Here is a 57,148-nt window from a genome sequence, read left to right as displayed (position 1 = left end):
GGGCGGCCGCTGGGTCGGCCGCGGGGACAAGAACGCGGGTGACGGAGCCGCGGTGGACGCCATGCGCAAGCTCATCGGCAGCGTGTCGATGCGCGGCGTGGTGGTCATCGGCGAGGGTGAGAAGGACGAAGCCCCGATGCTCTACAACGGCGAGGAGGTCGGCAACGGCGAAGGCCCGGAGGTCGACGTCGCCGTCGACCCCATCGACGGGACGACGCTGCTCAGCAAGGGCATGCCGAACGCGCTGTCGGTGCTCGCCGTGTCCGAGCGCGGCACCATGTTCGACCCCTCTGCGGTGTTCTACATGGAGAAGATGGCGGTCGGCCCGGAGGCCGCGGGCGTCATCGACATCAGCGCCCCGATCGCCGAGAACGTCCGCCGGGTCGCCAAGGCCAAGCAGGTCGACGTCTCCGACGTGACGGTGTGCGTGCTGGACCGCCCGCGGCACGACCAGCTGGTCAAGGAGGTGCGCGAGGCCGGCGCCCGCGTGCAGTTCATCTCCGACGGCGACGTGGCGGGTGCGATCGCGGCGGCCCGGCCGGACAGCGGCGTGGACATGTTGCTGGGCATCGGCGGCACCCCGGAGGGCATCATCGCGGCGTGCGCCCTGAAGTGCCTCGACGGTGAGATCCAGGGCCGGTTGTGGCCGCGCGACGACGAGGAGCGGGAGAAGCTGCGCGAGGCGGGCCACGACCCGGACAAGGTCCTGACCACCTCGGACCTGGTGCGCGGCGACAACATGTTCTTCGTGGCCACCGGCATCACCGACGGCGCGCTGCTGCGCGGCGTGCACTACCGCGCCGACCGGTGCACCACGCAGTCCATCGTGATGCGGTCGAAGTCGGGCACGACGCGCGTCGTCGACGCCTCGCACAAGCTGGCCAAGCTGCGTGAGTACGCCAACGTGGACCTCGGCTCGTCCGGCGAGTAGTCGTCCCGATGGGGAAACCGGGAAAAACCTCCCGCACCCACCTCTGACAGGGCGGTGACCTGCGGCTCGGCCGCGGGTCACCGCCCTCGTCGCGTGCGCTCTACGACCTTCGTGGGTACGCCCGCCCGAACGGCGCGGTTAGCGTCTCCGGCCAGCCGGCCTTCGGAGCCGGGGAACCCCGGAGGATTCGACTCAGATGCGCATTCGTTCGGTTCTCATCTCCGCGGTCGCCGCGGTCAGCGCCGTGGGCGCGATGAGCATGCCCGCCGTTGCGGCCGGTGACGACGTCGACCCGCTGATCGTGGGTGGGCACGACGCGACCGAGACCTACTCGTTCATGGTGTCGCTGCAGCAGCAGGGCAGCCACCTCTGCGGTGGCGCGCTGATCAAGCCGGACTGGGTGGTGACGGCGGCGCACTGCGTGCAGAGCGGCGGTGACTTCACGGTCCGGGTCGGCAGCAACGACAACACCAGCGGCGGCGAGGAAGCCGCCGTGACCGCGACGCAGGTGCACGACAGCGCCGACCTGGCGGTGCTGCAGCTGGACAAGCAGCTCAGCGCTGCGCCGATCTCGATCGCCGCGGAGTCGGGCGCCACCGGCGCCGAGACGCGCATCATCGGCTGGGGCCAGACCTGCCCGGAGAGCGGCTGCGGCGAGGTTCCGACGAACCTGCAGGAGCTCGACACCAGCATCGTCGACGACGCCGACTGCACCGGCATCGACGGCGCGGGCGAGATCTGCACCGACAACCCGGGCGGCACGACCGGCGCCTGCTACGGCGACTCGGGCGGCCCGCAGATCAAGGGCACCCAGGGAAGCTGGGAGCTGATCGGTGCGACGAGCCGCTCCGGCAACGGCGACTCCACCTGCGCCACCGGTCCGTCGATCTACACCGACGTGACCGCCTTCGCCGACTGGATCAGCTCCAACACCGGCAGCTGATCTCTCCCCCGACGCGGCACCCGGCGACCCCCACGTCCCGGGTGCCGCTTCACGTCAGGTTCGTGGAGTGCCCGGGGAACAGGTGGGCGTCGGGGTTGAGCTCCACGGCGATGTTGTTGACCGCCGTCGCGGCCTCCCCGAACCCGGTGGCGATGAGCTTGACCTTGCCGGGGTAGGCGGCGACGTCACCCGCCGCGTAGACCCGGGGCCTGTTGGTCCGCATCGTGGTGTCGACCAGGATGGACCGCTTCTCCAGGGCCAGCCCCCACCCTTCGATCGGGCCGAGGTCAGCGGTGAATCCCAGTGCTGCGACGACGGTTTGCGCGGGAAGCACGCGGCGGTCGCCTTCGACGTCGATCTCGACTTCGCTGAGTCCGCGCTCGTCGCCCCGGATTTCGGACACCTCGGCGGGCACGACCAGCGGAACGCCGAGCTCCTCGACCTTCGAGACCAGGCCGGCGTGGGCGCGGAACCGGGTTCGCCGGTGGACCAGCGTCACGCTGCGGGCCACCGGGTGCAGCGCCAGCGCCCAGTCGAACGCCGAGTCCCCGCCACCGACGACCACGACGTCGTGCCCGTCGTGCGCGGACAGCTCGGGGATGAAGTGCACGAGACCGCGGCCGGCCCACTCGTCGCCGGCCGGCAGCGGTCGCGGGCTGAACTCGCCGATCCCGGCGGTGATCAGCACCGCGCGCGCCCGCACCCGGTCGCCCTCGCCGACGTCGACCAGCAGACCGTCGTCCACATCGGACAGCGACACCGCGGGGCGACCCAGCAGGAAGAGCGGCCCGTACTGCTCGGCCTGTTCGACCAGCGAGGCGACCAGGTCACGGCCGCGGACCGCGGGGAACCCGGCCACGTCGAAGATCATCTTCTCCGGGTACATCGCGGTGACCTGACCACCTGGTTCCGGCAGCGCGTCCACCAGCGCTACCGACATCCCGCGAAAACCCGCGTAGTAGGCGGCGAACAGGCCTGTCGGCCCCGCGCCCACCACCAGCAGATCGAGCTCGTGCTCCATCTCGGCCATCCCGTCGCCGGCACTGTGGTACGGATCTCAGGCTAGTCGGGTCCGGCCCCCTCTGTCCGCTGCGCTCGACCACTCCCCCGATCAGCCCACACCGGCTGCGCGCGCGGCGGTACCTGGTGCTGCACCTCACCCCTAACTTCCGGGTGAAAGGGGATCACGTCGGGGAGGGGAATCTTTGTGAAGAAGTCGTCCGCGGTGCTCAGCGGCATCGCAGCACTCGCGCTGAGCGCCGGTTTCGCACCGGCCGCACAAGCCATCGACAACCCGGGCGCACTGATCACCGGTGGTCACGAGGCCACCGAGTCCTACGAGTGGATGGCGTCGTTGCAGCGGGCCGACTCGCACAGCTGCGGGGCCTCCCTGATCGACGCGCAGTGGGTGCTCACCGCCGCGCACTGCGTGGTGGACACGGCTCCGGCCGACCTCGGGCTGCGCATCGGCAGCCCGACCTGGAACAGCGGCGGCACCGAGGCCGGCGTGTCGGAGGTCGTGGTGCACCCGGACTACGAGACCAAGAGCCCCAACGGCGACATCGCCCTGCTGAAGCTGGACAAGGCGGTACCGCAGACGCCGATCGAGCTCGCCGGATCCTCCGGTGAGGCGGCCACGCCGTCGCGCATCATCGGCTGGGGCGTCACCTGCCCGGTGCGCGGCTGCGGTCAGCCGCCGGAGCAGCTGCAGGAGCTGGACACCAACGTCGCGCCCGACTCGGCGTGCACGCTGAGCTCGATCGACGCGGCCACCGAGATCTGCACCTCGAGCAACGAGCTGCTGGCCAACGCCTGCTTCGGCGACTCCGGCGGCCCGCAGCTGGAGGGCACCCCGGGCGATTGGAAGCTGACCGGCGTGACCAGCCGCCTCGGCAGCCCGGTCCCGGTCTGCGGCACGGCGCCCTCGGTCTACACCGACGCCACCGCCTACGCGGACTGGATTTCCGCCACGATCAGCTGATCCTCGAACGAGGCCCGCTCCCGCACGGCGGGGGCGGGCCTTGTCAGATCAGCCACCTAGATCGTTCCAGAACGGCCTCCACCCCGGGGCGGAGCCGACCGGTGGGGCGCGCCACGCTGACCCGGACCGCTGATCAGCGGGACACTTCGCCCATGGCTGATACCCAATACCGGATCGAACGCGACACGATGGGCGAGGTCCAGGTCCCCGCCGACGCCCTCTACCGGGCGCAGACCCAGCGGGCCGTGGAGAACTTCCCGATCTCCGGCCGCGGCCTGGAGCGCGCGCAGATCCGCGCGCTCGGCCTGCTCAAGGCCGCCACCGCCCGGGTCAACGGACGGTTGGGCGTGCTCGACGCCGAGGTCGCCGAGGCCATCGCCCGCGCCGCCGACGAGGTCGCCGAAGGCGCGCACGACGACCACTTCCCGATCGACGTCTTCCAGACCGGCTCGGGCACGTCGTCGAACATGAACGCCAACGAGGTCATCGCGACCCTCGCCTCGCGAGAGCTCGGCCGTGACGTGCACCCGAACGACCACGTCAACGCCTCGCAATCGTCCAACGACACGTTCCCGACGACGATCCACGTCGCCGCCACCGAGGCCGTGATCACCGACGTCATCCCGGCGCTGGAGCACCTGGCGAACACCGTCGAGGGCCGGGCCGCGGAGTGGACCGAGGTCGTCAAGTCCGGCCGCACGCACCTGATGGACGCCGTTCCGATCACGCTGGCGCAGGAGGCCGGCGCGTGGGCCTCGCAGGTCCGCTACGGCGTCGAGCGGCTGCGCAGCGGGCTGCCGCGGCTGGGTGAGCTGCCCATCGGCGGCACCGCCGTCGGCTCCGGGCTCAACGCGCCCGAGGGCTTCGGCAAGGGCGTCGCCGAGGAGCTGGCGCGGGTCACCGGTCTGCCGCTGACCGAGGCCCGCGACCACTTCGAGGCCCAGTCCGCGCAGGACTCGGTCGTGGAGACCTCCGGTCACCTGCGCACCGTGGCCGTGAGCCTCACCAAGGTCGCCAACGACCTCCGCTGGCTGGGCTCGGGGCCGCGCGCCGGGCTGGCCGAGCTGGCGCTGCCGGACCTGCAGCCGGGCTCGTCGATCATGCCGGGCAAGGTCAACCCGGTGATCCCGGAAGCGACGCTGCAGGTCGTCGCCCAGGTCATCGGCAACGACGCGGCCGTGGCCTTCGCCGGGTCGCAGGGCAACTTCCAGCTCAACGTGATGCTGCCGGTGATCGCCCGCAACGTGCTGGAGTCGGCGCGGCTGCTCTCGGCGGTCTCACGCCAGCTCGCGGACAAGGTCTTCGCCGACGTGCAGGTCAACGTCGAGCAGGCCCGCGCCTACGCCGAGGGGTCGCCGTCGATCGTCACGCCGCTCAACCGCTACATCGGCTACGAGGACGCGGCGGCGATCGCCAAGCAGGCCCTCAAGGAGCGCAAGAGCATCCGCGAGGTCGTCATCGAGCGTGGCCACGTCGACAACGGCAAGCTCACGCTCGAGCAGCTCGACGAGGCCCTCGACGTCCTCCGCATGGCCAACGGCGGCTGACACGCCCTCGTGGTGGAGGCCTCAGCCTCCACCAGCCCGGTGGGCGCGGAAATCCTGGTCAGAGGCGTCTCGTGCCCGCCGGGGCCGGGGAGGGCCCGGCGACGCGTCGCCGGGGTGCCGGTGGTGCGCGCACCATGGAGCCATGGTGCTGCTCTCGGACGTCGTCGCGGTCTCGGCCGAGGTCGCGGCGACGTCGTCGCGCAAGGCCAAGACCACCGCCCTCGCCGGACTGCTCCGGCGGCTGGACCCGCCGGAGGTCGCGACCGCGACCGCGCTGCTGGCCGGTGAGCTCCCCGGCGGGCGGGCCGGGGTCGGCTGGTCCACCTTGTCCTCCCTGCAGGTCGAACCCGCGTCCGAACCGACGCTCGGCATCAGCGACGTGGCCGCCGCGATCGACGAGGTGCGGTCGATCAGCGGCTCCGGTTCCGGGCAGCGCCGGGCCGAATCGCTCACCGGGATCCTGGGTCGGGCCACCGCGGACGAGCAGTGGTTCCTCATCCGGCTCTTCGGCGGCGAGCTCCGGCAAGGCGCGCTCGAAGGTGTGATGGCCGAGGCCATCGCGGCCGCCGCCGAGGTGCGGACCGAGTCCGTGCGTCGCGCGATCATGCTCTCCGGCAGACTTCCGGGGACCGCCGAAGCGGCGTTGAGCGGCGGCGAGCCCGCCCTCGCCGAGTTCCACCTGGAGCTCGGCCGCCCGATCCGGCCGATGCTGGCCTCACCGGCCGCAACGCTCGACGCCGCGCTGGGCGAGCTCAGCGAGTGCAGCGTCGAGTACAAGCTCGACGGGGCGCGCATCCAGGTCCACCGCGACGGCGACGAGGTGCGCGTCTACACCCGCACCCTGCGCGAGATCACCCGCAACGTCGCTGAGCTCGTGGACCTGGTGCGCGGCTTGGACTGCCGCTCGGTGGTGCTCGACGGCGAGACGCTGGCGCTCGACGACGCCGGGCGTCCTCGCCCGTTCCAGGAGACGATGGCCCGCTTCGGCGCCCAGGAAGAGCGCGCCGAGCTGCTGCACCCCTACTTCTTCGACTGCCTGCACCTGGACGGCACCGACCTGCTCGACCTCCCGCTGCGCGACCGGTTGAAGGCGTTGGAGCAGGTGGCGGGCGCCTACCGGATCCCGGGGGTGCTCACCCCCACGCCGGAGGCCGCCTCCGCGCTGTTCGACGACGCGCTGGCCCACGGCCACGAAGGCGTGGTCGTCAAGGACCTCACGTCCCCGTACGCGGCGGGCCGGCGCGGCAAGGCGTGGCGGAAGGTCAAGCCCGAGCACACGCTCGACCTGGTCGTGCTGGCAGCCGAGTGGGGGCACGGACGCCGCAGCGGCTACCTGTCGAACCTGCACCTCGGCGCCCGGGACCCGGACGGCGGACCGCCGATCATGGTGGGCAAGACGTTCAAGGGCCTCACCGACGAGCTGCTGGCCTGGCAGACCGCCGAGTTCCAGCAGCGCGCCACCCGCGAGGAGGGCTACACCGTGCACGTCGTGCCGGAGCTGGTGGTGGAGGTCGAGCTCGACGGGGTGCAGACCAGCACCCGCTACCCCGGCGGCGTCGCGCTGCGCTTCGCCCGGGTGCTGCGCTACCGGCCGGACAAGGACGCCGCCGAGGCCGACACCATCGAGGCGGTGCGCGGCATGCTCCGCGGCGGGTGAGATCCTGGGGGCATGAGCAGCGAGGACTTCGAATCCGTCGGTTCGATCGACATCGGTCCGGGCACCATCGACCCGCGCGACTTCCAGCAGCGCTCGGCCTCGGTGGAGCTCGACCACTACGTCGCCGTGCTCCTGCTGGAGGCCGAGTCGGAGGGACAGCCGCCGCTCTACGAGGAGTCGTTCGTCCTGCTCACGGCCGAGTCCGCGGAGGAGGCCACCGAGAAGGCCAAGGAGTGCGGCAAGCAGCAGGAGACCAGCTACGAGGACGAGAACCACCGGCAGGTCACCTGGCGCCTCAAGCACATCGTCGAGGTCAAGCCGCTCGAAGACGCCACCTTCGACGACGGCACCGAGCTCTTCAGCCGCTTCTTCCGCAACCACGAGGCGTACCGGTCGCTCGACCTGCTCACCGAGGACGAGGTCTGAGCGCGGCCTCAGGTGCGGGACTCAGCCGCCGCAGGTGTCGAGCGGCTTCGTGGCGAGCACGCCGGGACGGCGCGGGGCCCGGAGCCGCTGTGCTCTCCCCTCCCGGTGGTCCTGCCACCCGCCGCCACGCAGAGCGGTGAACTGACCATCACCTCCCTCGGCACGTAGTGTGGTGAGACGTGCAGTTCTTGAACGGGCAGCAGCCCCTCACCGACCTGACCTACGACGACGTCTTCCTGGCGCCTCGGCGCTCCGGAGTCGAGTCGCGATTCGACGTCGACCTGGCGACCAGCGACGGCACCGGCACGACCCTGCCGATCGTCGTCGCGAACATGACCGCCGTCGCCGGCCGCCGGATGGCCGAGACCCTGGCACGACGCGGGGGCCTGGTGGTCCTGCCGCAGGACGTCGCCCCGAACGCCGTCGCCGAGATCGTGTCCTGGGTGAAGTCCCGGCACCCGCTGTGGGACACCCCGCTGGCGTTGCACGCCGACGACGCGGTCGCCGACGCCCTCAACCTGCTGCCCAAGCGCGCGCACGGTGCGCTGGTGGTGGTCGACGACGAGGACAAGCCGCTCGGCGTCGTCGACGAAGCCGCCTGCACCGGCGTGGACCGGTTCGCGCGGATCAGCGAGGTCGCCGACTCCCACCCGGTGGTGCTGCCGCTGGAGACCGACTCGCGCGCGGTCTTCGAGCAGCTGCACAAGCAGGGCCGGGACGTGGCGATCGCGGTCGACGCCACCGGACGGCTCGCCGGGATCATGACCAAGAAGGGCGCCCTGCGCGCCGCCATCTACACCCCCGCCCTCGACGCCGAGGGACGCCTGCGGGTGGCCGCTGCGATCGGCGTGAACGGCGACGTCGCCGCCAAGGCCTCCGCGCTGCTCTCCGCCGGGGTGGACACGCTGGTGGTCGACACCGCGCACGGCCACCAGGAGAAGATGGTGGCCGCGCTCAGGGCCGTCCGCTCCGCCGACCCGTCCGTTCCGGTCGTCGCGGGCAACGTGGTGACCGCTGAGGGTGTGCGCGACCTGGTCGAAGCCGGTGCCGACGTCGTCAAGGTCGGTGTCGGGCCGGGCGCGATGTGCACGACGCGGATGATGACCGGGGTCGGCCGCCCGCAGTTCTCCGCCGTCGCCGAGTGCGCGGCCGAGGCCCGCAGGCTCGGCAAGCACGTGTGGGCCGACGGCGGCGTCCGGCACCCGCGCGACGTGGCTTTGGCGCTGGCCGCCGGGGCCTCTTCGGTGATGGTCGGGTCGTGGTTCGCCGGGACCTACGAGTCCCCCGGCGACCTGCAGCGCGACGAGCACGGCCGCGCCTACAAGGAGTCCTTCGGCATGGCCTCCAAGCGCGCGGTCTCGGCCCGGACCCGCACCGACAGCGCCTACGACCAGGCGCGCAAGGGGCTGTTCGAGGAGGGGATCTCCAGCTCCCGAATGCGGATCGACCCGCAGAACCCGGGCGTGGAGGACCTCCTCGACCAGATCACCTCGGGCGTGCGCTCCGCCTGCACCTACGCGGGCGCCCACACCCTGGAGGAGTTCCACGAGCGCGCCGTGGTCGGCTTCCAGTCAGCCGCCGGCTTCGCCGAAGGTCGCCCACTCCCCTCAGGCTGGTGACGCTCGAACTCCGCGCGAAGTCCCACCCGCGAGGCTCCCCTCGAACATCGCGAGAACCTCGAGGGGAGCCTCCGGCCGCACTTCGCGCGGAGTGGCCTTCCTCCAGTGCCCGACGGCGTCGAGCCTTCTCGCTCCTCGCACGGCGAAGACCGCCCGAGCGCGCTTCTCCCCAGGTCAGCCGGGCGACGTCCGAACTTCGCGCGAGGTTCGACCCCGCGCAGCGCCCCTCGAACTTCCCGCGAAGTTCGAACCACCGAGCCCGCAGTCGAACCTCGCGCAGAAGTACCCCCCGCCCCGAAGGCGTTGGGCTTGCTTCTCTCCTGGTCAGCAGGGTGACGTGCGAACCTCGCGCGAAGTTCGAGGCCGTGGAGTGACCTTCGAACTCCGCGCGAAGCTTGACGGGACGGTTCTTCTTGCCGAAGTTCGCGCGAAGTTCGAGGCGGCGGGGGCTCGGCGCGCTTCGGGCGTGAACCGGGGAGGGCACCTCGGGTGAGGCGCCCTCCCCGGTCATGTCAGAAGGTGTGTTCGCCCTCCAGGAGCTCGGTGACCAGGGCGGCGATCGGGCTCCGCTCCGATCGGGTCAGGGTCACGTGGGCGAACAGCGGGTGGCCCTTGAGCTTCTCGATGACGGCCGCGACGCCGTCGTGGCGGCCCACCCTCAAGTTGTCGCGCTGCGCGACGTCGTGGGTGAGCACCACCCGCGAGTTCGACCCGAGCCGGGAGAGCACCGTCAGCAGGACGTTGCGCTCCAGCGACTGGGCCTCGTCGACGATGACGAAGGAATCGTGCAGCGAGCGGCCGCGGATGTGGGTCAGCGGCAGCACTTCGAGCATGCCGCGATCCATGACCTCCTCGAGCACGTTCTCGCTGGCGTGCGCGCCGAGCGTGTCGAAGACGGCCTGCGCCCAGGGCGCCATCTTCTCGCCCTCGGTGCCCGGCAGGTAGCCGAGCTCCTGCCCGCCGACGGCGTAGACCGGCCGGAACACCACGACCTTGCGGTGCTGCTGGCGTTCCATCACCGACTCAAGGCCGGCGCACAGCGCCAACGCGGACTTGCCGGTACCGGCCCGGCCGCCCAGCGAGATGATCCCGATCTCGGGGTCCATCAGCAGCTCCAGCGCGATCCGCTGCTCCGCGGAACGCCCGTGCAGCCCGAAGACCTCGCGGTCGCCGCGCACCAACCGGACCTGCTTGTCGGCGGTGACCCGGCCGAGCGCGCTCTGCTGGCCGGCCAGCACCCGCACGCCGGTGTTCGGCGGCAGGTCCCTGGCCTCCTCCAGGTCGGCGACGCCGTCCTTGAACAGCGAGTCCACCGACTCGGACCCGACGTCGATGTCGGCCATGCCGCTCCAACCCGACGAGACCACGTCCTGCGCGCGGTACTCCTCGGCGGCCAGGTTCACCGACGCGGCCTTGACCCGCAGCGGCATGTCCTTGGTGACCAGCACGACCTCGCGGCCTTCGGCGGCGAGGTTGAGCGAGCACGCCAGGATGCGCGAGTCGTTGTCGTCCGTGCGGAAGCCTGGCGGGAGCACCGACGGATCGGAGTGGTTCAGCTCCACGTGGACGTTGCCGCCCTCGGAGTTGACCAGCACCGGGTGGTCCAGTCTGCCGTGCTTCAGCCGGAGGTCGTCGAGCACGCGCAGCGCCTCACGGGCGAACCAGCCGAGCTCGGGGTGGTGGCGCTTGGCCTCCAACTCGGAGATGACCACCACCGGGAGCACCACGTCGTGCTCGGCGAACCGGGCCATCGCCCACGGGTCGGACAGCAGGACCGAAGTGTCCAGGACGTAGGTGCGGAACTCCAGGTCACCGCCAGGTGAAGCGGCGGTGTGCGCGGGCTCGTCGTTGCGGACGGCGCTGTGCGCCTGAGGCTGGGAACGTCGTGCGGTCACGGCTACTCCCTCGCGGACGTGCCGACCACGCCCGCTCGTCGGTGGGCCGGGCCTGCCCCCGTCGCGCTCCGGCCGGACCGTCCGGTCCACCGACGCCGCGCGAAGGCCGGGCACCGACCCCCTCCGCGACCACGGTGGACGTGTGAACGTCCCTCCAGCCAACAGCCACGATCAGGGCCTCCCGGACGGGCCGCGTTCGGACGTGCAGGAGAACGGCCCGTCACCGCGAACGCTACCTGCGTGATCGTGCTTCGGCAGACAGCCACTTAGGTGATTCGAACCCCCGGTGCGCTCACCGCGCGCGACTACTATGTTTTCGCAGTTCAGAAGGTTAATAGCGGGTTTCCACCAGGTTCGTCAGCAGGTCAGGAGACGTCCGGAAGCGCGGCCGAGATCGAACGGGAATCAACACTCCCGGTTATCGTTGCTGCTCTTTCCGGGTGAAGTTCAGCCGCAGGCGCCTGTCGCGATCTCCGCGCGGAGATCCGCCGGCAGGAGCGCTTCGTCAAGCAACCGGCGGTAACGATCGGCGCTCGATGTGCCGTTCGACTCCTCCTCCAACCACCGCCGCACGAGCCGGTACCCCTCGACGTAGGTCGTGGTGTAGGCCCGCCAGAGCGGGTCGCGCATGAAGCGCACGAGGTGCCGGGCCTTGCCCTCGGACATCAACAGCCAGCGACCGAGGTGGTCGACGACCTCCTGCTCCGCAGCCCCCTGCTCGTGCAGCATGAGCAGCGCGTCCTGGCGCACCGGCAGCAGCCGGACCAGCACCGCCTCCAGCCGCTCGGCGAGCTCCCCGTCCACCGCGACCCCCAGGTCGGCGAAGACCTCCGCGACCCACGCGCCCCAGCCCGGACCCACCGCGGCGTGCAACCCCAGGTCGGCGAGCCCCTCCGCGAGCACGCACTGCGGTGTGCCGAGCAGGCAGAGGGTGTGCTCCGGCAGGGTGCGCCCGAGACCGGCCGCCTTGTGGCAGTGCTCGGTGTGGTGCCCCGGGTAGGCCTCGTGCGCGATCAGGCGAGGCAGGGTCGAGGCTCGCTGGCCGGCGTCGGCGTTGATCAACACGCGCGACCGGAAACCACCGAGGTACTCGTGGAAACCGCTCCACGGCCGGTCGGCGACGACCGCGTACCGCACCCGCTCCTGGACCGGGAGCCCGAAGCGCTGCCGCACCCGGCGGCGCAGCGCCTCGGACACCGCCTCGGCGCAGCCCGCCAGGCGATCACGCGGCAGCACGTCGCGGCGCCGCACCGCGTCCAGCCGGTCGGCGAGCGAGCCGCTCCCGGGCAGCACCGCGTCGAGCTCGCGGTGCGCCTCGCGGTAGTCGTCGGGATCGCCGACAGCAGGGTCGACCTGGTAGCAGGCCCGGACTTCGGCGAGGAACGACATCTCCCGGCCCGCCAGCCTGAGCCCGGTGGCCTCCAGCGCGATCAGCTGAGCGTCCAGGAACCGTCGGCGCGACTCCGCCATGCCGCAGCCGTCGAGTTCGGCGCGCAGTTCCCGGGCTCGCTGGACGAGCCGCCCCGGCTCCGGCCGCGGCTCGCAGCGCACCCGGAGGCGCAGCCCCGGGTCCCCCGAGTACGAGTCGACGAGCCCGGGAGCGATGCGGTCGAACCGCAGCCCCAACCGGACGTACTCGGACACCCACCGCGCCGAATCCACGCTGGGAACAGTACGCCGCCGCTGGGCGGACGTATGCCCGATTTCGCCGCGTTCTCCGCGCGTGCGCAGTGCTGCGCTTTTTCGGCGTCCGCTCGCGAGCAATTGAGGGGTTGCGACATGACTACACACAATGGTGTTAGTCGAGTATCGGGTTTCACGAACCCTGGTTACGTTTCAAACCAGGTGCTTCACTCGCTTCGGAATTCACACTTCCGGGCAGAAGCACGCACTTGCTCAACTCATCTCACCAAGGAGCAAAGCTGTGCTGAAGAGAGCAGTGATTGTCGCCACCGCCGCCGCTGGCCTGCTCGCGCTGGCCCCGGCCGCCTACGCCGACAGCCAGGACAACGACGGCATCAACCTCCTGAACGACAACAACGTGAGCGTCCTGCCGGTGCAGCTGTGCGGCAACAACGTCGCGGTGGTGGGTGCTGTCGCCCCGATCGGCTCGCCGAGCAAACCCGAGTGCGTCAATGCCCCGATCGTGGACCACCCGACCGCGGACTGAGGGATCCTCATCGCGCGGGGAGGAGCGCCGGGACATCCCGGCGCTCCTTTTCGCACGCAAGCACTTTCCCTTGCTACCTGCGCTAATACGAGAATCGTTCACACAATGGGGTTACGGAATTTGGTCCGTCCGCGTGTCCGCTGTAGTTTGCATGCGGAACACACCAGACTCGGTCGCCCATCCGGGCTTTTTCGCAGAGTCCGCTGGTGTGAACTCCGAATCCCGCGGAATTCCAAAAGGAGAGTGACCCAAGTGCTGAAGAAGGCAGCGATTGTCGCTGGTGCCGCCGCCGGCCTGCTGGCCCTGGCGCCCGTCGCCAACGCCGACAGCTCGGACAACGACGGCGTCAACGTCCTGAACGACAACAACCTCAGCGTCCTGCCAGTGCAGGCCTGCGGTAACAACGTCGCCGTCCTGGGTGCCGTCGTCCCGCTGCTGTCCCCGCAGTCCAGCGAGTGCGTCAACGCCCCGGTCGTGGACCACCCGTCCGCTGACTGAGCGAGCTGAACCCCGCCGAGAAGGCCAGGTCCTCGACGACCTGGCCTTCTCGCGCGCTCGGGGTCAGCGGCCCAGGCGGCGGTGCCGGACCGCGTAGTCGCGCAACGCGCGCAGGAAGTCGACCCGGCGGAACTCGGGCCAGTAAGCCTCGGTGAACCAGAACTCCGAGTGCGCCGACTGCCAGAGCATGAACCCGGACAGCCGTTGCTCGCCCGAGGTGCGGATGAGCAGGTCCGGGTCCGGCTGACCGGACGTGTAGAGGTGCTCGGCGATGTGGTCGACCGTGAGCACCTCGGCGAGCTCCTCGATGGTGGTCCCCGCCTCGGCGTGCTGCTGGAGCAGCTTGCGGACCGCGTCGGCGATCTCACGGCGACCGCCGTAGCCGACGGCGACGTTGACCTGCATCCCGGTCCGGCCCTCCGTCCGCAGCGCACCGGCGGTCAGCCGGGCGGCGGTCTCGGTGGGCAGCACGTCCAACGCGCCCACGATCCGCACCCGCCAGGACTTGCCGGGACTGGTGAGCTCGTCGACGACCCCGGCGATGATCTCCATCAGGGCGTTGAGCTCGTCCTCGCTGCGGTTGAGGTTGTCGGTCGACAGCAGCCACAAGGTGGCCACCTCGACCTGCGCCTCCTCGCACCAGCCGAGCATCTCCGCGATCTTGCGCGCGCCCGCCCGGTGCCCGTGCGCCGCGTCCAGGCCGGCTTCCTTGGCCCATCTGCGGTTGCCGTCCAAGATGACGCCGACGTGCCGGGGGTGCTGCAGCCCGTCGAGCTTCCGGCTGAGCCGTCGCTCGTAGACCGAGTACATGAGTTCTTTCAACCGAACCTTGAGCGCCACGCCAGATGAGAGTACGCGGACTCCGTTGAGCATCGGCGTCGAGCCCGGGCCGCGGAGCGACCCCCTCCGGGTGGTCCACTCACACCGGAGCCTGGCGCGAGCCCGCCACCGCGCATCGCCAGGGCGCACAACAGGAGTGATGCGCCGCATCCCGGAGATGACGGGGCCACCACCAGAGACGCGTTTTTCCAGCCCGTAGGTTGCCCACGCAGGCGATGAGCACCCCCACGCAAGCCATCGCCGCGGCACGCTAGGCCCAGGAACGGCGCCAAGAACGGGAATGGGTCGAAACCCAGTCAGCAGCGCACAGGCACCGGAGGCCTCTGGTGCAACAGACGTCACAGCGCGCGAAACCTACGCTCCCGTAACCTTTGTGGCGTGACCAACGGCCTCTCGTCTCGTGTTCCGAACGCCCCCGTCAAGCCGCGGATGCGCGGGTGGATCCACTTCTGGTCGCTGCTGGCGTTCTTCGCCGCCGGCGCGACGCTGATCTCGCTGGCGGCCTCGACCGTGTCCGCCGAGGCCGCGCTGGGCACCTCGATCTACTCGGTGACCGTGCTCGGGCTGTTCGGGGTGAGCGCGCTCTACCACCGCAAGACCTGGAAGTCGGTCGGCGCGCGCACCTGGATGCGGCGACTCGACCACTCGATGATCTTCCTGTTCATCGCCGGCACCTACACGCCGCTGGCGATGATGGCGATGCAGCCGACCACCGGAGCGGTGGTGCTCGCCGTGGTGTGGGCGGGCGCGATCGGCGGCGTGGTCCTCAAGCTCGCCTGGCCGAACGCGCCCCGCTGGGTCGGCGTCCCGGTCTACATCGCCCTGGGTTGGGTCGCCGTGTTCGTGCTGCCGGACCTGCTGCACAACGCGGGTGTGACCGTGCTGGTGTTGCTGATCGTCGGCGGCGCGCTGTACACGCTCGGCGCGATCTTCTACGCCACCCGCTGGCCGGACCCGTGGCCCAGGACCTTCGGCTACCACGAGTTCTTCCACTCGACGGTGACCGCGGCGGCCATCTGCCACCACGTGGCGATCTGGCTGGCGCTCTACGCCTGAGCGAGGTTCTCGGCCAGCTCGTGCGCGTTGGTGACCGGCCGGTCGCAGACGTAGCCGTGGCAGACGTAGGCCGCGGGGGCACCGTCGACCAGCGGGCGGTCGGCCAGCAGCGGCACGCCGGCCGCGTCCGGCGTCGACCCGACCACGACGGTCCCGCCCGGGGCGTCCCGGTGGGCCACCGCGAGCAGGTCGGCGCGGGAAGTCTCGTCCGGGCCGACGACGGCGATCTGCAGCGGGCCCTGCGCGCGCGCCTCGGCCACCGCGAGCCAGTGGCCCGCGAAGCGCGGGACGCGCTGGGCCAGCAGGCCGACGCGCGAGAGCGCCTGCTCCGCGGCCGCCCGGTACCGGCTGGTGGCCTCCGGGCCGACCAGCGCTGATGCGGTGAGCAGCGCGGCGGTCAGCGCGGCGGCACCGGAGGGGCTGGCGTTGTCGGTGGGGTCTGAGGGCCTGCGCACCAGCTCTTCGGCGTCGGCTGCGGTGTCGTGGAAGGTCCCCGGATGCTCGCTGTCGGCGAACTGCTCGAGCGCGATGTCGAGGAGTTCGCAGGCGGCTGTGAGCCAGCGCGGGTCGGCGGTGGCCTGGTGCAGCGACAGCAGGCCGTCGGCGAAGCACCCGTAGTCCTCCAGCACGCCCGCCGCGGTGCCCGCGACACCGCGGCGGGAGGTCCGCAGCAGCCGACCGTCGGCCCGGTGCTTCGCCAGCAGCAGCTCGGCGGCCCCGGCGGCGGCCTCGACCCAGGACGGCTCGTCCAGGGTGGCGCCGGCTTCCACCAGCGCGGTGATGGCAAGGCCGTTCCACGCGGTGACGACCTTGTCGTCCCGGCCCGGCTGCGGGCGCTGCTCGCGAGCCGCCAGCAGGCGCTCCCGCACGCGGGCCCACCGCTCCGGGTCGTCGGGGTCGTGCGGCAGCTGGAGCGTCGACGCGCCGTCCTCGAAGGTGCCGCCCGGGGTCACGACCAGCAGCGACGCGGCCCAGTCGCCGTCGGCCTCCCCCAGCACCTCGCGCAGCTGTCCGGGCGTCCACACGTAGGTCAGGCCCTCGACGCCTTCGGTGTCGGCGTCGAGCGAGGCGACGAACCCGCCTTCGGGCGTGCGCAGGTCGCGGAGCAGGAAGCCCGCCGTCTCGCGGGCCACCCGCGCGGCGAGGGCGTCGCCGAGCCGGCCCAGGTGCGCGTAGGCGCGCAGCAGCAGCGCGTTGTCGTAGAGCATCTTCTCGAAGTGCGGCACCACCCACGCGGCGTCAACGCTGTAGCGCGCGAACCCGCCGGCCAGCTGGTCGTAGATGCCGCCGCGCGCCATCGCGGTGCAGCAGTCGTGGGCCAGATCCAGCGCCTGCGGGGAGCCGGTGCGCTCGTGGTGGCGCAGCAGGAACTCCAGCACCATCGACGGCGGGAACTTCGGGGCGTCCCCGAAACCGCCGTTCTCGGCGTCGGATTCGGTGCGCAGGCGCCCGACCGCACCGGTGAGCACCTCGTCGTCCAAGAGGGACTCGGGCAGCGGCGCGCGCTGCGCGTTGAGCTGTTCGACGATGCGACCCGCGGCCTTGCGGACCTCCTCACCGCGGCCGTCCCACGCCTGCGCGACCGCCGCCAGCAGCTGCTGGAAGGAGGGCATGCCGGGCATCGGCGAAGAGGGGTAGTAGGTGCCGCAGTGGAAGGGCTCGCCCGCCGGGGTCAGGAAGCACGTCATCGGCCAGCCGCCCTGGCCGGTCATGGCCTGGGTGGCCTCCATGTAGACGGCGTCGATGTCCGGCCGTTCCTCGCGGTCCACCTTGATGTTGACGAAGTGCTCGTTCATCAACCGCGCGGTGTCGTCGTCCTCGAACGACTCGTGCGCCATCACGTGGCACCAGTGGCAGGCCGCGTAGCCGATCGAGAGCAGGACCGGGACGTCGCGGCGGCGGGCCTCCTCGAAGGCTTCCGGGCACCACGGCCACCAGTCGACCGGGTTGTCGGCGTGCTGCAGGAGGTACGGACTCGTCGCGTCCGCAAGCCGGTTCGCCATGTCTCCAGCCTCCCATTCCGATCTTCCGCCCGCACTGGCGAGGGGCGTCGAGCACCGCGGTGACCAGGTCGTGGAGTACCGCGCTGACCCGCTGCCGAAACGAGAACCGTGGTCCGGGCCCGCATCAAGGCCCCGGGGACGCAGACGGGGCCACCTGGTCTCCAGGTGGCCCCGTGCGACTGCGGTCTACTCGGCTTTCGCCGGCGGGGGCTTCGCCGAGCCCCCGTCCTCCGAGTTCTCGGCCTCCTCGGCCGCCTCAGCGCGCTCGGCCTGCTCTGCTTCGGCCCGCTTGACCCGGGCCGGTGCCGCGGCGTTGGCCTTCTCCTCGTCGAAGACGACCGGCAGCTTCTTCAGGTGCTTGGTCATCGAGCGGATGAGGAACACCACGGCGATGCCGAACACGATCAGCAGCACCAGCCCGAGCGGTGAGGACTTGCCGAAGTCCTCGCCCTGCCCACCCGGGTCCTGCGGCGGACCGGGGGCCTGGGCCAGGACCAGTGCGACGGTCTCCTGAGCACTCATGCGCACACCTTCTCCTGGACGCCGTCGAACAGGTCGTCCTCCGGCAACGTCGTGTCGACCAGCGAGCGCACCAGCTCGTAGTCCTCGGTCGGCCACAGCTGGCGCTGGGCCTCGCAGGAGACCGCGAACCAGCGGCTGGTCGGGTCGATCTGGGTCGCGTGGGCGCGCAGCGCGTCGTCCCGCTTCTCGAAGTAGTCACCGCACGGCACGCGGGTGGTCACCCGGTCGTCCGGGTCGGGCCGCTGCTGCTCGTCCCAGCGCTTGAGCCAGTCGGTCCACGGCGACTCCTTGCCCTCGGCCAGCAGCGACTCGTGGAACAGCTGCATGCGCTTCCGGGAGAAGCCGTGCGAGTAGTACAGCTTCAACGGCTGCCACGGCTCCCCGGTGCCCTGGTAGAGGTCGGGGTCACCGGCGGCGTCGAAGGCCGCTACGGAGACCTCGTGGCAGCGGATGTGGTCGGGGTGCGGGTAGCCGCCGTTCTCGTCGTAGGTGATCACCACGTGCGGCCGGAACTCGCGCACGGCCCTGACCAGCTCGCGCGTGGACTCCTCCAGCGGGACCGTCGCGAACACGCCCTCCGGCAGCGGGGGCGGCGGGTCGCCCTCCGGCAGGCCGGAGTCGACGAAGCCGAGCCAGCGGTGCTGCACACCGAGGATCTCGGCGGCCCTGGCCATCTCCTGGCGACGCACCTCCGGCAGGTTCGCCACGATCTCCGGACGCTCCATGGCCGGGTTGAGGATGCTGCCGGCTTCACCCCCCGTGCAGGTGACGACCATCACCTCGTGGCCCTCGGCCGCATAACGCGCGGTGGTCGCGGCCCCCTTGCTGGACTCGTCGTCCGGGTGCGCGTGCACCGTCATCAGCCGCAGCTTGTCCGCCATCGCCCGCTCGATCCTCCCGCTCGTGACTGCATCCGCCCTGTGCACGACTGCTCGCGCCGACGGCCCCGCCGTCGGTCCGCTGAACGCTCCAGGGATACTCAACGTGGATGTCGTGCTCCATTGTTCCCGGTGGTGCCGACGCCCCGGCCGTCACCCCGTGTGGCCCCGGCCGCAGATCCACCAACCGCGTCGAGAGGTCGCCGTGGCGCAGCAGCAGGTCCCGCCGGACCGGTACGGATCGCGCGCCCCCAGCGCGCGCACCCGCCCCGCCCTGCGCTGGGCGCTGCTCGCGGTGGTGCTGCTGGCCCTCGTCGGCGTCTCGGTCCTCGGCTACCGCAACCTGGGCTCCGCTCCGATCCAGGGCGAGCAGGTGGCCTTCGAGGTGATCGACGACCACTCCGTCCGGATCACGGTGGAGGTCCAGCGGGACGATCCGCAGCGACCCGCCGACTGCGTGGTCCGCGGTCGCGCCGAGTCCGGTGAAGAGGTCGGCAGGCGCGAAGTCCTCATCCACCCGGCAGGCGACGTGACGCGGCAGGACACCGTGCTCCGCACCTCCGCCCGAGCGACCATCGGGGAGGTGTACGGCTGCACTTACAACGTGCCTGAATATTTGTCCACTCACACGCGGCCAACCGGGTGAAGCGCCCCGCTGCACGTCGAGGGCGAGGAAAATCCGGTCCCTTTGCGTGCTGATTCGTGCTATCGTCGAGCGCAGCACGGCCCCCGCTGAGGGCCGTGTTTTTCCGTTACTTGGCATTGGCTGAGAAAAGGACGGAATTGCAATTTGGCTCGTGTTGAGAGCGGGCCGCAGTCGACGAGGAGTGGTGACCGTGAGCGAGACCCAGGTGACCTGGCTGACCCAGGATGCTTACGACCGGCTCAAGGGTGAGCTGGACGAGCTCGTGGCCAACCGCCCGGTGATCGCCGCGAAGATCAACGAGGCCCGCGAGGAAGGCGACCTCCGGGAGAACGGCGGGTACCACGCCGCCCGCGAGGAGCAGGGCCAGATGGAGTCTCGCATCCGCCAGCTCCAGGAGCTGCTGCGCACCGCCAAGGTCGGCGACGTGCCCACGGAGTCCGGTGTCGCCAAGCCCGGCTCGGTGCTGACCGTCCGCTACGACGGCGAGGACGAGACCGAGAAGTTCCTGCTCGCCAACCGCGAAGAGGGCGCGCACGGCGACCTCGAGGTCTACTCCCCCAGCTCTCCGCTGGGCAAGGCTCTGCTCGACGCCAAGGAGGGCGAGAGCCGGGAGTACGAGCTGCCCAACGGCGGCCACATGAAGGTCACGCTCGTCAAGGCGGAGCCCTTCAACGGCTGATCTTCCATTCCAGAACTACTTTCGCGCGCAGCGCTGGAGTTGCTGCGCGCTTTGTTGATCTGGCTGCACCTGGCATGTGCGGGTGAAACCGTCGAACGGTTCCACCGCAATTAAGATTCGATTCCGGGCTTGTGCGCTCGGTCGGCGGGCGCTCCGGTTTCCGGGGCGCCCGCTTGGTCTTCACCGGAAAGCCGGCGCAGCAGCGGCCGCACCCGCGGTGGCACCGGGGTGGACAGCGCGATCGACGTCGACGTGCGGCGCACCCCGGGGACGCCGACCACCTCGTCGATGACGCGCTGCAGGTCGTCGTTGGAGCGGGCGACCATGCGCACGAACAGGTCGCCCTGGCCGGTGGTCGCGTGCACCTCGCAGACCTCGTCGATCGCCGCCAGCTGCTCGGACACGGCGGTGCGGTGGCCCTGGGCGATCTCCAGCACTGCGAAGGCGGTCAGCCCGTAGCCCATCGCCGCCAGGTCCAGCTCGGGCGGGAACCCCTTCAGGACACCGCGCTGGACGAGCCGGTCCAGCCGCGCCTGCACGGTGCCCCGGGCGACGCCGAGCCGGCGCGAGCACTCCAGCACGCCCAGCCGCGGCTCGTCGGAGAGCAGCAGCAACAACCGGGCGTCCAGTTCGTCGGGACCGTTGTGCGCAGCCACGTGTGCTCCTTGCTCAGCGGCGGGCGAGGATCGTGTACCCGGCCTCCCGGAGCTGGGCCACGACGTACTCGCGGTGTTCCTGACCTCGGGTCTCCAGCGAGACCTCGACCTCCACCTCGCCGAGGGGCAGCGCGCCGGAGATCCGGGAGTGCTCGATGTCGATGACGTTGGCGTTGACCTCGCCGAGCTTGCCGAGCAGCGCCGCGAGCGAGCCGGGCCGGTCGGGCAGCCGGACGCGCAGCGACAGGTACCGGCCGGCCGACGTCATGCCGTGCTGGATGAGCTGGAGCAGCAGCAGCGGGTCGATGTTGCCGCCGGAGAGCACCGCGACCGTCGGCGGGACAACCTGCTCGGGGTGTTCCAGCAGGGCGGCGACGGCGGCGACCCCGGCGGGCTCGACGACGAGCTTCGCGCGTTCCAGGCACAGCAGCAGGGCTCGGGACAACGACTCCTCGCTGACCGTCAGGACGCCGTCCGCCAGCTCGGAGACGTGCGCGAACGTGACGTCGCCCGGCTCGGCGACGGCGATGCCGTCGGCCATCGTCCAGGTATCGGTGAGCGGCACGGGCTTGCCCGCGGCCAGCGACCCGGGCCAGGCCGCGGCCTCCTCGGCCTGCACCGCCAGCACCTTCACCTCGGGGCGCTGGGCCTTCACCGCTGCGGCCACGCCCGCGACCAGCCCTCCCCCGCCGGTCGGCACCAGGATGGTGCGCACCTCGGGCAGCTGCGCCAGGACCTCCAGACCGACCGTGCCCTGACCGGCGACGATGTCGGGGTGGTCGAAGGGGTGGATGAACTCCGCGCCGGTCCGCTCGGCGTGCTGCTGAGCAGCGGCGAGCGTCTCGGCGAGCACCCCGCCGTGCAGCTTCACCTCGGCGCCGTAGGCCTTGGTCGCGGCCAGCTTCGGCAGCGGGACGCGCTCGGGCATGAAGACGGTAGCCGGGATGCCGAGCAGTTGCGCCGCGAGCGCGACTCCCTGGGCGTGGTTGCCCGCGCTGGCGGCCACCACCCCGGCCGCGCGCTGCTCGGGGTCGAGCCCGAGCAGCCGCACGTAGGCGCCTCTGAGCTTGAAGGAGCCGGTGCGCTGCAGGTTCTCGCACTTGAGGTGCACCTCGCCGCCGGTGTGCTGGCCCAGCACTCGTGAGTGCTCCAGCGGTGTCCGCCGGGCCACCTCAGCGAGCAGGGAGTCCGCTCGGCGGATTCGTTCGAGGTCGACGAGCTGCATGCGGCAATCCTGCCACCGATGATCTACCGGTACTAGCGCGCGACGTTCGGTACGCTCGGTGGACGCGGCAATCACCGAGGGCGATGCGTTCACCGAGATCAGTGCCGGGAGGGACTCATGGCGCAGCCGAGCACCGGCGTGGTTCCCCTGCTCAGCGGCATGCTCGCAGCGGCTGCGCTCTCGGGCGCGGCCGTGCTGGTGGTCCTCGACTCCGGCTGCGACGACCCCGGCAGCTACCACGAGCACGACGGCGTCGTGGAGCTCATCGGCGGGTGCCTGCAGCCCAGCGACCTGCCGGTCGCCCCGCGCGACCCGGCCGACTCCTCCGCACCCGGCGGCGCCGACCCCTCACTGGCCAGGTGAACCGGCGGTAGTGGGCCCGAGGTGGTCCTCCCGCGCAGGCGCGCAGGAGGACCACCTCGAGCACTGAGCTCAGCCGAGCGCGGTCAGCAGGTCCTCGACCAGGTCGTCGGCCTCCTCGATGCCCACCGACAGGCGGACCAGGTCCGCCGGGACCTGCAGCATCGAACCCGCGGTGCTGGCGTGCGTCATCCGGCCCGGGTGCTCGATCAGCGACTCGACGCCGCCGAGGGACTCGGCCAGCGTGAACAACCGCGTGCGGGAGCAGACGTCCAGGGCCGCCTGCTCGCCGTCGGCGTGGATGAACGAGACCATGCCGCCGAAGTGCTTCATCTGCTTGGCCGCGACCTCGTGCCCCGGGTGGTCCGGCAGGCCCGGGTAGAGCACCTTCGCGACCTTCGGGTGGCCGGAGAGGGCCGCGACGACCCGCTCGGCGTTCGCGCTGTGCCGCTCCATGCGCACCGACAGCGTCTTGAGCCCGCGCAGGGTGAGGAACGCGTCGAACGGCCCGGGCACCGCGCCGGCGCCGTTCTGCAGGAACGCCAGCTGCTCGGCCAGCGCGTCGTCGGAGGTGATCGCGGCGCCACCGACCACGTCGGAGTGGCCGCCGAGGTACTTGGTCGTCGAGTGGACCACCGCGGTCGCGCCCAGTTCGAGGGGCTGCTGCAGGTACGGCGACGCGAAGGTGTTGTCGACCACGAGCTTCACGCCCGCGTCCGCGGAGACCTGCGCCAGCGCGGCGATGTCGCCGAGGTTGAGCAGCGGGTTGGTGGGCGTTTCCAGCCAGACCACCTTGGTGTTGTCCTGGATCGCCGCGCGCACCGCGTCGACGTCGGAGACCGGGGCCGGGGTGTAGGAGATGCCCCACCCGGTGAGCACCTTGTCGATCAGCCGGAACGTGCCGCCGTAGGCGTCGTCCGGGATGACCAGGTGGTCGCCCGGGCGCAGCAACGACCGCAGCACGGCGTCGCTGGCCGCCATGCCGGAGGCGTAGGCCCGCGCGTGCCTGCCGTTCTCCAGCTCGGCCAGGCATCGCTCCAGGGCGGTCCGTGTCGGGTTGCCGGTGCGGGAGTACTCGTAGCCCGACCGCATCCCCCCGACGCCGTCCTGCGCGTAGGTCGAGGTCGCGTGGATGGGCACGATCACCGAACCGGTCGTCGGGTCTGCCTCCTGTCCCGCGTGAATCGCGCGGGTGGCGAAGCCATCACTCATGTGGAGCAGCATATTGCTCCAGCGCCCGTCCGCAGATCCGGGCCGGGAGAAGCGAAGTGCCCCCGACCTGGTCAGGTCGGGGGCACTTCGATCAAGCGTCAGCTCACCACTGCGGGGGCTGCGGCGGCTGTCCGGGCTGCTGGCCGCCCTGCTGCGGGTAGCCACCCGGCTGGGGGTAGCCGCCCTGCTGCGGGAAGCCCTGCTGCGGCTGCTGGCCAAACTGCTGCGCCGGCTGCTGGCCGTATCCCTGCTGCCCGAACTGCTGGGGCGGCGGCTGCTGGCCGAAGCCCTGCTGGCCGAACTGCTGCGGCGGCTGCTGGCCGAAGCCGCCCTGCGGCTGGCCGTAGCCACCGATCTGCGCGGTGGCGGCGCCCGATCCGGCGTTCGCCCACTCGCGGACCGCGGGCAGGAACGCCAGCACGGCGAGCGCGAGGCCGAAGAGGATGCCGACGACGCCGCTGGCGCTCGGGTACATGATCATCATGACCAGGTTGGCGATCACGCCCAGCGCGGCCGCGCCACCGATCATCGTCGCGCCCAGCGCGTTGCGCTTGATCAGCATGATGCCGCCGACCAGGTACACCAGGGAGACCAGGACGCTGACGATCGTCAGGGTGTACATCAGGCCCATCGGCGGGACCTCGACGCCGAGCGCCGCCGCCTGCGAGGCCATCGCGGACAGGCTGGCGAGGCCCACGATCCCGACGATGCCGAAGATGACACCGAGCCCACCGAAGACCATGCCCAGGATCGCGCACAGCTTCGCCAGGGCCGGGTTGCCCGGCTCGCTCTGACCGGGGAAGCCACCGGCCTGCGGAGGCGGGAAGCCGCCGTGGGCCTGCGGGGCCGGGAAGCCGCCGCCGGGAGTGCCCGGCTGCTGCGGGGGCTGCGCCGGGAAGCCGCCGGGCTGGCTCTGGGTGCCCGGCTGCTGGTACATCGGCTGCGGGGGCTGCATCGACGGCGGCACCATGGCCGTCGCGTCCGCGCCCCCCTGCTGCTGCCCGGCGTGGCCGGGTTGCTGGTACATCGGCTGCGGCGGCTGCGCCGACGGCGGCACCACCTGCGTGGAGTCACCGCCCTGCTGCGGCTGGCCGGTCGGCTGGACGACCTGCGTCGACTCCGACGGCGGCTGCTGCCCCTGCGACTGGACGGGCCGGACGACCTGCGTCGAGTCACCGCCAGCCTGGTTCTCGTCCTGCGGGTCCATCCGGTTCGAGATCGGGTCCGAACCCTGCTGACCGCCGTCCGGCGGCTGCGGAGAGCTCATCGGGTACTACTCCCTTGCGGCGTCCAAAGTCCTGGGCATACTTCGGCCCCACGCTATCTGATCTGTGCAGAGCGCAGGGGCGATCCGTGTGAAGTCGTCATCGACCGGCGATGAATCCAAGCACATCCTGGCGGGTCACGACCCCGGCGGGTTTGCCGTCGATGAGGACCATCGCCCCGTCCGCGCCGGCCAGCGCCGACATCGCGGAGCTGATCTCCTCACCAGCGCCGATGGTCGGCAGCGGCGGTGACATGTGCTGCTCGACGGTATCGGCCAGGTGCGCCCGGCCCGCGAACAGCGCGTCGAGCAGGTCGCGCTCGTTGACCGCACCGGCGATCTCGGCCGCCATGATCGGCGGCTCGGCCCGCACGACGGGCATCTGCGAGACGCCGAACTCGCGCAGGATCGCCACCGCCTCGGCGACGGTCTCGCTCGGGTGGGTGTGCACGAGCTCCGGGATGGTGCCGTCCTTGCGGCGGAGCACGTCACCGACCCGGCCACCGCCGACGTCGGGCGAGAGGAAGCCGTAGGAGGCCATCCAGGAGTCGTTGAAGATCTTGCCGAGGTAGCCGCGGCCGCCGTCGGGCAGCAGCACCACGATGACGTCGTCCGGGTTGGCGTTCTCGGCGACCTTGAGCGCGGCGGCCACGGCCATGCCGCAGGAGCCGCCGACCAGCAGCGCCTCCTCGTGGGCCAGGCGCCGGGTCATCTCGAAGGACTCGGCGTCGGAGATCGGCACGATCTCGTCGCAGATGCCCTTGTCGTAGGTGGACGGCCAGAAGTCCTCGCCAACGCCCTCGACCAGGTAGGGGCGGCCGTGGCCGCCGGAGTAGACCGAGCCTTCGGGGTCCGCGCCGACGATCTTGACCGCGCCGCCGGAGATGTCCTTGAGGTACCGGCCGGTGCCCGAGATCGTGCCGCCGGTGCCGATGCCGGCGACGAAGTGCGTCACCTTGCCCTCGGTCTGGCGCCAGATCTCCGGGCCCGTGGAGTGCACGTGCGACTCGGGGTTCTCCGGGTTGGCGTACTGGTTGGGCTTCCAGGCACCGTCGATCTCGGTGACCAGCCGGTCGGACACGCTGTAGTAGGAGTCCGGGTGCTCGGGCTCCACGGCGGTCGGGCACACCACGACCTCGGCGCCGTAGGCCTTGAGCACGTCGCGCTTGTCCTCGCCGACCTTGTCCGGGCACACGAACACGCAGCGGTAGCCCTTGCGCTGGGCGACCATCGCCAGGCCCACACCGGTGTTGCCGGAGGTGGGCTCCACGATGGTGCCTCCCGGCCGGAGCTCGCCCGAGGCCTCGGCCGCCTCGATCATGCGCAGCGCGATCCGGTCCTTCACGCTGCCACCGGGGTTGAGGTACTCCACCTTGGCAAGCACCGGGGTCTTTCCGGTGGCAACCGCGTTCAGCCGGACCAGCGGGGTGTTGCCCACCAGGTCGGTGACGTGCTCGACGTAGTCCACGCCTCGTCCTCAATCATCGGGTCGTCCCGCGCGGCGGGTCTCCGGCGCGGGTGTGATGCCGAGCGTAATCGCCTGGTCAGGCGCTAACCCACAGGACCTTCCGGACGACACACGGATCAGGGAAGTTTTTCGCGCTCGGCGGCGTCTTCCCAATGCGGTGCGTAGGCGTTCCACCGGGCGCGCTCCTGGTCGGGATGGGCGAGCATCCAGATCCGCGGGGTGGTTGCGAGGGGAGGAGCCGAGATGATCGTGACGAAGGCTTTGCGGCTCGCACTGCTGGCAGCTGGTACCGCAGGCGGACTCTCCGGCGCGGCCTACGGCCTGCTCAACGGCCAGGCCGGGCACGCGCGTCGGTTGATCGGTCCGCCGATCTCCGATCCGCTGCGCGCCGACGGCGTGCACCTGCCCACCGGGGTCGGTCCGGTGGCGCGCAGCGAGGTGCCCGAGGACGTCGAGCCGCTGGAGCTGGTGGTGCTCGGCGACTCCTCCGCGGCCGGGCTCGGCGCCAGCGTCCCGAGCGAGCTCCCGGGCGTGCGGGTCGCGCGCGGTCTGGCCGAGGAGCTGGAGGGGCCGGTCTCGCTGACCACCCACGCCATCGTGGGCGCCACGTCGCAGGAGCTGGCCGCGCAGGTCGACGCGGCTCTGCGGCGGAAGCCGGAGCTGGTGCTGATCATCATCGGCGCCAACGACGTGACCTCGAAGCTGCCGGTGTCCAAGTGCGCCGAGCTGCTCGGCGTCCAGGTCCGCCGGCTGGTGGAGGCCGACGTGAAGGTCGTGGTGGGCACCTGCCCGGACCTCGGTTCGGTCCGGCCGATCCCGCAGCCGCTGCGCTCGGTGGCCAGCCGCTGGAGCCTCGCGCTGGCGCGCGCGCAGCGGCGCGTCGTGGAGGCCAACGGCGGCTACGCCGTCCCGCTGGCGGACCTGCTCTCGCCGGAGTTCCTGGCGCGACCTGCGGAGTTCTTCTCCCCGGACCGCTTCCACCCCTCGGGCGCGGGCTACGAAGCGGCGGCGGAGATCTTGCTGCCGGTGATGTGCATGGCCATCGGCGCCTGGCAGGGCGGCCCGCTGCCGCCGGCACCGACCCGCTCGGAGACGGCCGAGGCACAACGCCCCACCAGCAGGATCGTCGCGCACCTGAACCGGCGTATGCACCTCCGCCGCCCGGGTCACAGCGCGGACTGAGGTACCGACCGGTCGGTTTGAGGGTTGTCGGTGAGTGGCGTCACCGACAGGATGGGTTCAACGGCTCTAAAGTGACCCGTCAGTAACCGCTCTGCGCTCGCGAACGAAGGAGTTCCCCATGCCCGAAGCCGTGATCGTCTCCGCAGCGCGCTCCCCCATCGGTCGTGCCGGCAAGGGATCGCTGAAGGACATCCGGCCCGACGACCTGACCGCCCAGATCGTCAAGGCCGCGCTGGACAAGGTCCCCGAGCTCGACCCCGCCGACATCGACGACCTGATGCTGGGCTGCGGTCTGCCGGGCGGCGAGCAGGGCTTCAACATGGCGCGCGTGGTCGCCGTGCTGCTCGGCCAGGACCAGCTGCCCGGCACCACCATCACCCGCTACTGCTCGTCGAGCCTGCAGACGACCCGGATGGCGCTGCACGCCATCAAGGCCGGCGAGGGCGACGTGTTCATCAGCGCCGGTGTCGAGACCGTGTCCCGCTTCGCCAAGGGCTCCTCGGACTCGCTGCCCGACACCCACAACCCGCTGTTCGCCGACGCCGAGGCCCGCACCCAGCAGACCGCCGAGCAGGGCGCGGACGGCTGGACCGACCCGCGCGAACTCGACCTCGTCCCGGACGTCTACATCCCGATGGGCCAGACCGCCGAGAACCTGGCGCGGCTCAAGGGCGTCACCCGCGACGAGATGGACGACTTCGGCGTCCGCTCGCAGAACCTCGCCGAGAAGGCCATCGCCAACGGCTTCTGGTCGCGCGAGATCACCCCGGTCACCACCCCGGACGGCACCGTCGTCTCCGCGGACGACGGCCCGCGCGCGGGCGTGACCAAGGAAGGCGTGGCCGGTCTCAAGCCGGTGTTCCGGCCCGACGGCCGCATCACCGCGGCCAACTGCTGCCCGCTCAACGACGGCGCCGCTGCCCTGGTGATCATGAGCGACACCAAGGCGAAGGAGCTCGGCCTGACGCCGCTGGCGCGCGTGGTGTCGACCGGCGTGTCCGGCCTGTCGCCGGAGATCATGGGCCTCGGCCCGGTGGAGGCCTCCAAGCAGGCCCTCAAGCGCGCGGGCATGAGCATCGACGACATCGACCTGGTCGAGATCAACGAGGCCTTCGCCGCGCAGGTCATCCCGTCCTACAAGGACCTGGGCATCCCGCTGGACAAGCTCAACGTCAACGGCGGCGCCATCGCCGTGGGCCACCCGTTCGGCATGACCGGTGCCCGCATCACCACCACGCTCATCAACTCGCTCCAGTTCCACGACAAGCAGTTCGGCCTGGAGACGATGTGCGTCGGCGGCGGCCAGGGCATGGCCATGGTCCTCGAACGGCTCAGCTGACCAACCACTGCGTGAACCGGTGGTCCGGTCCCCTCTCCGGGGACCGGATCACCGCTTCCTCGACCCGGAACTCCGCGATTTCCAGTGACCCGGGTCACCGGGCGAGTTGCGGAATTCGGTTCCCGGGTCGCGGTTTCCCCGGTCTCGGAATACCGGGGTGATCCGGGATGCCAACCGAGGAGGTGGCGGGTTTCGGGTTTCCGAGATGCGCCGATGTGGCGGCTGGAGGGAATTCCCGGGTTGGGCGAGACACCCTCCGAGGATGCCGTCGGCGATTGCGGGAGCGAAACCACGACTCCACGCACCCCTCGTCGCGGCGAAGCGATGTGGGCCCGCAGCACGCGCTCGGGTCCGGCGATCGCCGCTAGGAGACGTGGACCCGAGGCCTTCACGCGGAGGCGCGCTCACGTCGGGCAGGCACGGCCACGAGCGGAGTCACGTCCCCACCGCACGCCTCCGCCCAGGAGCGGCAGAGGCCCCAGCCAGGCCGTTCCGGGGCCGTCCCCGTCCAAGGCAGGAGCGGCCAGACGCCCACGACGTCGCGTGAGACCGGGCTGACATGCGAAAGTGGCCGCCACCCCGGAGGGTGGCGGCCACTTCGAGTCCGGGCTCGGCGCCGGTCGCTGTGGGATCAGTCGCTGCTGGAGAAGTACGACAGCAGGCGGAGGATCTCCAGGTACAGCCAGACCAGCGTGGTCATGAGGCCGAAGGCGATGTACCAGGCGAACTTGGCGTCCACACCGCTGCGGATGGCCTTGTCAGCGGCGTCGAAGTCCAGCAGGAAGCTGAACGCCGCGATGCCGATGCACAGCAGGCTGAAGCCGATGCCCAGCGGGCCCGCCTCGCGCAGGCCCAGGCCACCCGACATGAAGAAGCCGGCGACCAGGTTGACCAGCATCAGCACCGCCGCACCCGCGACCGCGCCGATGATCCACTTGGTCAGCTTCGGGGTGACCCGGATCGCGCCGGTCTTGTAGACGACCAGCATGGCGGCGAAGACGCCGAGGGTGCCCACGATCGCCTGCATGATGATGCCCGGGCTGAACATGGAGGCGAAGGCGTAGCTGATGCCGCCGAGGAACACGCCCTCGAGGGCTGAGTAGGCCACGACCAGGGCCGGTCGGACCTTCTTGGTGAAGACGATCACCAGTGAGATGACCAGTGCGGCCAGCGCGGCCGGCAGGGCCAGACCCACCGCCGGCGGGCCGACCAGGAAGGTCAGCGTGGCGGTGATCACCGCCAGCGTCAGGGTGATGGCGGTCTTGGTGACCACGTCGTCGATCGTCATCGGACGCGCGGTCTGCGGGGGAGCAGCCGGCGCCTGGCCGTAGGGCGACTGCTGGCCCTGGCCGTAGTTGAAGTTCGCGTAGCCACCGGCCATTTCCGGAAGCTTGCGGAACGCGGGGTTGCTCGTTGTGCGCAACTCATCCTCCTGGGCGTTCTTGCGCCGTCACTGAATTCAACGACCGGCGTTCCCGATCGGTTCCCGGGTCGGTAAAGCCGGACTTTACCCGAAGCGGAAGGCCGGTGGACACAAGATCCACCGGCCTTCCACCAAGAGGTGTCTAACGTCGCTTCTTCGCCCTGGAGGCTTGCTTGCCCGGACGGTTCTTCTGCTGGCCCTTCTTGCCACCGGGCTTTCCGCCCGGTTTACCCCCCGGACGCTGGCCGGGAGCGGGCTTGGCCGGCTTGGCCTCGGTGGCCGTGGCCGTGGTGGTCTCACCCTCGGCGGAGGGCTCGCCCTTGTCCTCGCGGACCGGCTTCTGCCCCGGCTTGGGACGAGGCGTGGCCTTCTTCGCCTCGATCTCCTTCTGCCGCTCGCGCTCCTGCTCGGCGTCGATCTTCTTGGTGAGGAAGTGCTGCTGGCCCAGCGTCCAGACGTTGTTCGCCAGCCAGTACAGGAGCACCGCGATCGGCAGGAACCAGCCGGAGACGATCGCACCGATCGGCGCGATGTACATCATGAACTTGGCCATCATCGCCGACTGCGGGTTGGCCATCGAGGCGTCGGTCTGCTTCTTCACCGACAGCCGCATGGTGAAGTACGTGGCCACCGACGCGACGAGCATCAGCGGGATGCCGACGATCATCATCGACGTCCGGTCGGTGCCGAACAGCGCCAGCTCCTGCGCGGGCTGAGTGATCCAGTTCGACAGCTTCGCGCCGAAGATGTCGGCCTGGATGAACGAGTCCACCCCGGTCTTGTCGAAGACGAAGTTGCTCTCCGCGCCCGGGTGGAAGTTCCGCAGCACGTGGAACAGGCTCAGGAAGACCGGGATCTGCAGCAGCGCGGGCAGGCAGCCGCCGAGCGGGTTGACCCCGTGCTCGGACTGCAGCTTCTGCATCTCCTGCGCCATGCGCTGGCGGTCGTTCTTGTACTTCTCGCGCAGCTTCTGGATGTGCGGCGCGAACTTGGCCATCTTGCGACCGGCGCGCATCTGGCTCAGCGCGGGCTTGATCAGCACCGTGCGCAGCGTGAACACCAGGAAGAACACGGCCAGGGCCCAGGCGAAGCCGTTGTCCGGACCGAGCACGGTCCCGAAGACCTTGTGCCAGAACCACAAGATCGCCGATACCGGGTAGAGGATGAAGGAGAAGAAACTTTCCACTCAGCTACTCCTGGTCATGGGCCGCTGGAGGGCGAGCGCCCGACGTCGTGTCCATCCGGCGCAACCCGGGCCGTACGTGCGCGGCTGAACCCGCCTGAACAGCAGGTCCCGCCAGTTCAAGGGTGCCATGCCCTGGTCGCCGAGGGCGCCCGCCCCCTGGCAGTCGCCGCACACCGCTCCGAACACGGACTGTTTGCGCAGGTCACACCGACAGGTGACGTGCGCGATACCGGGCCCGGGTCACACCAGGCCCGGTTCGACGCGGAGTCACCGGCGGAGCGCTCGGGCGATGATCCGGCCGGCGAAAAGGTAGATCAGCGCGGCCAGCCCGTAGTTGAGCACCAGACCGATCGTCGCGTCTCCCGGGGTGAACACGTCACCGAGGCCGAGCACGAAGAACTTCGCGGTGCCGTAGGTGAAGGCGACGAAGTCGTTGCCCTGGTTCGCACCCGTCACCGAGAAGATGATGTGCAGCACGAACACCAGCGCGATCAGCGCGCTGAACACCTGCACCGTGCGACCGATGGCGTCCGCGCTGGGGCCGTGGAACCGGTCCCGGTCGCGCCTGTCGTAGTCGCGGTCGCGGCGGTCGTAGTCGCGGTCGCGGGGGTCGTCGCGGTAGCGGTCGCGCTCCGGCTCCCGGTAGCGGTCGTACCGGTCATCGCGGTAGCCGTACGGGTCGGCGTACGGATCGGCGTACGGGTCGTCCCGGTAGCCGTAGGGATCGGCGTACGGGTCGTCGACGCGGGGTCCGACGCGCGTCTCCGGGTACGGGTTGTTGGCAGGCGGCTGGTAGCCCGGAACTCCACCAGGGGGCTGCTGGGCCGGCTGCTGCGGCTGCGGGTACTGCGGTGGCATCGGCTGCTGCGGCTGACCGCCCACCGGCTGCCCCGGTGGCACCTGCTGCCCCGGGGGGACCTGCTGCGGCGGTCCGGGCGGCGCCTGTCCTGGCGGTACCTGCGGCGGCCTCGGCTGACCGCCCGGCGGTGGTCCCGGCGGCGCCTGTCCTGGCGGTACCTGCGGCGGCCTCGGCTGACCGCCCTGAGGCGGTCCGGGCTGCTGCGGTCCTGACTGCCCCGGCCGTCCGGCCCGGGGGTCTCGCTCGTAGGCCATGAGCGCGCATTGTCGCTGCTCGCCCACCCGGCGCGAAACCCCCACCCCGTAGGCGTCGGCGATGAAGCGCACCACAGCCGAGGACGCCGTGACGTGCGGCGCCGCCCCGGCGGGGGGTCGCGGAGCCCGCGGTCCGGCGGTCCACCGGGTTCGAGAGGTTCACCGAAGGGATGTCCGAACGCGACCGGGCGGAAGGTCACCGAGGTGGGGTTCGGCGGGGAGAGCAGGACGCCCGGAGGCGGGCGGCGCGGGAGGCGCTCGACCCGTTGGCTCGAGCAAGTGCCCCCGGTCGGGTTCGAACCGACACTCTGACGATTTTAAGTCGTCTGCCTCTGCCAATTGGGCTACGGGGGCCAGGGTTCGTACCGGCACGCGCGTGCCGGTACGCCACTAGGACGCGGCGAGATCGCCTAAGGTTCCCGCGCACGTGAAGATTCCACACATCTGCTGCCGTCCGGTCACCAGCTGCCCCATTCGCCCACCGTTGCCGACACCACCAGCTCGTCGAACCGCGAGCACACCCAGTCGTGCACCGCTGCGGAGACCTCCTCGCAGTCCGCGCGCTGCTCGAACCAGCGCCAATCGCTGTTGACGTTGACCTCCAAGAACACCCACGCGCCCGCGACGCGCAGCAGGTCGAACCCGGCGACGTCGAGCTCCCACCGGCGGCACAACCGCAACAGCGGCTCGACGAGCTCCTCGGGCACCTCGACCGGTTCCACCGCGACCGACTCCGGGTCCACCCACAGCTGCGCCGGGTCGAGCTTGTGCACCCGGAACCCGATCGCGCGCTCCCCCACCACGAACACGCGCAGTTCCTCGTCGGCGTCGAGGTGCTGCTGCACCACCACCGGCGCGGGCTCGCGCGCGTCGCGGCCGGTGCGGCGGATGTCCAGCGGCTGCGGGAAGAGCCCGCGCAGCGCACCCGGCTCGGGTTCGAGCATGTGGTGCCCGACGGCTTTGACGATGCACTGCGCGCCACCGGGCCTGCTGCGCCCGGGCATGGTGGTCACGGAGGTGCGCGGGACGCGCAGGCCCACCGACGCGGCGCCTTGCAGCTGCGTCAGCCGGTCGAGTCCTCGGGACCGCCCCGTGTTCACCTGCTCCCAATCGTCGCGCGCGGTCAGCCAGTCGCCGACAGCCTGCCACTGCTCCCGAACGTAGGCCCCGTAGACGGTGGCGGGGTCGACGGGTACGGCGGCCATGTCGAAGTGTCGCCGCCAGATCAGCACCGGGCGCAAGAGCCAGCGGTGGAATTCGATCAGAGGGGTATCCGCGTGGACCGTCAGTGGCACACCCACGCAGCGGTCGGCGTCGATGCGCACCATGCGGACGTCGCGCTCGGCCAGGGCGAGGGAGAGCCCGTTCATCTCCATGTCCGTGGCGCGCGAGAGCACCACCACGCAGGGCACGGGGTCGCCGGGCTCCTCCTCGACGAGCCCCGCCTGGTACATGCGTTCCTGGAAGTCCAGCGGCGTGTCCGGTGCGCGGACGAAGTAGTCCTGCCCCTGGAGCAGCACAGGTGTCGGGCGGAGCTCCGGCTCTGCCCGTTCCCCCAGATCAGCGGGCCGCTTCTCGCCCGCGCTCATGATCAGTCGTCCTTCTTCCAGAACACCTTCGCGGCCTCGGTGTAATCCGCTTCGAAGTCGGCGATGGGGCCGTCCTGCGCGTCCCCACGACGCAAGATCGCGGCCAGCTCTTTCAGCGTCAAGGGATTCACCCTTCCCCCAGGTGACGCATCCTTTCAGGTGAAGATTCACCTCGGTTTTCGATTACCCACTACACATTGTCGATGAAGCCGGGTCCGCTGTCCACCGCTCGGACGAGATCTTTAAAACATGAAGGCCGCGCGTCATCGTCGACGCGCGGCCAGGGGTGTCCATCGGCTCGGGTGGCTCAGCTCGCGGCGGCCCGCTCGAAGGCAGCGCGCGGGTTCTCGATCTGACCCATGGACACGGCTTCCCGCTTGAACAGGAACGCCAGCGTCCAGTCGATGACGATCCGCATCTTGCGGTTGAACGTGGGCATCCGGCTCACGTGGTAGCTGCGGTGCATGAACCAGGCCACGAAGCCCTTGGCCTTGAACCCGTAGACGTCGGCCACGCCCTTGTACAGGCCCAGCCCGGCGACCGAGCCGGCGTAGGCGTGCCGGTAGGCCTTGGTCTGCTTGCCGCGCAGGGTGGCCAGCACGTTCTTGGCGAGCTGGTCGGCCTGGCGAACCGCGTGCTGCGCGGACGGGGCGCAGGTGGCGGCCGGGTCCTCGTCGGTCTTGGACAGGTCCGGCACTGCGGCGACGTCACCGGCGGCCCAGACCTCGGGGAGGCCCTCGACCTGCAGGTGCGCGGAAGCCTTGACGCGTCCCCGCTCGTCGAGCGGCAGGTCGCTGCTCTTGACCACCGGGTTGGCCTTCACGCCCGCGTTCCACACCAGGGTGTCGGTGTCGAACTCGGTGCCGTCGGACAGGACGGCGTGACCGCCCTCGACCGACTTCAGGAAGGTGTTCAAGTAGACCTTGATGCCGCGCTCTTCGAGAGCCTTGACGACGTAGACGCCCATCTTCTCGCTGACCTCGGGCATCACCCGGCCGGCGGCTTCGACGAGAACCCAGGACATGTCGTCCGGCCTCACGTTCCCGTAGTCGCGGCACGCGTAGCGGGCCATGTCCTCCAGCTCGGCCAGCGCCTCGACGCCCGCGAACCCGCCACCGACGAAGGTGAAGGTCAGCAGCCGCTTGCGCAGCTCCTCGTCGTCGGTGTTGGCCGCGGCGTCCATCTTGGCCAGCACGTGGTTGCGCAGGTACGTCGCCTCGCCCACGGTCTTGAGCCCGATGCCTTCCTCGGCCAGGCCGGGGATCGGCAGCAGCCGGGAGACCGAGCCCAGCGCCACGACGAGGACGTCGTAGCCGAGCGTCTCGGTGCCGGACTGCGGGTTCTCGATCGTGACGAGCTTCTCGCTGTGCTTGATCTCGGTGACAGACGCGGTGATCACATGGCACCGCTTCAACACTCGTCGCAGTGGCGCTACCACGTGGCGGGGTTCAACCGAACCCGCGGCCGCTTCCGGCAGGAAGGGCTGGTAGGTCATGTGCGGCTGAGGATCGACGACCGTCACGGAAGCTTCACGGCGACCCAGCTTCTTCTGCAGCTGAAGTGCCGTGTACATGCCGACGTAACCGCCGCCGAGGATGAGAATCCGCGTGGGATCGGATTTACCAGCCATGGCTTCATCGTCGCACCACATACCGTGAGCGCGCTGCAGCTACCCCCCTTAATGTGACGCCAGTCGCGAGTGGCGTCGATCACGATCAACGCGCGGTAGGCGACCATACGCGCTGCGTACGCGCTCTGCATCGAACAAGCGCGGAGGGCGGCGTGGCAGGACATCGCCTCTGACGTCAGGCGGTCCGGCTGCGCCTCACCCTACCGAATCTTCGGCGGGAGAGACCACGGAACGCACCACTTCTCGATCAAGGTGACCGCGGCCAGCGCCCGCATCGGAAAGCGGTGACGTCCCGGGGGACTTCGTCGTTGATCAAGCCTACCGGGCCGCTTCTCGAGCGACGCGCTCCAGGCGCTCGCGGTGCTCCCGCCACCAGGACTCGTCGTGGCTGGCCATGTTGTCGTTGTCGGGACCGCGGCCGACGGACCCGTCGATGAGCTCGCGGAGGATGTCCACGTGCCCGGCGTGCCGACCGGTCTCCTGGATGACGTGCACCAGGATCCGGTGCAGCGTCACCTCGCCGGTGGGCCACCACGGGACCGCACCGCGGGAGTCGAGCTCCAGCGCGTCGATCGTCTCGTCGGCGTGGCCGCGGGCGCGCCGGTAGAGGTCGAGGACCCAGTCGCGGGACTCGTCGGGCCGGGCCCACATGTCGGCGTCGAGCTCGGCGCCCGGGCCGGTCCAGGGCATCGGGATCCCGGACGGACGCCCGAAGACGTCCCCGAAGTACCCCAGTTCCACGGTGGCCAGGTGCTTGACCAAGCCGAGCAGGTTCGTCCCGGTCGGCGTCATCGGCCGACGCAGGTCGTACTCGGACAACCCCTCGACCTTCCAGAGCACGGCGTCCCGGCCCTGGTCCAAGTACAGCTGCAGCACGGCCTTCTCATCAGTCATGAGCCCGAAACTGCCACACGCCACCGACCTTCACCGGCCCTCGCGGCGCCGCAGCAGGAGGATGACGAACCCGAGGACTCCCCGGTACCCGCGCAGCCAGCCGTCGCGGTGGGCGCGCGCCACCTCCAGCACCTCGGCCGCGTCCGGTTCTTCGCGGTGGTCGAGGGCCCAGCTGGTCAGCGCACCGGTCCAGGACCACTCGTAGTCGTCCCACTCGCCCGGCTCGCTGACGTGCCCGTGGACCGGCGCCCACCCCGCGTCCTCGACGACGTCGACGACGTCCGCGAGGCTCATCAGGTCGCCGGGTTCCGCCCCGAGGGCCCGGAGCGCCTCCTCATCGGGCGGGCGTTCCCAGAACCCGTCACCCACCAGCAGCGAACCGCCCGGAGCGAGGTGCTCGCCCGCCGCGCGCAGCGTCGCGCTCAACCCGCCGAACGCGTGCGCCGCCCCGACGCACACGACCAGGTCGAAGCCGCCGCCGGACCGGTGCTCGCGCACATCGGCCTGCACGAACGACACCCGCTCGGCGAGGCCGCGCCGCCGCGCCTCCTCCTCGGCTCGGCGCAACGGGCCTTCGGAGAGGTCGACGCCCACGGCGCGCACCGCCTAGTGCTCCTCGGCAGCGCGCAGCACCCACTCCCCCGCGCCGCACCCGAGGTCGAGGACGGCGGACCCGACCTCGGCCCGTCGCAGCAGCGTGGTCACGGTGGCGTCGCTGACCGGGGCGGCGACGGGGTGCCCGGCGTGCGCCAGCGCGCTCAGCTCACGGTGGTCCACACCGCGATCGTGACGACCTCGTCCTCCGGCCGCACCTGAATTTCCGCCGCCTCACGCCCCGGTGCCGGGGTCGCGCCGGTATGTGGCCGGGGCGGTGCCGACGACCTGGGTGAAGACGCGGGTCAGGTGGGCCTGGTCGCTGAACCCGAGCTCGGCGGCGAGCGCGGACCAGTCGACGGGTTCACCGGAGTGAGCGGCCGCGGTGGCGTCGAGGATGCGGGAGCGCTGGATGACCCACTTCGGGCCGATGCCGACGTGTTCGGAGAACAAGCGCTGCAGACTGCGCAGGCTGCGCCCGGCGTGCTGGGCCAGCTGTTCGGCGCGCACGATGTCGGGGCGCTTCCGCACCTCGTCGACCAGCTCGGTCGCCTCGCGGCCCGCCGGGTCAGGTTCGGGTTCGCAGGCCTGCAGGTAGGCGTCGAGGACCGGGACGATCTCGGCCGTGGCGCTCGTGGCCAGGATCCGTGCGGCCGCCGGTCGGTCGTCGTGCCCGAAGACGTCCTCAGCGGTGCGCACGGTTCCCGAGATCGCCCGGACGCTGCCCTTCAGCAGCGCCCGGAAACCGCCGGGGTGGAAGGCCGCGCCGAGCACGTGGCCGGCTCCGGTCAAGGTCCGGAAGAACGGGCCGCGGGAGACGCCGTGGACGAAGAGCCTGCCGTCCTCCGCGGCGATGTGGACCCGCGGCTGCGGCACCACCTGCTGCCGGTGCTCACCGGAGACGTTCCAGCGGACGAGCCAGTAGTAGTCGACGAACTCGGCCAAGGCGGGGTCGGGCGCGACGCGCTCCACGTCGAACGCCCGCTCCCCCGCCTTCGGGCGCACGACCGCCTCGGGTCGCCCGGCAATCGACATGGGCCCAGCGTAAGCCGTCGCGTTCGTTCAAGACCCGCGCGACGCACGCGACCTACGTTCAGGTGCATGAGCTACCAGCACAAAGCCGCAGCCCGCTTCTCCGTCTCCGCGTGGTCCGAGCACCTCGTCGTCGACATCGACGGCGAAGGCACCCAGGCCGGCGACGCCTACTACCCGAACCGGGGCATCACCCGCGCCGAGGTGCGGTACACCTACTCCGGGGACATCGAGGGCACGAGCACCCTGACGTACTTGATCGCCTACAAGTCCGATGCGGCCCCGGTCCTGTGCTTCGAGCACTTCGAGGGATCGATCGCAGGTCACGAAGGCTCCTGCGTCTTCCAGCACGTCGGCACCCAGGACAAGTCCTCGGTCTCGGCGCACCTCCAGGTCGTGCCCGGCATGGGCACCGGCGACCTCGAGGAGCTCCGCGGTGAAGCCGAGATCGCCATCGCAGGCCACGCCGACAACGGTTACGAGCTCAACCTCGCCTACTCGTTGTCCTGACGCACGGTCTCGACCGTCAGCGCCGGGCGCGGTAGGGCCGGCGGGCCAGGGGGAGCGCGGCTGCCCAGACGCGGCGCCAGACGGGACCGGGCAGGTAGCGGCTGCGCTCTTCCCGGGCCACCCGGGCACGAGGGTGCTCCCTGAAGCCGGCCGAGCCGGACTCGTAGGTGAGCCGGTACTCGAGCGCGACGAGGTGCTTCACGCTCTTGTACCCGTACTGGTCCGGCGAGACCAGGCGCAGCGGCCCACCGTGCTCCGGCCCGAGGGGCACCCCGTTCAACCGCGTGGCGGCGAGCACCTTCTCGGCGAGCACGTCGTCGAGGGACGAGCAGGAGCGGAAGCCGTCCAGTCCGGTAGCCACCAGCCACCTCGCGCGCGGGTGCGGGCGGACCTCCTCGGCGATGCCCGCGGCGAGGTCCCGGAACCGCACCCCCGACCAGCGCAGGTCGAGCGCACTCCACGTCGTCACGCAGTGCAGGTCGCTGCACTGCTCGAGCTCCGGCAACCCACCCAGGAGCTCGGCCAGGTCGAACTGCGCCGGGTACCGCACCGCGCCCTGCACGGTCAGCACCGGACGCTCAGGCACCACGCCGACACGTCCCGCGAACTCCGGCAACCCGAACCGCTCCAGCTCGGCACGACGCTGGCCCGGCGGCAGATCTCGCACCCGCTGAGGATCGCACGCGGAACCACCCGGGAGGCGCGGTTTTCGCGCTCGGCGGTTCAGGCGGTCATCGGTCAGCTCGACACCAGCTCATAACATCGCACTTCACACACCGGATGGGTCACGGCGGCCCACTCCACCGCCTGGGTGGCCGGGCGCGCCTGCTCCACCGCCCTCGGCCAGGTCGCACTCGATCTCGCAGATCAGCTGACTGTTCGGCCGAAGGAAGCTCGGCGCCTGAGCACTCCGAGCAGGAAGGCCTGCAGGGACTGCCCCCGTTCTCGGGCCTCCCGCGCGAGGGCTGCCTCGACGTCCTCCGGCACTTCTCCATGGTCAACACGGCCATGCACGCATGCCGCGGTCACAGCGACTCCGTTGGCCAGTCGAGCGACTCGTACGGCGTCACCCGATCCCCGAGAGCTGCTTGGCGCGGTCGAAGACCTCGCGCAGCATCTCCGGGGTGAGCTTGCCGGTGAAGGTGTTCTGCTGGCTGACGTGGTAGCAGCCGAGCAGGTGGAGCGGGGAGCCCGCGTCGGTGGCGGGGAGTTCCGCGTGGGCGAGGTGGCCGAACTTGGGGCGGGGGCGCGGGACCTCCCAGACCGCGTCGGCGATGACCGGGAGCAGCGCTTGCCAGCCGAAGGCGCCCAGCACCACGACGACCTTCAGCGTGGGGCGGAGCAGGTCGAGCTCGCGGACCAGCCAGGGGCGGCAGGTGTCGCGCTCGGCCGGGGTGGGCTTGTTCGCCGGCGGGGCGCAGTGGACCGGGGCCGTGATGCGCAGGTGGTGCAGGGTCAGGCCGTCGTGCAGCGACACCGACTCGGGCTGGGACGCCAGGCCGACGTCGTAGAGCGCTCGGAAGAGGACGTCGCCGGAGCGGTCTCCGGTGAAGATCCGGCCGGTGCGGTTGCCGCCGTGGGCGGCCGGGGCGAGTCCGACGATCGCGATCTCCGCGTCGGCCGGGCCGTAGCCGGGAACCGGGCGGCCCCAGTACTCCTCGTCGCGGAAGGCGGCGCGCTTGACGCGGGCGACCTCCTCGCGCCAGGCGACCAGCCGAGGGCATGCCGTGCAGCGGCTGACGAGTTCGTCCAGTTCCGCGAGATGGCCTGCTCCCGGGGCCGCGTCGGCGGGATGTCCGGACGGGTTGGTGATCAGCTCCGAGCTCGTGTCCACCCCGCAAAACTGACAGAAAACGCCTCCGGTGGCACGTACTGTGGGCGACATGGCAGAGGAGAAGACCGACGAGGCGACGCAGCAGGACACCAACCCCGCCGAGCCGGTGGACGACCTGGTCAGCACCCACCACGCGATCACCGCGGACGGCACCGAGCTGTCCTACACCGCGACCACGGGACGCGTCGTGCTGCGCGACGAGGTCTACGCCGACGGCAAGTTCGACGGGCACAAGCCCAAGGCCGAGGTGTTCCTGACCTCCTACGTCGTCGACGCCGCCCCCGGCAGCAACCGCCCGGTGACCTTCGCGTTCAACGGTGGGCCGGGCTCGGCGAGCGTGTGGCTGCACCTCGGTCTGCTGGGGCCGCGCCGGGTGCTCTCCGGTGACGCCGGCGACCTCGCGCCCCCGCCCTACGGCCTGGCCGACAACCCCGAGACGCTGCTCAAGCACAGCGACCTGGTGTTCATCGACCCCGTCTCGACCGGGTACTCGCGGGCCGTCGAGGGCGGGAAACCCGACGACTTCCACGGTTTCCAGGGCGACATCGAGTCGATCGCCGAGGTCATCCGGCTGTGGACGACCCGCAACAGCCGGTGGATGTCGCCGAAGTACCTCGCCGGCGAGTCCTACGGGACGCTGCGCGCGGCCGCTCTGGCCGACCACCTCCAGTCGCGGCACGGCTGGTACCCGAACGGGCTGCTGCTGATCTCGTCCGTGCTGGACATGGGCACGATCCGGTTCACCGAGGGCAACGACCTGCCCTACTCGCTCTACCTGCCGACCTACGCCGCCATCGCGCACCACCACGGCAAGCACGGCGACCGCCCGCTGCGCGACGTGCTCGACGAGGCCGAGAAGTTCGCCGCCGAGGACTACCCGTGGGCGCTGGCCCGCGGTGCGCGACTCACCCCCGAGGAACGCGCCGACGTGGTGCGCAAGCTCGCCGAGCTGTCCGGGTTGAGCGAGGACTACGTGGACCGCGTGAACCTGCGCATCGAGCACATCCGGTTCTTCACCGAGCTGCTGCGCGACGAGCGCAAGACCGTCGGCCGGATGGACGGACGGTTCACCGGCTGGGAGCCGGACGCCGCGGTGGAGCGCTTCACCGACGACCCGAGCATCTCCGGTATCCGCGGCGCCTACGCGGCGGCGATCAACCACTACCTGCGCGAGGAGCTCGACTACCGCAGCGACCTGCCCTACGAGACCCTGACCGGCCGGGTGCAGCCCTGGTCGTACAAGGAGTTCGAGGGGGCCGCGGTCTCCGTCGTGGACCGTCTCGGTGCCGCGATGCAGGCCAACCCGCACATGCAGGTGCACGTGGGCTGCGGGTACACCGACGGCGCCACGCCGTACTTCGCCGCCGAGCACGTGCTGGCGCGCCTGCCCGTCCCGGACGAGCTGCGGGAGAACATCGACGTCCGCTACTACCCGGCGGGCCACATGATGTACGTCCACGAACCGTCCCGGCTCCAGCAGTCGGAAGACCTGGCGAACTTCCTCTCCGAAGACTGACGCCCGCGGAGTTCTTCGGGGGTTCCGACGGGTTTCCGGCGCGCCGCGGGCGGTTGCGATTGACACCGACGTGCGGTGGGTGACACTGAGCAGGTGGTCACGACGCTGCACCCGCAGAACTACCAGGACGGCTACCACGTGGGCGACTGCTACCGCAGGGGCAACACCGTCCTGATGGACCTCACCGCCGTCCCGGGTTCCGAGGCGACCCAGCTCGTCGACTTCGCGGCGGGACTGGTCGTCGCCCGGGGCGGGGACATGCGCCGGGTCGCCCCCAGGGTCTTCCTGCTCAGCCACCCCGGCGACACCGACCACCCGGCCAGGGGTGAGCGGGACACGACCGCACGCCCCTCGGACGGGTGATCGCAGCACGAGGACGGGCGCCCCACCGGAGTTCGGCGGGGCGCCCGTCCTCGTGCCGGGTCAGGCGACGACGTGGGGGTGTTCCTCCGCGAAGTGGCAGGCCGCGGGGTGGTTGCCGAGGCGGACCTCCAGTTCCGGGGTCTTCTCGGCGCAGATGTCCTGGGCCTTCCAGCAGCGGGTGCGGAAGCGGCAGCCCGACGGCGGGTTGGCCGGGCTCGGTACGTCGCCGGTGAGGCGGATGACCTCGCGCTTGCCCCGCAGCGTCGGGTCCGGGACCGGAACCGCCGAGAGCAGCGCCTGGGTGTACGGGTGCTGCGGGTGCTCGTAGATGTCGTCCTCGGTGCCGATCTCGGCGATCTTGCCGAGGTACATCACCGCGACCCGGTCCGACAGGTGCCGAACCACACCGAGGTCGTGCGCGATGAACACGTACGACAACCCGAACTCCTGCTGCAGGTCGTCCAGCAGGTTCATCACCTGCGCCTGGATCGACACGTCGAGCGCGGACACCGGCTCGTCGCAGACGATCACCTTGGGCCGCAGCGCCAGCGCGCGGGCGATGCCGATGCGCTGCCGCTGGCCACCGGAGAACTGGTGCGGGTAGCGGTGGATGTGCTCGGGGTTGAGACCCACGACCTCCAGCAGTTCCTGCACCTTGCGGCGTCGCTCCCCCTTCGGCGCCACCTCGGGGTGGATCTCGAAGGGCTCGCCGACGATGTCGCCGACAGTGCGCCGCGGGTTCAGCGAGGTGTACGGGTCCTGCAGCACGATCTGCATGTCCCGCCGCAGCTTGCGCAGTTCCGCACCGCGCATCGTGAAGATGTCGCGCCCCTCGAACGTCGCCGTGCCGCTGGTCGGGCTCTCCAACCGCATGAGCACCTGCGCTAGCGTCGACTTGCCGCAGCCGGATTCGCCCACGACGCCGAGGGTTTCGCCCTTATGCAGGTCGAAGGACACGCCGTCGACCGCCCGCACGTGCCCGACCGTGCGGCGTGGGATCCCCGCGCGCACCGGGAAGTGCTTGACCAGGTCGTGCACCTGGAGGATCGGCTCAGCCACGGCTCATCATCTCCTCCGCGAAGTGGCAGGCGCTGATCCGGCCCAACCCGAGGTTGTGGTCGGTCGGCACCTCCGTGCGGCACTTGTCCTCGGCCCGCGGGCAACGCGGGTGGAAGGGGCATCCCGGCGGCACGGACATCAGGTTCGGCGGCAACCCCCGGATGGTCTCCAGCTCCTGGCCCTTGAGGTCCAGACGCGGGATCGACCGCATCAGACCGTCGGTGTAGGGGTGACCGGGGGTCTTGTACAGCGAGTACGCGTCGGCGGCCTCGACGATCCTGCCCGCGTACATCACCACGATCCGGTCCGCGACCTCGGCGACCACGCCCAGGTCGTGGGTGATCAGGATCAGGCCCATGCCGCGTTCCCGGCGCAGCTCGTCGAGCAGGTCCATGATCTGGGCCTGCACGGTGACGTCCAGCGCCGTGGTCGGCTCGTCGGCGATGAGCAGGTCGGGGTCGAGCGCCAGCGACATCGCGATCATCGCGCGCTGCCGCATGCCGCCGGAGAACTGGTGCGGGAACTCCTTCACGCGCTGCTTGGCGTTGGGGATCTTCACCTGGTCCAGCAGCTCGACGGCCTTGGCCATCGCGTCCTTGCGGGACGTGCCGCGCCGCATCCGCAGCTGCTCGGCGATCTGGAACCCGACCGTGTAGACCGGGTTCAGCGCCGAAAGCGCGTCTTGGAAGATCATCGCCATCGAGTCGCCGCGCAGGTCGCGCCTGCGCTCGTCGGTGGCGGTCAACAGGTCCTCGCCGCGGTAGCGGACAGCACCACCGGTGATCGCCCCGGGCGGGACGTCCAGGATGCCCATCACGGTCTGCGCGGTGACGCTCTTCCCGGAGCCGGATTCGCCCAGCACGGCGAGGGTTTCGCCGGCGTCGACGTGGTAGTTCACGCCGTTGAGGACCTTCGCGACACCGTCCCGGGTGCGGAACTCGACGTGCAGGTCCTCGACCTCCAGCAGGTGTTCCGCCGAGGTCTCGTTCTGGATTGCGGACACAGCGGTTCCTCCTACTTCTGCTTCGGGTCGAGCGCGTCGCGGACGGCATCGCCGAGCATCACGAACGCCAGGACCGTGGCCACCAGGAAACCAGCCGGGAAGAACAGCAGGTGCGGCGCGGCCTGGATGTAGTTGCGCGACTCGGCGATCATCACGCCCCAGGACACGACCGGCTCACGCAGGCCGATGCCCAGGAACGACAGCGTCGCTTCAGCACCGATGAACCCGCCGAGCGCGATGGTCGCGTAGACCATCACCGGGGCCAGGGTGTTCGGCAGCACGTGCCGCATGATGACCCGGGCCGGGCTCGCCCCCAGCGCGCGGGCGGCCTTGACGTAGTCCTGCTGCTTGGCCGCGATCGCCGCCGAGCGCATGATGCGCATCGAGATCGGCCAGGACAGCACCGCGATCGTCGCCACGACCTGGGTGATGACCCGGGCGCCGCTGGGGATCGTGATGTCGGCGTTCATGGTGGTCAGGATGACGATCGCGCCGAGCACGAACGGCAGTCCCATGAAGATCTCGGAGAACCGGGAGATCAGGGTGTCCACCTTGCCGCCGAAGTAGCCAGCGACGATGCCGATCACCCCGCCGAGCAGCACCGTCAGCAGCGTGGCCACCAAGCCGACCAGGATCGACGCGCGGGCGCCGATGATGGTGCGGGCGTAGAGGTCCCGGCCGAGGTTGTCGTAGCCGAACCACGCTTCCGCCGACGGCGTCTGGCGGGCCTTGGTCAGGTCCTGGAAGTTGGGGTCGGTGTGCGTGAACAGCTGCGGGAAGGCGGCGATGATCAGCAGCACCACGATGATCGACGAGGCGATCAGGAACAGCGGCCGGCGACGCAGGTCGCGCCAGGCGTCGCTCCACAGACCGCGGGGCTTCTCGTTCTTGGCCTTGTCGGCTCCGTCGTCCGCTCGCGCCACCTCGGGCGCGGGGGTGGTGGCGAGGCCGGTGGTGCGGTTCGGGTCAGTCATATCGGATCCTCGGGTCGAGCACCGCGTAGAGAACGTCCACCAGCAGGTTCATCAGCAGGTAGACCAGCACCAGGACGGTGACGATCCCGGTCACCGTGGTGCCTTCCTGGGTGGTGATCCCCTTGTAGACCAGGCCGCCGATGCCGCGGATGTTGAACACGCCTTCGGTGACGATCGCGCCACCCATCAGCGACCCCAGGTCGGTGCCCAGGAAGGTGACCACCGGGATCAGGGAGTTGCGCAGCATGTGCACCCCGACGACCCGGTGGGGCTTGAGGCCCTTGGCGACGGCGGTGCGCACGAAGTCGGCGTGCTTGTTCTCCATCATGCTGGTGCGCGTCAGCCTGGAGACGTAGGCCATGGACAAGGATCCGAGGACGAACCCGGGAACGATGAGTTCGCCGATCGTGGGATCGGAGGAGACCGTGGTCCTGATCAGCCCCAGCTCGGAGCCGAGCACCACCTGCAGCACGAAACCGGTGACGAACACCGGCAGCGCGATCAGGAACAGCGTCGACACCAGCACCAGGTTGTCCAGGAAGCCGCGCCCGCGCAGGCCTGTCAGCACACCGGCGAGCAGACCGATGACCGCTTCGATGACCAGGGCGACGAGGGCGAGCCGGACGGTGATGGGGTAGGCCTGCTCGAGCAGCGAGGAGATCGCGGTTCCGGAGTAGGTCTCTCCGAAATCACCCGACAGCAGCTTCCCCAGGTACTTCAGGTACTGGAGGATCAGAGGATCGTCCAGGTTGTACTTCTCGTGCATCTCCGCGATGTAGGCGGGAGGACAACCCCGGTCCCCGCACTTCCCCGCGAACGGATCGCCGGGAATCGCCCACACGAGCAGGTAGATGATGAACGTCGTCCCGATGAAGACCGGGATCAGTTGCAGCAGCCGCCGCAACACGTAGCGACCCATCCGGGCCTCCTCCATCAACAGCAGAGCAGGGCCCGGCCCACCGGGTTGCGGTGGGCCGGGCGAGCTCTCGGTCCTACGGGTTCAGGCGCACCGTGCTCAGGTCGAGCTCGCGGTAGGCCTTGACCTCACCTTCGGCGACCCGCTCGGAGAAGCCGTACTGCACCGGCTGGGTCCACAGCGGGATGGCCGGCAGGTCCTCTCCGAGCATCTTCTCCGCGTCGGCGTAGGCGGCAGTGGCGGCCTCGATGGTCGGAGCCGCGTTCGCCTTGTCCAGCGCGGCGTCGAACGCCGGGTTGGAGTACTTGTAGTCGTTCGACGAGGCGTCCGTGCGGTACAGCTGCGTCAGGAACGTCTCGATGTTCGGGTAGTCGGCCTTCCACCCGGTGCGGAACAGGCCGTCGAACTGGAACGAGTTGGCCTTCTGGCGGAACTCGCCGAAGGTCGGCACCGGCACGAACTGGGTCGGGATGCCCAGGTTCTGCTGGATGCTCGCGGCCACGGCCTGCACCCACTCGTTGTGGCCGCCGTCGGCGTTGGTCTCCAGCGTCAGGGTGCCGGGGAAGCCACCGGCCTGGGCCAGGTACTGCTTGGCCTTCTCCGGGTTGAACTCGCAGGCCTCACCGCACTGGGCCGGGCGGTAACCGTCGGCCGCGGGTGTGGCGAAACCGTCCGCCGGGTCCCGACCGCCCGAGAAGACCTGCTGGGCGATGGTCTTGCGGTCGATCGACATCGAGATCGCCTTGCGGACCAGCGGGTTCTTGAACTTCTCGTCGTAGATCGGGATGCCCAGGTTCTGGGTGAGCAGGCCCGGCTTCTGCTTCGCGCGCTCGCCGAGGTCCTGCTTCCACTTGTCGCCGACCAGGGCGGAGACCGGAACGGCACGCAGGAAGTCCAGGTTGCCCGAGACCAGGTCCTGGTAGGCGGTGTCGAGGTTGTCGTAGACCTTGAACTTCGCACCCTTGATCGTCGGCTTGTCGGTGCCCGCGTACTTGTCGTAGGCGGCCAGGTTCAGCTCGACGTTCGGGGTGCGGTCCTCGAACTTGAAGGGACCGTTGCCGATCGGGTGTTCCTCGAACGCCTTGGGGTCGGCGAAGAAGGAGTCGGGCAGCGGCATGTAAGCGGAGTAGCCGAGCACGACCGGGAAGATCGTGAACGGGGCCTTCAACTTCACCGTGAACGTGGTGTCGTCGACGACCTTGAGACCGGACATCTCCTTGGCCGCCGGCGGCGGGGCCTGCGCGGGGCCGTCCTCGCCGTCCGGGTCCTCGGACTGCACCTGGTCGTAGCCTTCGATCTGCTCGAAGAAGCTCGCGCCCTGGAAACCGTTGGGGCCGTAAGCCGAGTAGTTCCACGCGTCGACGAAGTTCTTCGCCTTCACCGGCGTGCCGTCGTGGAAGGTCCAGCCCGGCTTGAGCTTGATCGTGAAGTTCTGGTTGTCGGTGGTCTCGATCGACTCCGCCACCGCGTTCTCGACCTTGAGGTCACTGGCGCGGTAGTTCACCAGGCCCGTGAACATCGCGTTCACGATGAACCCACCGTTCTCCTCGGTGGTGTTGGCCGGGACCAGAGGGTTCTCGGGCTCGCCCCAGTCGAGGGTGACGACGCCGTCCTCTCCCGAGCCGCTGCCGCCGCCACCGCAGCCGGTGGCGAGCACCGCCACCGCCAGCGGGGCCGCGACCAGTGCGGCCAAACGTCCCTTTCGCATGTAGGTCCTCCCGCTTCCACGCGTGCCCCAGGTTCGATTTCCGGGGTCATCACGCACGACGGATCGTCACCGTCGCGTCAGACGTGCGTAAACATAAGTGAGAACCGGGCGGCGACAATGCAGTGTCACAAAGCCGTCACTTTCTGAATCGATTCTCCGTTCCCGTTCTTTGCAATCGGAACGGGAGGACCAGTACTTGAGAACTAGCTGATGGACAGGGCGATGCCGTCCAAGATGTCGTGTTCGCTCGCGATCATCGACGTGATGCCGCTGCGCTCCGAAAACTCTTCGGCCAGAACCTTGACCACCAGCGCACCGCCCCCGATGACGTCCACGCGACCCGGGTGCATCGAGCCGATCTGCGAACGCTCCTCGTGGGACGAGGAAAGGAGCTGTTCGGCGATTCGTTCGACTCGGTTCTGGGAAATGTGGGAAAGGTGAATGGCCTGCGGATCGTATTCCGGCAAATCCTGTGCAACAGCGGAGAGGGTCGTGACGGTTCCGGCGACTCCGACCCAGGTCCTGGCCCCGCTGACGTCCACCCGGGCGAAGGCCTCGTCGAGGACCTGTCGGGCCACCTTCTCGGCTTCCAGGACCTCTTCGTCGGTGGGCGGGTCGTTGCGCAGGCACCGCTCGGTCAACCGCACGCAACCGATGTCGGCGGAGTGGGCGGCGGTGATGTCGGCGTTCGCGCCGTCCCAGTTGCCCACCACGACCTCGGTGGATCCGCCGCCGACGTCGGTCACCACGAACGGGCCGTCCCACGGGTCGAGGTCGCCCACGGCGCCGACGAACGACAGCCGCGCCTCCTCGTCACCGCTGATCACCTCGGCGTCGACACCGAGCGTGTCGCGCACCATCGAGAAGAAGTCCTCGCGGTTCTCCGCGTCGCGGGTCGCCGAGGTCGCCACCATCCGGACGCGCTCGACCCCCTTGCGCGCAGCCATCGCGGCGTAGTCGACCAGCGCTTCGCGCGTGCGCTCGATCGCCTCCGGCGCGAGCCGGCCGGTGGCGTCGACTCCCTGGCCGAGCCGGACGATGCGCATCGTGCGGTAGATGTCGCGCAGGTCCTTGCGCCCGTCGTCGTGCACCGTGACGTCCGCGACCAGCAGGCGAATCGAGTTCGTCCCGCAGTCGATCGCCGCAACCCGTGCCATCGCACCCTCCTCGACCAGCAGCGCACCGGCGTTTCCGGCGGCCACCCCAACGCTAACGGTCGCGGATCGGCCCCGTTCGAACGCCGGGCCGCGCACGTGACGTGCGCGGCCCGGTGCCGGGGTCCGGCGTGGGCTACTGCTGAGGCGTGTAGCCCTCAGGAACGGTGCAGGGCTCGCCGATGCCGTCGCGGTCGGAGTCGGCGACCACCGTGGTCCCCGCCGTCAACGACCTGACCACCTCCGGCGGCTGCAGCTCCGCGACCACACCCGGCACCAGGGCGAACGCGCCCTGGTCGAGCAGGTTCCTGTCGCACGCGGACTCCTGCCTCGACGGCATCGCGGGCATCAACGGCATGCTCGACTGCTGCTGCGGCACAGGACCGGTCGACGAGGAGGACCCGGCCGGCGTCTCGGTCGGCGTCGGGGTCTCGGTCGGCGTCGGGGTCTCGGTCGGGGTCTCGGTCGGGGTCTCGGTCGGGGTCTCGGTCGGCAGCTCCGACGACGGCTGGCTCCCGGCCGACGGCCGGTGCTCGGTCGGCACCGGGTCCTCGGACGACGACGGCTCCATCGGCGAACCGGACGCGGTCGACGGCGGTGCGTCGGTCGACGGCGGAGGCGTCGGGGTCCCTGACGTACCCGGCGAGCCGCCACCTGCGTGTCCGCCCACCGCCTCGTCCGGCGACCCGGGCGGCGTGGGCTCGACCGGCGAGACCAGCGACTGGTGGTCCTGCGGCTGAGCCTGCGGCGACTGCAGCTGGTCCCGCGGCGGCTGGTGCTGCGGTTGCTGGTCCTGGTCCTGCGGCAGCAGTCCCGAGTCGTGCGGCGTCTGGCCCTGCGGTGAGGGGAGCTGCGGTTGCTGGTCCTGGTCCTGCGGCAGCAGTCCCGAGTCGTGCGGCGTCTGGCCCTGCGGTGAGGGGAGCTGCGGTTGCTGGTCCTGGTCCTGCGGTGGAAGCGGCAGCGAAGTCGGCGTCGGAACCAGCCCCAGCCCCGTCTCGGTCTGGGTCTCGGACTCGTCGGCCGCCTCGGGCTCGGGCCGAGGGGGCGCGGGCTGGGCGGCGGAGGCCTCCGGCTCGGGCTCCGTCGGGGCGAGCGCCAGCGGCCGCGGGTCCTCCACCGGCGGGACCGGCTCGATCTCCGGAATCGTCAGCGGCTCGGGTTCGGGCAGCGCCACGACGTCGGGTTCGGCGGGCAGGCGGTCCCCGGCCAGCACGTCGCGGCTCTCCGGCGCCAGCTCGGCCGGCGTCGGGGTGACACCCCGGCGGTAGGCGTCCGCCCAGACCAGCACCGTGCGGACGTAGCTCTCAGAGTGGTTGTAGCGGAACACCGCTGCCGCGAGGGCACGCGGATCGTTGAGGTCGGCACCGCCCTCGCAGAGGTAGTTCCCGGCGGCGGCCGCCGAGTCGGGCAGGTTGTGCGGGCTCTCGACACCGTCCTCGTTGCCGTCGGTCGCGAACTTCCGCCAAGTCGCGGGGATGAACTGCATCGGCCCGACCGCCCGGTCCCACACCGGGTCGCCGTCGAACCGGCCGGCGTCGGTGTCCCGGATCGCCGCGATGCCCGGTCCGCCCGAGAGCCGCGGGCCGAGGATCGCGTGCACGGTCGTGCCGTTGACGTCGAGGTCGCCGTTGCGCGCGTGGCCGGACTCGATGCGACCGATCGACGCCAGCACCGACCAGTGCAACCCGCACGCGGAGGTCTGCTCCACCGAGCGGGCGGCCTTCACGTACGCGGCCAGCACCGGTTCGGGGATGCCCAGCTCACCGGGCGGAAGCTCCACGCGCGGAGCGGGTGGCGGCACCTGGGCCAGCTGCGCGGGATCGGCGAGCTCGTCGAGCAGCCGGGGGTTGAGCACCGGCGCCTGCGGCAGGGTCCCGCTCGCGCCCAGCTGCCGCAGGTCCGGAGCGTGCTGACCGGTCCCGGTCGGCAACGCCGAGGCGCTCACCAGCGCCGCCGGCAGCGCCAGCACCGGAGCCATCGCGGTGGCCGCCAGCCATCTCCGCCCGCGATAGCGCTCCGCCGCGCGCGTCCGCCTGTTCCGCCGGAACCTGTAGTCGCGGTTCGCCACCCGTCAGACCCCCAGAACCGAGTTCGCGCCGTCCGCCGAAGCCGAATCCCTGGATACACCACCTCCGAACGACTCGCCGACCGGCGAACCGCCATGTTCACCCGACCGAGCCGCACGAACCCGCACGAACGACAGCCCGACGAATCCACCCGGAAACCGGTCGAGGCATTCATCTGGAGGGGCGGTCGAGCTTAGGCTCCTGACCATGACGCTCACCGACGAGCTGCGCGTGTTCAGCACTCACCAGGTCTCCAACCAGTCCTCGCCGCTGTCGGGCTTCGACCCACTCGCCTGCGACCCCGCGCTGGGCTCGGCGCTGACCCGCTACGCGGTCGGCGACCTCACCGCGCTCGCCCTGGAAGCCGGGTCGGCCGAAGCGCGCGAGCACGGCAGGCTCGCCGACGAGAACCCTCCCCAGCTGCGCACCCACGACCGCTACGGGAACCGCATCGACGAGGTCGAGTACCACCCGTCCTGGCACTGGCTGATGGAGCGGGCGATCGGCCACGGCTTGCACGCCGCGCCGTGGGCCCAGGGGCCCGGAGCCCACCTGCGCCGGGCAGCAGGCTTCTACCTGTGGTCGCAGGCGGAGGCCGGGCACGGCTGCCCGATCTCGATGACCTACTCCGCGGTGCCCGCGCTGCGCTGGTCCCCCGAGCTCGCCGCCGAGTTCGAGCCGAAGCTGACCGCGAGCGGCTACGAGTTCGGCCTGCGCGCACCGCAGGAGAAGTCGGCGCTGCTGGCGGGCATGTCGATGACCGAGAAGCAGGGCGGTTCCGACGTCCGCGCCAACACCACCACCGCCGAGCCGCTGGCCGACGGCACCTACCGGCTCATCGGGCACAAGTGGTTCACCTCGGCGCCGATGGACGACCTGTTCCTGACGCTGGCGCAGACCCAGAACGGGGTGAGCTGCTTCCTGGTGCCGCGAGTGCTGCCGGACGGCACCCGCAACGAGATCCGGCTGCAGCGGCTCAAGGACAAGCTGGGCAACAAGTCCAACGCCTCCTCCGAGATCGAGTACACCGGCGCCATCGGGCACCTCATCGGCGAGGAGGGCCGCGGCGTCCGCTGCATCATCGAGATGGTGTCGATGACCAGGCTCGACTGCGTGCTGGGCGCGGCTGCCAACGTCCGCATCGCGCTGTCCGAAGCCGCCCACCACGTGCAGCAGCGCAGCGCGTTCGGCGCGCGGCTGGCCGACCAGCCCCTGATGCAGCAGGTCGTCGCCGACCTGGCGCTGGAGTCGGAAGCGGCCACGACGCTGGCGATGCGGCTCGCCGCGGCCGTGGAGCAGGAGGAGCACGACCTGCTGCGGCTGGCGCTGCCGGCGACGAAGTTCTTCGTCTGCAAGCGCGCGCCCTACGTGGTGGCCGAGGCGCTGGAGTGCCTGGGCGGCAACGGTTACGTCGAGGAGTCCGGCATGCCGCGCCTCTACCGAGAGGCACCGCTGATGTCGATCTGGGAGGGCTCCGGCAACGTCACCGCCCTCGACCTGCTGCGCGCCCTGGCCAAGCAGCCGACGAGCCGGGAGGCGATCCTCGCCGAGCTCGACGCCGCGGCCGGCGAGAACGCGACCTACGACCACGCCGTGCACCGCGTGCGGGCGGAACTCGCCGATCCTCGGCCGGAGCGGGCACGTGCCCTGGCCGAGTCGCTGGCGCTGACGCTGCAGGCGTCGCTGCTCCAGCGCTACGCCCCGCCGTCGGTGTCGGACGCGTTCATCGCGACGCGCCTGGGCGAGCCCGGACGCACGTTCGGTTCCACGCCCATCGCCAACCCCAAGGCGCTCTTCGACCGCATCGCACCAGGTCAGTGAGGATGCTGGGTATCCCTCGCCCCGGGCGACCCAGGGGCGAGGGCCACCCGGCCGGACCTCAGCGGTTGATCAAGTAGCGGTGCTCGGGCCAGCGTTCGGCGATGAGCTCGAGGGCCTCGTCACCGAACGGGTTCACGCCCGGTCCCTTCGCGAGGGCGTGGGCGATGTGGACGTGCAGGCACTTGACGCGATCGGGCATGCCCCCGGCGCTGACGTCCGTGCCCAGCGACTCCAGCGCGTTCCGCTCGGCGAGGTAGGCCTCGTGGGCGCGCCGGTAGGCCGCGGCGAGCTCGGCATCGGTCGCGAGGCGGTCCTGCATCTCCTTCATCAGGCCCTCGGCCTCGAACGTCGAGGCGTGCGCCGTGAGATCGGGGGCCGTCAGGTAGTACAGCGTCGGGAACGGGGTGCCGTCCTCCAACCGCGGCCAGGTCTGCACGACCGTGGGCTCACCGGAGGCGTCACGTGCGGCGATCGCGTGCAGCCCTCGGGGCGGCCGTCCGAGCTGACGCCGGACGCACTCCCGGTCCGCCGCGCTGATCTGCGACGTTTCCACCGTCACGAATCCTTCCCCATCACCGAGTTCCAGATCTCCTCGTACCAGGGCACGCCGTCGTCACCGGGTGCCAGCGGAGGCGGCGCCGCCGGGGCCTGCGGCACCTGCACGATGTACGGCGTCTCGCCCGGCCGGACGTAGCCGAGCCGCGCCCGCGCCTCCGCCTCGACCTGCGCCGGATCGGAGAGCTCCTGCTTGCGCTGCTCGAGCTGGCGGACCTGGACCTCCAGCTCGGCCTGCTGCGCTTGCTGCGCAGCGAGCTCGTCGCGCTGGCTGAGGTAGGTGCGCAGCGGCACCGCCACGCTCAGCGCCATCACGCACACCAGCAGGGCCAGCACCGCCGCGCGGCGCGTCGAGGAGAGCTTGAACGCGCCGCCGGTGCTGGACTTCTGCCGGTTCGCCGGGCGTCGCTTCGCCACGCCCGGCGAACCGGTGGCCTTGCGCTGGGCCGGGGTCCGGCGGGCGCGCACCGGTCGGCGCGACGGCGGAACCTTCCGCTCGCCGCGTCCTCGCGGTTCGGACGCGCGCCCGGCCGGCACGGCTCAGCTCTCCGCGTTGAACCGCGGGAACGCCAGGTCACCCGCGTAGCGGGCGGCGTCGCCGAGGCCCTCTTCGATGCGCAGCAGCTGGTTGTACTTGGCAACCCGCTCGCTGCGCGCCGGAGCACCCGTCTTGATCTGGCCGCAGCCGGTGGCCACCGCCAGGTCGGCGATCGTGGTGTCCTCGGTCTCGCCGGAGCGGTGGCTCATCATGCTCTTGTAGCCGCAGGAGGTGGCCAGGCTGACCGCGTCCAGGGTCTCCGAGAGCGTGCCGATCTGGTTGACCTTGACCAGCAGCGCGTTGGCGACACCCTTGTTGATGCCGTCCTCCAGGCGCTCCGGGTTGGTGACGAACAGGTCGTCGCCCACCAGCTGGACCTTGTCGCCGACCTGCTTGGTCAGCTTGGCCCAGCCGTCCCAGTCGTCCTCGCTCAGCGGGTCCTCGATGGACACCAGCGGGTAGGCGTTGACGAGCTCCTGGTAGTACTCCGCCATCTGGTCGGCGGTGCGCTTGGACCCCTCGAAGTTGTAGGTGCCCTCGCTGAAGAACTCGGTGGCGGCCACGTCCAGGGCGAGCACGATGTCGCGGCCCAGCTTGTAACCGGCCTTGTCGATCGCGGTCGCGATCAGGTCCAGCGCCTCGCGGTTGTTGGGCAGGTCGGGGGCGAAACCGCCCTCGTCGCCCAGGCCGGTGGGCAGGCCCTTCGACTTCAGCACCGACTTCAGCGCGTGGTAGGTCTCCGCGCCCCAGCGCAGCGCGTCGGCGAAGGTGTCCGCACCGATCGGCGCGATCATGAACTCCTGGACGTCCACACCGGTGTCGGCGTGGGCACCACCGTTGAGGATGTTCATCATCGGCACCGGCAGCACGTGCGCGTTCGGGCCACCGATGTAGCGGAACAGCTCCAGCTCGGAAGCCTCGGCGGCGGCCTTGGCCACCGCCAGCGAGACGCCCAGGATCGCGTTGGCGCCCAGCCGGGACTTGGCCGGGGTGCCGTCGAGGTCCACCAGCTTCTGGTCGACCACGCGCTGCTCGGTGGCGTCCAGGCCGGTCAGCTCAGGGCCGATCTCGTCCAGCACGGCCGAGACGGCGTTCTCCACACCCTTGCCGCCGTAGCGGCCGGCGTCACCGTCGCGCAACTCGACGGCCTCGTGTTCGCCGGTCGAGGCGCCCGAGGGGACTGCCGCGCGGCTGAGCGTGCCGTCCTCCAATGCCACTTCGACCTCGACGGTGGGATTACCGCGCGAATCGAGGATCTCGCGGGCGCCGACCTGTTCGATGATCGCCACGTGTGCTCCTAACCAGCTTGGATCCATAGGACGGGAACAACCGCCACGACGTTCCCGCACGCCGCGAACCGGCCGTCCGCCCCGACAACCGCCTACGAGCCTAACCGGGCCCGTGCAGCGCTCGCCGCAGACTCGCGATGCCGTGATCTGCGCCGCTCGAACTGCACACCTGCTGTTCGCCCGCCGTTGACCTCCCCGGAGGTCACGGCACTTCCGACCTGGGGCGGACGGCGCCGCTGGGACCTCCTGGCACCTCCGCAAGTCCATCCGGTCGGACGTCTCGGAACAGCCGATCGCGGATTAACGTTGTCCGCGCCATGACGACAGAAGGCACCGTCGAAGCGTTCCGGCGAGCGGAGGAACTGCTCGCGCAACGCCGCCCGCTGGAAGCCCTCCGAGTCCTCGAACCCGTGGTCGACGTCGCCCAGGACAAGCCCTCCGTGCAGCTGCTGCTGGGGCGGGCGTACTTCTTCACGGCCCAGCTGAACCGCGCCGAACGGGCCTTCCGCCGCGTGCTGGAGTTCGACCCGTCCGACCACTACGCGCGCCTGGTGCTGGGACGCACCCTGCAACGCCAGGGCCGCCTCACCGAAGCCCGAGCTCAGATCCGCCTCGCCGCCACGATGAACCCGGACCCGGCGTACCAGGAAGCGCTGGGCGAGATCAACGCCCACATCGCCATCCGCTCCTCCTGACCCAGCAGCCCGGCGCCCGCCCACGGCCGCCTGGCCTGCCCGCGACGGCCTTCCGCCCCGGCGCTCCGCTCACGGCAGGCCCGCCCGCGACCGCCACTCCGCCGTGGCGGCGACGTCAGCCCTTCGACCTCGGGTTCCGGAATTCCGATCACCCAGGTGGTCCGTCCTGATCGCCGAGGTCCCTCCGTCTGGCCCGCCGCTGACGTGCACGCCGCGACTCACCGCCCGCGCCTTGATCGCGCAAGTTCGCGCAGCTCACCCCCAGCAGCGCTCCCAGTCCCCACCACGGCGCACTCCGCCTCCCAGCACTCCCATCCCCCCGTGCCAGCAGCGTCGACCCCGGTTCGCCCCGGTAGGTCCGATCACCGCGTTGGTCGGCGCACCGCCACCGGGCGAGCGCGCAGGGTGCCGGTCAGCGGCGGGGATTGCCTGCTGCGGCGTAGGTCTCGGCGAGGCCGTAGACCTTCTGGGCGTACTCGACGGAGTTGTTGTAGGACATGACGCCCTGCCACCAGCCCGAGCCGGTGGACATGTCACGACCGTTCGCGCACAGGTAGCGGGCGGCGGCGATGGCGGCGTCGTCGAGGTTCTGCGGGTCGCCGCGACCGTCGCCGCTGCCGTCCGTGGCCCACCTGCGCCAGGTCGACGGGATGAACTGCATCGGCCCGACCGCGCGGTCGTGCTCGACG

Annotated in this window: 54 protein-coding genes and 1 tRNA gene (2 of these 55 cut by a window edge); 20 read left to right on the top strand and 35 right to left on the bottom strand. The window is 70.6% G+C overall.

Translation table 11 applies throughout. From position 1 onward, the window contains the following. Together glpX and EIL87_RS15950 are read left to right on the top strand one after the other, a co-directional pair. Positions 1-931: the 3' portion of a class II fructose-bisphosphatase gene (gene glpX, locus EIL87_RS15955; RefSeq protein ID WP_233576289.1), read on the top strand. 80 nt of this gene lie to the left of the window's left edge; 931 of the gene's 1,011 nt are visible here — the last part of the coding sequence; its start codon lies off the left edge, out of view; its stop codon occupies positions 929-931. Between the two features lie 196 nt (positions 932-1,127). Then, entirely contained in the window at positions 1,128-1,874 is a 747-nt protein-coding gene (locus EIL87_RS15950) for a S1 family peptidase (protein ID WP_125091328.1), read from the top strand. 49 nt (positions 1,875-1,923) lie between these two features. Here the strand turns inward: EIL87_RS15950 and EIL87_RS15945 are convergent, their stop codons facing one another. Continuing rightward, complete coding sequence (locus EIL87_RS15945) at positions 1,924-2,904, bottom strand: NAD(P)/FAD-dependent oxidoreductase (RefSeq protein WP_125091327.1); 981 nt, start codon at positions 2,902-2,904, stop codon at positions 1,924-1,926. A 177-nt stretch (positions 2,905-3,081) separates the two neighbouring features. Here EIL87_RS15945 and EIL87_RS15940 point away from each other — a divergent pair, with 177 nt between their 5' ends. The 5 genes from EIL87_RS15940 to EIL87_RS15920 all read left to right on the top strand — a co-directional run bounded on the left by EIL87_RS15940 (position 3,082) and on the right by EIL87_RS15920 (position 9,104). Further along, positions 3,082-3,855 (top strand): S1 family peptidase, encoded by a 774-nt coding sequence (locus EIL87_RS15940; RefSeq protein ID WP_125091326.1) that lies wholly within the window; start codon positions 3,082-3,084, stop codon positions 3,853-3,855. Positions 3,856-4,007: 152 nt separating this feature from the next. Further along, entirely contained in the window at positions 4,008-5,402 is a 1,395-nt protein-coding gene (locus EIL87_RS15935) for a class II fumarate hydratase (RefSeq protein WP_125091325.1), read from the top strand. 142 nt (positions 5,403-5,544) lie between these two features. Next, on the top strand, positions 5,545-7,059 hold the full coding sequence (locus EIL87_RS15930; protein ID WP_125091324.1) for an ATP-dependent DNA ligase: 1,515 nt from the start codon (positions 5,545-5,547) through the stop codon (positions 7,057-7,059). 12 nt (positions 7,060-7,071) lie between these two features. Further along, positions 7,072-7,485, top strand: coding sequence for a DUF4288 domain-containing protein (locus EIL87_RS15925; RefSeq protein ID WP_125091323.1), 414 nt, complete (start codon positions 7,072-7,074; stop codon positions 7,483-7,485). A 179-nt stretch (positions 7,486-7,664) separates the two neighbouring features. After that, on the top strand, positions 7,665-9,104 hold the full coding sequence (locus EIL87_RS15920) for a GuaB1 family IMP dehydrogenase-related protein (protein ID WP_125091322.1): 1,440 nt from the start codon (positions 7,665-7,667) through the stop codon (positions 9,102-9,104). A 512-nt stretch (positions 9,105-9,616) separates the two neighbouring features. Here the strand turns inward: EIL87_RS15920 and EIL87_RS15915 are convergent. Next, positions 9,617-10,999 (bottom strand): PhoH family protein, encoded by a 1,383-nt coding sequence (locus EIL87_RS15915; protein WP_125091321.1) that lies wholly within the window; start codon positions 10,997-10,999, stop codon positions 9,617-9,619. A 447-nt stretch (positions 11,000-11,446) separates the two neighbouring features. Next, positions 11,447-12,661: a DUF885 domain-containing protein gene (locus tag EIL87_RS15910; protein WP_125091320.1), complete on the bottom strand. Its 1,215-nt coding sequence runs from the start codon at positions 12,659-12,661 to the stop codon at positions 11,447-11,449. Between the two features lie 262 nt (positions 12,662-12,923). Between EIL87_RS15910 and EIL87_RS15905 the strand changes: the two genes are divergently transcribed. Next, complete coding sequence (locus EIL87_RS15905) at positions 12,924-13,169, top strand: hypothetical protein (protein WP_125091319.1); 246 nt, start codon at positions 12,924-12,926, stop codon at positions 13,167-13,169. Positions 13,170-13,421: 252 nt separating this feature from the next. Beyond that, complete coding sequence (locus EIL87_RS15900; protein WP_233576288.1) at positions 13,422-13,667, top strand: hypothetical protein; 246 nt, start codon at positions 13,422-13,424, stop codon at positions 13,665-13,667. 63 nt (positions 13,668-13,730) lie between these two features. Here EIL87_RS15900 and EIL87_RS15895 read toward each other — a convergent pair whose 3' ends face one another. After that, the gene (locus EIL87_RS15895; protein WP_125091318.1) at positions 13,731-14,507 is read right to left on the bottom strand and encodes an isoprenyl transferase; all 777 of its coding nucleotides are present in this window, start codon (positions 14,505-14,507) and stop codon (positions 13,731-13,733) included. Between the two features lie 429 nt (positions 14,508-14,936). Here EIL87_RS15895 and trhA point away from each other — a divergent pair, with 429 nt between their 5' ends. Continuing rightward, complete coding sequence (gene trhA / locus EIL87_RS15890) at positions 14,937-15,563, top strand: PAQR family membrane homeostasis protein TrhA (RefSeq protein WP_125091585.1); 627 nt, start codon at positions 14,937-14,939, stop codon at positions 15,561-15,563. Here the strand turns inward: trhA and EIL87_RS15885 are convergent. The 3 genes from EIL87_RS15885 to mca form a co-directional block, all read right to left on the bottom strand. Further along, entirely contained in the window at positions 15,554-17,566 is a 2,013-nt protein-coding gene (locus tag EIL87_RS15885) for a thioredoxin domain-containing protein (RefSeq protein WP_125091317.1), read from the bottom strand. The genes trhA and EIL87_RS15885 overlap by 10 nt on opposite strands. 186 nt (positions 17,567-17,752) lie before the next feature. Further along, complete coding sequence (locus EIL87_RS15880) at positions 17,753-18,088, bottom strand: hypothetical protein (RefSeq protein ID WP_125091316.1); 336 nt, start codon at positions 18,086-18,088, stop codon at positions 17,753-17,755. Beyond that, positions 18,085-18,969, bottom strand: a complete 885-nt coding sequence (gene mca / locus EIL87_RS15875) for a mycothiol conjugate amidase Mca (protein ID WP_125091315.1) — start codon at positions 18,967-18,969, stop codon at positions 18,085-18,087. Before mca ends, EIL87_RS15880 begins: the two co-directional genes overlap by 4 nt. 202 nt (positions 18,970-19,171) lie before the next feature. On the opposite strand from mca, the gene EIL87_RS15870 reads away from it, so the two are divergent. Together EIL87_RS15870 and greA are read left to right on the top strand one after the other, a co-directional pair. Continuing rightward, positions 19,172-19,612, top strand: coding sequence for a DUF4307 domain-containing protein (locus EIL87_RS15870; RefSeq protein WP_233576287.1), 441 nt, complete (start codon positions 19,172-19,174; stop codon positions 19,610-19,612). A gap of 190 nt (positions 19,613-19,802) precedes the next feature. Then, complete coding sequence (greA, locus tag EIL87_RS15865) at positions 19,803-20,291, top strand: transcription elongation factor GreA (RefSeq protein ID WP_199740435.1); 489 nt, start codon at positions 19,803-19,805, stop codon at positions 20,289-20,291. A 110-nt stretch (positions 20,292-20,401) separates the two neighbouring features. On the opposite strand, the gene EIL87_RS15860 is transcribed toward greA, so the two are convergent. Both EIL87_RS15860 and ilvA read right to left on the bottom strand, forming a co-directional pair. Continuing rightward, positions 20,402-20,947: an Lrp/AsnC family transcriptional regulator gene (locus EIL87_RS15860; RefSeq protein WP_199740434.1), complete on the bottom strand. Its 546-nt coding sequence runs from the start codon at positions 20,945-20,947 to the stop codon at positions 20,402-20,404. A 13-nt stretch (positions 20,948-20,960) separates the two neighbouring features. Then, positions 20,961-22,172 carry a threonine ammonia-lyase gene (gene ilvA / locus EIL87_RS15855; RefSeq protein ID WP_125091313.1) on the bottom strand — a complete coding sequence of 404 codons (1,212 nt, stop codon included), beginning with the start codon at positions 22,170-22,172 and terminating at the stop codon, positions 20,961-20,963. 117 nt (positions 22,173-22,289) lie between these two features. Here ilvA and EIL87_RS15850 point away from each other — a divergent pair, with 117 nt between their 5' ends. Beyond that, positions 22,290-22,535 (top strand): hypothetical protein, encoded by a 246-nt coding sequence (locus EIL87_RS15850; RefSeq protein WP_125091312.1) that lies wholly within the window; start codon positions 22,290-22,292, stop codon positions 22,533-22,535. 69 nt (positions 22,536-22,604) lie between these two features. On the opposite strand, the gene EIL87_RS15845 is transcribed toward EIL87_RS15850, so the two are convergent. From EIL87_RS15845 to EIL87_RS15835, 3 genes are all read right to left on the bottom strand, one after another. Further along, on the bottom strand, positions 22,605-23,744 hold the full coding sequence (locus EIL87_RS15845; RefSeq protein ID WP_125091311.1) for a cystathionine gamma-synthase: 1,140 nt from the start codon (positions 23,742-23,744) through the stop codon (positions 22,605-22,607). Positions 23,745-23,847: 103 nt separating this feature from the next. Continuing rightward, complete coding sequence (locus EIL87_RS15840; RefSeq protein WP_125091310.1) at positions 23,848-25,011, bottom strand: hypothetical protein; 1,164 nt, start codon at positions 25,009-25,011, stop codon at positions 23,848-23,850. A 97-nt stretch (positions 25,012-25,108) separates the two neighbouring features. Then, positions 25,109-26,476, bottom strand: coding sequence for a cystathionine beta-synthase (locus EIL87_RS15835; RefSeq protein ID WP_125091309.1), 1,368 nt, complete (start codon positions 26,474-26,476; stop codon positions 25,109-25,111). 243 nt (positions 26,477-26,719) lie between these two features. Here EIL87_RS15835 and EIL87_RS15830 point away from each other — a divergent pair, with 243 nt between their 5' ends. Both EIL87_RS15830 and EIL87_RS15825 read left to right on the top strand, forming a co-directional pair. Continuing rightward, positions 26,720-27,658, top strand: coding sequence for an SGNH/GDSL hydrolase family protein (locus tag EIL87_RS15830; RefSeq protein WP_125091308.1), 939 nt, complete (start codon positions 26,720-26,722; stop codon positions 27,656-27,658). A gap of 118 nt (positions 27,659-27,776) precedes the next feature. Next, positions 27,777-28,997: an acetyl-CoA C-acetyltransferase gene (locus tag EIL87_RS15825; protein ID WP_125091307.1), complete on the top strand. Its 1,221-nt coding sequence runs from the start codon at positions 27,777-27,779 to the stop codon at positions 28,995-28,997. A gap of 631 nt (positions 28,998-29,628) precedes the next feature. On the opposite strand, the gene EIL87_RS15820 is transcribed toward EIL87_RS15825, so the two are convergent. From EIL87_RS15820 to EIL87_RS15775, 10 genes are all read right to left on the bottom strand, one after another. Continuing rightward, the gene (locus EIL87_RS15820) at positions 29,629-30,420 is read right to left on the bottom strand and encodes a Bax inhibitor-1/YccA family protein (RefSeq protein ID WP_125091306.1); all 792 of its coding nucleotides are present in this window, start codon (positions 30,418-30,420) and stop codon (positions 29,629-29,631) included. Positions 30,421-30,562: 142 nt separating this feature from the next. Continuing rightward, positions 30,563-31,606, bottom strand: a complete 1,044-nt coding sequence (gene yidC / locus EIL87_RS15815; protein ID WP_125091305.1) for a membrane protein insertase YidC — start codon at positions 31,604-31,606, stop codon at positions 30,563-30,565. A 267-nt stretch (positions 31,607-31,873) separates the two neighbouring features. After that, positions 31,874-32,506: a hypothetical protein gene (locus EIL87_RS27475; RefSeq protein WP_233576286.1), complete on the bottom strand. Its 633-nt coding sequence runs from the start codon at positions 32,504-32,506 to the stop codon at positions 31,874-31,876. A 493-nt stretch (positions 32,507-32,999) separates the two neighbouring features. Then, positions 33,000-33,073 (bottom strand) — tRNA-Leu (locus EIL87_RS15800). Between the two features lie 104 nt (positions 33,074-33,177). Then, entirely contained in the window at positions 33,178-34,308 is a 1,131-nt protein-coding gene (locus tag EIL87_RS15795; RefSeq protein WP_233576285.1) for an ATP-grasp domain-containing protein, read from the bottom strand. A gap of 307 nt (positions 34,309-34,615) precedes the next feature. Continuing rightward, the gene (locus EIL87_RS15790; protein ID WP_125091304.1) at positions 34,616-35,938 is read right to left on the bottom strand and encodes an NAD(P)/FAD-dependent oxidoreductase; all 1,323 of its coding nucleotides are present in this window, start codon (positions 35,936-35,938) and stop codon (positions 34,616-34,618) included. Positions 35,939-36,256: 318 nt separating this feature from the next. Then, the gene (locus EIL87_RS15785; RefSeq protein WP_125091303.1) at positions 36,257-36,832 is read right to left on the bottom strand and encodes a DinB family protein; all 576 of its coding nucleotides are present in this window, start codon (positions 36,830-36,832) and stop codon (positions 36,257-36,259) included. 30 nt (positions 36,833-36,862) lie between these two features. Continuing rightward, positions 36,863-37,435 carry an SAM-dependent methyltransferase gene (locus EIL87_RS15780; protein ID WP_233576284.1) on the bottom strand — a complete coding sequence of 191 codons (573 nt, stop codon included), beginning with the start codon at positions 37,433-37,435 and terminating at the stop codon, positions 36,863-36,865. Between the two features lie 3 nt (positions 37,436-37,438). Beyond that, entirely contained in the window at positions 37,439-37,609 is a 171-nt protein-coding gene (locus EIL87_RS27470; RefSeq protein WP_233576283.1) for a hypothetical protein, read from the bottom strand. Between the two features lie 51 nt (positions 37,610-37,660). Further along, complete coding sequence (locus EIL87_RS15775) at positions 37,661-38,461, bottom strand: AraC family transcriptional regulator (RefSeq protein ID WP_125091302.1); 801 nt, start codon at positions 38,459-38,461, stop codon at positions 37,661-37,663. Positions 38,462-38,527: 66 nt separating this feature from the next. Here EIL87_RS15775 and EIL87_RS15770 point away from each other — a divergent pair, with 66 nt between their 5' ends. Then, entirely contained in the window at positions 38,528-38,968 is a 441-nt protein-coding gene (locus tag EIL87_RS15770; protein ID WP_125091301.1) for a DUF3224 domain-containing protein, read from the top strand. 16 nt (positions 38,969-38,984) lie between these two features. Here the strand turns inward: EIL87_RS15770 and EIL87_RS15765 are convergent, their stop codons facing one another. Beyond that, positions 38,985-39,635: a molybdopterin-dependent oxidoreductase gene (locus tag EIL87_RS15765; protein ID WP_125091300.1), complete on the bottom strand. Its 651-nt coding sequence runs from the start codon at positions 39,633-39,635 to the stop codon at positions 38,985-38,987. A 399-nt stretch (positions 39,636-40,034) separates the two neighbouring features. Next, positions 40,035-40,781, bottom strand: a complete 747-nt coding sequence (locus tag EIL87_RS15760) for a uracil-DNA glycosylase (protein WP_325049478.1) — start codon at positions 40,779-40,781, stop codon at positions 40,035-40,037. 70 nt (positions 40,782-40,851) lie between these two features. Here EIL87_RS15760 and EIL87_RS15755 point away from each other — a divergent pair, with 70 nt between their 5' ends. Both EIL87_RS15755 and sepF read left to right on the top strand, forming a co-directional pair. Beyond that, the gene (locus tag EIL87_RS15755; protein ID WP_125091298.1) at positions 40,852-42,318 is read left to right on the top strand and encodes a S10 family peptidase; all 1,467 of its coding nucleotides are present in this window, start codon (positions 40,852-40,854) and stop codon (positions 42,316-42,318) included. Between the two features lie 75 nt (positions 42,319-42,393). Then, entirely contained in the window at positions 42,394-42,681 is a 288-nt protein-coding gene (sepF, locus tag EIL87_RS15750; RefSeq protein ID WP_125091297.1) for a cell division protein SepF, read from the top strand. A gap of 60 nt (positions 42,682-42,741) precedes the next feature. Here sepF and EIL87_RS15745 read toward each other — a convergent pair whose 3' ends face one another. The 7 genes from EIL87_RS15745 to EIL87_RS27090 all read right to left on the bottom strand — a co-directional run bounded on the left by EIL87_RS15745 (position 42,742) and on the right by EIL87_RS27090 (position 51,473). Next, on the bottom strand, positions 42,742-43,740 hold the full coding sequence (locus tag EIL87_RS15745; protein WP_125091296.1) for an ABC transporter ATP-binding protein: 999 nt from the start codon (positions 43,738-43,740) through the stop codon (positions 42,742-42,744). Next, positions 43,733-44,743, bottom strand: a complete 1,011-nt coding sequence (locus EIL87_RS15740; protein WP_125091295.1) for an ABC transporter ATP-binding protein — start codon at positions 44,741-44,743, stop codon at positions 43,733-43,735. Before EIL87_RS15740 ends, EIL87_RS15745 begins: the two co-directional genes overlap by 8 nt. An 11-nt stretch (positions 44,744-44,754) precedes the next feature. Beyond that, positions 44,755-45,717, bottom strand: a complete 963-nt coding sequence (locus tag EIL87_RS15735; RefSeq protein WP_125091294.1) for an ABC transporter permease — start codon at positions 45,715-45,717, stop codon at positions 44,755-44,757. Further along, complete coding sequence (locus EIL87_RS15730; RefSeq protein WP_125091293.1) at positions 45,710-46,636, bottom strand: ABC transporter permease; 927 nt, start codon at positions 46,634-46,636, stop codon at positions 45,710-45,712. The genes EIL87_RS15735 and EIL87_RS15730 overlap by 8 nt, the downstream gene beginning before the upstream one ends. 73 nt (positions 46,637-46,709) lie before the next feature. After that, on the bottom strand, positions 46,710-48,341 hold the full coding sequence (locus EIL87_RS15725; RefSeq protein ID WP_199740433.1) for a peptide ABC transporter substrate-binding protein: 1,632 nt from the start codon (positions 48,339-48,341) through the stop codon (positions 46,710-46,712). Between the two features lie 203 nt (positions 48,342-48,544). After that, positions 48,545-49,498, bottom strand: coding sequence for a Ppx/GppA phosphatase family protein (locus tag EIL87_RS15720; protein WP_125091580.1), 954 nt, complete (start codon positions 49,496-49,498; stop codon positions 48,545-48,547). A gap of 133 nt (positions 49,499-49,631) precedes the next feature. Then, positions 49,632-51,473 (bottom strand): lytic transglycosylase domain-containing protein, encoded by a 1,842-nt coding sequence (locus EIL87_RS27090; RefSeq protein ID WP_233576282.1) that lies wholly within the window; start codon positions 51,471-51,473, stop codon positions 49,632-49,634. A 295-nt stretch (positions 51,474-51,768) separates the two neighbouring features. On the opposite strand from EIL87_RS27090, the gene EIL87_RS15710 reads away from it, so the two are divergent. Continuing rightward, complete coding sequence (locus EIL87_RS15710) at positions 51,769-53,382, top strand: acyl-CoA dehydrogenase family protein (RefSeq protein ID WP_407690543.1); 1,614 nt, start codon at positions 51,769-51,771, stop codon at positions 53,380-53,382. A 58-nt stretch (positions 53,383-53,440) separates the two neighbouring features. On the opposite strand, the gene EIL87_RS15705 is transcribed toward EIL87_RS15710, so the two are convergent. From EIL87_RS15705 to eno, 3 genes are all read right to left on the bottom strand, one after another. Continuing rightward, entirely contained in the window at positions 53,441-53,935 is a 495-nt protein-coding gene (locus tag EIL87_RS15705) for a DUF501 domain-containing protein (protein ID WP_407690547.1), read from the bottom strand. A gap of 2 nt (positions 53,936-53,937) precedes the next feature. Further along, entirely contained in the window at positions 53,938-54,405 is a 468-nt protein-coding gene (locus EIL87_RS15700) for an FtsB family cell division protein (RefSeq protein ID WP_125091292.1), read from the bottom strand. 72 nt (positions 54,406-54,477) lie between these two features. Further along, on the bottom strand, positions 54,478-55,764 hold the full coding sequence (gene eno, locus EIL87_RS15695) for a phosphopyruvate hydratase (RefSeq protein WP_125091291.1): 1,287 nt from the start codon (positions 55,762-55,764) through the stop codon (positions 54,478-54,480). A gap of 317 nt (positions 55,765-56,081) precedes the next feature. Here eno and EIL87_RS15690 point away from each other — a divergent pair, with 317 nt between their 5' ends. Next, positions 56,082-56,459 (top strand): tetratricopeptide repeat protein, encoded by a 378-nt coding sequence (locus EIL87_RS15690; RefSeq protein WP_125091290.1) that lies wholly within the window; start codon positions 56,082-56,084, stop codon positions 56,457-56,459. A 412-nt stretch (positions 56,460-56,871) separates the two neighbouring features. Here EIL87_RS15690 and EIL87_RS15685 read toward each other — a convergent pair whose 3' ends face one another. Beyond that, positions 56,872-57,148 carry the final stretch of a lytic transglycosylase domain-containing protein gene (locus tag EIL87_RS15685; RefSeq protein ID WP_233576281.1) on the bottom strand. The gene runs 536 nt beyond the window's last position, so 277 of the gene's 813 nt are visible here — the last part of the coding sequence; its start codon lies beyond the right edge, outside the window; it ends in the stop codon at positions 56,872-56,874.

The sequence above is a fragment of the Saccharopolyspora rhizosphaerae genome, from assembly GCF_003931915.1.
Taxonomy (GTDB): domain Bacteria; phylum Actinomycetota; class Actinomycetes; order Mycobacteriales; family Pseudonocardiaceae; genus Saccharopolyspora; species Saccharopolyspora rhizosphaerae.
The sequence above is the reverse complement of the archived record's forward strand: the minus strand, read 5'-3'. Positions and strand labels throughout refer to the sequence as shown.

Excerpts from the sequence above, each read along its gene's own strand:
- EIL87_RS15950 (WP_125091328.1), top strand. The coding sequence starts at position 1,128 with ATGCGCATTCGTTCGGTTCTCATCTCCGCGGTCGCCGCGGTCAGCGCC.
- EIL87_RS15945 (WP_125091327.1), bottom strand. The coding sequence starts at position 2,904 with ATGGCCGAGATGGAGCACGAGCTCGATCTGCTGGTGGTGGGCGCGGGG.
- EIL87_RS15935 (WP_125091325.1), top strand. The coding sequence starts at position 4,008 with ATGGCTGATACCCAATACCGGATCGAACGCGACACGATGGGCGAGGTC.
- EIL87_RS15930 (WP_125091324.1), top strand. The coding sequence starts at position 5,545 with ATGGTGCTGCTCTCGGACGTCGTCGCGGTCTCGGCCGAGGTCGCGGCG.
- EIL87_RS15925 (WP_125091323.1), top strand. The coding sequence starts at position 7,072 with ATGAGCAGCGAGGACTTCGAATCCGTCGGTTCGATCGACATCGGTCCG.
- trhA (WP_125091585.1), top strand. The coding sequence starts at position 14,937 with ATGCGCGGGTGGATCCACTTCTGGTCGCTGCTGGCGTTCTTCGCCGCC.
- EIL87_RS15885 (WP_125091317.1), bottom strand. The coding sequence starts at position 17,566 with ATGGCGAACCGGCTTGCGGACGCGACGAGTCCGTACCTCCTGCAGCAC.
- EIL87_RS15880 (WP_125091316.1), bottom strand. The coding sequence starts at position 18,088 with ATGAGTGCTCAGGAGACCGTCGCACTGGTCCTGGCCCAGGCCCCCGGT.
- mca (WP_125091315.1), bottom strand. The coding sequence starts at position 18,969 with ATGGCGGACAAGCTGCGGCTGATGACGGTGCACGCGCACCCGGACGAC.
- ilvA (WP_125091313.1), bottom strand. The coding sequence starts at position 22,172 with ATGCAGCTCGTCGACCTCGAACGAATCCGCCGAGCGGACTCCCTGCTC.
- EIL87_RS15850 (WP_125091312.1), top strand. The coding sequence starts at position 22,290 with ATGGCGCAGCCGAGCACCGGCGTGGTTCCCCTGCTCAGCGGCATGCTC.
- EIL87_RS15845 (WP_125091311.1), bottom strand. The coding sequence starts at position 23,744 with ATGAGTGATGGCTTCGCCACCCGCGCGATTCACGCGGGACAGGAGGCA.
- EIL87_RS15840 (WP_125091310.1), bottom strand. The coding sequence starts at position 25,011 with ATGAGCTCTCCGCAGCCGCCGGACGGCGGTCAGCAGGGTTCGGACCCG.
- EIL87_RS15830 (WP_125091308.1), top strand. The coding sequence starts at position 26,720 with ATGATCGTGACGAAGGCTTTGCGGCTCGCACTGCTGGCAGCTGGTACC.
- EIL87_RS15825 (WP_125091307.1), top strand. The coding sequence starts at position 27,777 with ATGCCCGAAGCCGTGATCGTCTCCGCAGCGCGCTCCCCCATCGGTCGT.
- EIL87_RS15795 (WP_233576285.1), bottom strand. The coding sequence starts at position 34,308 with ATGAGCGCGGGCGAGAAGCGGCCCGCTGATCTGGGGGAACGGGCAGAG.
- EIL87_RS15790 (WP_125091304.1), bottom strand. The coding sequence starts at position 35,938 with ATGGCTGGTAAATCCGATCCCACGCGGATTCTCATCCTCGGCGGCGGT.
- EIL87_RS15785 (WP_125091303.1), bottom strand. The coding sequence starts at position 36,832 with ATGACTGATGAGAAGGCCGTGCTGCAGCTGTACTTGGACCAGGGCCGG.
- EIL87_RS15775 (WP_125091302.1), bottom strand. The coding sequence starts at position 38,461 with ATGTCGATTGCCGGGCGACCCGAGGCGGTCGTGCGCCCGAAGGCGGGG.
- EIL87_RS15770 (WP_125091301.1), top strand. The coding sequence starts at position 38,528 with ATGAGCTACCAGCACAAAGCCGCAGCCCGCTTCTCCGTCTCCGCGTGG.
- EIL87_RS15755 (WP_125091298.1), top strand. The coding sequence starts at position 40,852 with ATGGCAGAGGAGAAGACCGACGAGGCGACGCAGCAGGACACCAACCCC.
- EIL87_RS15735 (WP_125091294.1), bottom strand. The coding sequence starts at position 45,717 with ATGACTGACCCGAACCGCACCACCGGCCTCGCCACCACCCCCGCGCCC.
- EIL87_RS15730 (WP_125091293.1), bottom strand. The coding sequence starts at position 46,636 with ATGGGTCGCTACGTGTTGCGGCGGCTGCTGCAACTGATCCCGGTCTTC.
- EIL87_RS15725 (WP_199740433.1), bottom strand. The coding sequence starts at position 48,341 with ATGCGAAAGGGACGTTTGGCCGCACTGGTCGCGGCCCCGCTGGCGGTG.
- EIL87_RS15720 (WP_125091580.1), bottom strand. The coding sequence starts at position 49,498 with ATGGCACGGGTTGCGGCGATCGACTGCGGGACGAACTCGATTCGCCTG.
- EIL87_RS27090 (WP_233576282.1), bottom strand. The coding sequence starts at position 51,473 with ATGGCTCCGGTGCTGGCGCTGCCGGCGGCGCTGGTGAGCGCCTCGGCG.
- EIL87_RS15710 (WP_407690543.1), top strand. The coding sequence starts at position 51,769 with ATGACGCTCACCGACGAGCTGCGCGTGTTCAGCACTCACCAGGTCTCC.
- EIL87_RS15690 (WP_125091290.1), top strand. The coding sequence starts at position 56,082 with ATGACGACAGAAGGCACCGTCGAAGCGTTCCGGCGAGCGGAGGAACTG.